Below are 56,530 nucleotides of genomic sequence, written 5' to 3' on the forward strand. Positions count from 1 at the left end.
AGCCCAGCGTGTCGAGGTCGCGGACGGCGAGGTTCGGATCATGGGATCGAAGACCCAGCTGCTTCAGGCGCTGGTGTCGGGCGGCGGCGTAAGCGCAGTGCCCACTCAGGGACTGAAGTGGCGGAGACGGAGGGATTCGAACCCTCGAGACCCTTTTGGGGGTCTGCTCATTTAGCAAACGAGTGCCTTCAGCCTCTCGGCCACGTCTCCAGCGCTCCCCTCCTATGCCGGACCGCTGCGACCTTTGCAAGGCGTGCCGGCTACCGGCATGTGAGCTTCTCCCCGTCAAACGTGCGGGGCTGCACCGGAACCCTCACGCCTTGGGCGGCCCGAAAGGGTGCAAGGGACGGGGGATTCACACCATGGCGCGAATCTCGGCCGCCAACGCGTCGAACACGCCTCCCCAATCTCCCGCTTTGGTCTGCCGGAACAGGCGCACGCTGGGAAAGAACACACTGCGTTCGCCGGAATATCCCCAACGCCAGTCGGGCACAGCCCGCAAAGCCGCAAATGCAGGGAAGGCCCGCGCACCGCAGAGATGGATCAGCGCCGTGTCGCTTGAGACGACCAGATCGAGGTGGTGGAGCACGCCGACCGTATCGAGGAAAATACCGTCCGCGTTGAAGCCGTTGCCGAGCTGGAAGATCGAGTCGGCAAACGGCACCTGCCGAAGCTGCTCGGTGCCCTCTCCATGCTGGAGGCTCACGAGTCGGACGCCCGGCAGTCTGGCCAGCGGCTCGAACTCCGCCAATGGAATGGAGCGGCCCACGTCGACAGCCCGTGACGGGTTGCCCTGCCAGTTGATGCCGATCGTAAACGTCCCCTCCTCCCGCACCCATCTCCACTTCGCGATGCGATCGGCCGGTGCCGTGAGATAAGGCGCCGCCGGCCATTTCGTGGGATCCGGCTGGAGCAGGAGCGGCAGACTGCCGGCTGGAATCCAGCGCACGCCCGGCTGTGTGGTGTCGATCTCCGAGAGGTTGCCCACCACGGTCACACGCGCGTCGAGGTTCCGCATCAGCGGCACCAGCCCGGGACGCGTCAGCAGCACCGTGCGGATGCCGCCGTCGGCCAGCAACCGCACCAGCCGGCCGAAAAGCAGCTCATCTCCGATGCCCTGTTCACCGACGACCACCAGCAGTTCCGGCCGCTCCTGCCCATCCCACCGGATGAAATCCAGCGGCCGGTAGGGCGGAGGCAGAAGGTGCTCGCGCGATTCGTAGGCGGCCCATCCCCGCTCCCAGCGCCCGCGCGCGAGTTCATCGGCCGCGGTCATGAAACGGCCGTTGGGCTCCTGGGGATCCAATTCAAGGGCTGCGTCCAGGGCCGGACGGATCTCCTCCGTCCGGCCAAGATCGGCGAACAGCCGGGCGCGCGTCACATGAGCCGGTGCAAGGCCGGGATCGATGGCGATGGCGCGCTCCACATCGGCCAGCGCACCGGCGAAATCTCCTTCCGCCCGGAGCACCTCGGCCCGGTGCCCACGGAAAAGAGCCGCCTCGGGCGATTGCGCGAGCGCGAGGTCGCATTGCGCGAGGGCGGCGGGAAACTCCTCCAGATGCCGCAGCACGAAAACGAGCACTTCGCGCGCCTTCATGTCCTTGGGGTCTCGCTCCAAGGCAGCGAGAAAGCAGTCGCGCGCCTCGCGCAGCTGCCCGCTGGCCATGAGGCTCCGGCCCTTGATGACGTAGCCCTCCCCTGCCCTTGGGGCGAGCCGGATCGCCTGCGTCGCGGCATTGGCCGCCTCGCTCTGGCGATCGAGTGCAAAGAGCGTCGACGCCTTGTCCGTCCAGAATCGCGCCTCGCCCGGACGCTGGGAGATGAGGATGTCGAGATCCTTCAGCGCGGCCTCCGCCCGGCCGAGCCGCTGCAAGGCAACCGAGCGGTTGGCCCGTGCCTCGACCGATTTTGCGTCGATCTCCAGAACCCGGTCATAGCGGGCCACCGCCTCTTCGAGGCGATCGAGCCGCGCCAGTGTGTTGGCCGCGAGATAGTGGGCCTCCGAGAGGCCCGGATCGAGTTCAGCCGATTTCTCGAACGCGCCGAGGGCGCGGTCCCACTTCTCCTCGGCCTGATAGACCGCGCCCATGATGAGCTGGGCGTGCGGGTTGGACTTGTGGCCGTCCCGCGCCTTGCGCGCGACCGCGTGGGCCTCCTTGGGCCGGCCGGACTGGAGAAGCGCCAGCGTGAGCAGGCGCGCGACCTCGAAGGAATTCGGCGCGTCGCGCAGGATCGCACGGTAGATGGGGATCGCCTGATCGAGGCGCCCCTCCCGATGCAACGCCCCAGCGTGCGCGAGGTCGGCCCGGAAATCCTTCTGCATCGCGCCCCCCAATGGCGTGTGTGGTACGTCCGCGAGGTCGCGCGATCCGGGCTGCCCTCAGGTGCGGGCGCGCTGGCCGAACAGGATGCTCTGGGCTTCCTTGTCCTTCGAGAGGTCGTGCTTGGCGCGCTCCTCCTGGTTCACCGCAAGGCCCCGCTGCACCGCGGGCCGGGCGAGCACGCGCTCCAGCCACGCCTTGAGGTGGGGAAATTCCTCGATGTGCTGGCCCTGCCGCTCCCACAGCTTGGCCCATCCGATGCAGGCGATGTCGGCGATGGAATAGTCGCCGGCGAGATACTCCCGGTCCTTCAGGCGCGTGTTCATGACGCCGTAGAGCCGGTGCACCTCGTTGGTATATCGCTCGACCGCGTAGGGAATCTTTTCCGGCGCGTAAATGCGGAAGTGGTGCGCCTGCCCGGCCATGGGGCCGAGGCCGCCCATCTGCCAGAACAGCCACTGCTCCACCTCGACCCGCTTGCGTTCGTCGGAGGGGTAGAACTGCCCGGTCTTGCGGCCGAGATACTGGAGAATGGCACCCGACTCGAACACCGAGATGGGCGCGCCGCCGGGGCCGTCGGGATCGACGATGGCGGGCATCTTGTTGTTCGGGGAGATGGCGAGGAAGTCGGGCTGGAACTGGTCGCCCTTGCCGATGTTCACGAGCTTCACCGTATAGGGAAGCCCGCACTCCTCAAGCATGATGCTGATTTTGTAGCCGTTAGGCGTCGGCCAGTAATAAAGCTCGATCGGCGAAGACTCGACTGCGGCCATCATGCCCTCCCTGCGGCCTGTGCCGCCGCTTCGGTAAGACGTAGACACCCCCCGGTGTCGGGGCAAGGGGGGACCACCGAAGGCGCCCGCCTCCTAGGCCAGAACGATCTTGAAGCCCTCGTGGGAGTTCGAAAAGCCGAGCCGGCGGTAGAATCGGTGCGCGTCGGTGCGCAGCTTGCTGGAGGTGAGCGCGAGCGTCGCCGCGCCTTCCGCAGCGGCCTTGTCGATGGCGAAGCGCACCATGGCCTCGCCGATGCGCCGGCCGCGCAGGCTTTCGTCCACCTGCACCGCCTCGATAAGCGCCCGCTTTGCTCCACGCCCCGGCAGGCTGGTCACGAACATCAGCTGGAACGTGCCCACGACACGCCCGTCCAGTTCTGCCGCGTAAAGGCGCGCCCGCGGATCGTCCGCGATGGCGGCAAAGGCGGCGCGATAGTGATCCAGCGCCTCCGGGGCGGTTGTGTCGCCGTGGCCGCCCAGCGTGTCGGAGGCGAATAGCGCCACCAGCGCGGGAAGGTCCTCGGTGCGGGCCTCGCGGATCTGGAGGCCGCCGGGCTCGGGCGTCACCGGCACAGCGGATCGTCCGGCGGGAGAATGGTCATCTGCCAGTCGCTCCAGCGGTGGGGATTCATCCACGGGGACCACCATTTCACCGACACTTCGATGGTATTTTGATCCGCCGGCGGCAGGAGCAGCTTGGGCAGGCCGTTGAAGATACCGGTGACGCGGGCGCAGCCGGTGGTGGGGCGGGACGGCGGCCGGTACTGGTTCTCGCGCACGATGACGACCCGCGCGCCGGGAATGGCCGCCCTGAGCCGGCCGGCGGACGTGCGGTCGTCGGCCACGAGGGTCGGCGCGTCGCCGAGCTTGTTCGCCACCGCCACCTGGAGCTTGTAGAGCGGCTCGGCCGCGATGCAGCGCCCGCACAGCCGCGGATCGGGCCACAGGGGCACCACCATCCGCGAGATCATGATGCCGCCGCTGACCACCGCCAGCAGGGTGAGATAGATCCACATCCGCGGACGCCAGCCGCCGAGCCGTTCCAGCTCGGCGAACAGATAGACCGGCAGCAGCAGCAGGAAGACGTGGAAATAGCGGTCGCGCAGGCTCGCGGTGCCCATGGCCAGCGTCGAGGCGAAAGTGACGACGATGCCAATGACGATGATGGACCGCAGCACGCGCCGTGCCGCGCCCCGCTCGGGGGCGTCGGGCGTGGCCCCATCGCCGCGATTGTAGGGAAGGAACACCAGCGCGACGACCAGCACCAAAGGCAGCACATAGCCGAACAGGGCACCGACCATGGTGGAGACCACCGCGTCCCATCCCGCGCCGGTGATGCCGATGGTCTGGGCCGTGGCCTCGGCCACGTTCTGGCCGTAGTGCCAGAGGGCAAAGCCGTAGATGCCGAGGGGCACCGCCGCCACCACGAACGTGACGAGAAGGCGGGGGTCGAGAATCACCTTCCGGTACGTCGGCTCCAGCAGGCAGGCCACCAGCAGCACGCCGATGAAGGCCACGAAGCCGAACTTGCCGAGCGTGCCGGCGGCAATCCACAGGCCGAGCCCGGCATAAAGGCCAAGGCTGCGATGGCGGCTCAAAGCCATCACCGTGAGGAAGGCGCCGGCGATGGCGACGATCATCACGTTGGAATGGGTCAGGATGCGATGGCTGTGATAGCCGAGCACCCAGATGAACGAGAGCGAGAAGGTGGCGAGCGCTTGCAGACGCGGATCGGCGATCATCCGCCGCGCCACCCGGTAGACCAGCATGGCGCAGGCGAACAGCAGCGTGTAGCGCAGCACCGCGAAGGACAGGGTGCCGACGCCGAGCACCCGCTGCAGGGCCCACAGGAGCCAGTCGAACAGCGGCGGGTTGCGCGGGACGTACGACAGCTGCAGCGACTGCACCATGTAGCTCTCGATGGCGTCGTCCGCGTTCACCGCGATCTCGAACACCACCGCGATGACCGCATGCAGCACCATCCAGAGGCCGACGATGAAGGCGACGCCTTCGGGCCGGGCCCAGAAGGGAACGGCCCCCTGCGCGCCAGCCGCTGCGGGCGCGGACGCATCCCTGTCGAGATAAGTGTCGGTCACGGGGCACTCCTCATCAGCGCCTCTATACCGGCGTGCCGCCTGCTGCGCCACCGCGTGGGGCGCGGGGCTGCGGCGGCCAGCGATGCCGGAACGGCCGGGGAAAACTAGAGGGTTTCGAGCACGATGAAGCGCTCGCGCCCGCCGGCGGCCAGCGCCGCCTCGGAGACCTCATGCACCAGCATTTCATCGACGCGGGCACCGGCCGGGCCGGCGCGACACGCCGCGAGCATGGCCTCGACCACGTCCGGCGGACCTGCGAAAACCGCCTCCACGGCACCGGAACGGCGGTTGCGCGCGAAGCCGAGGAGACCGCGCCCCTCCGCCTCCCGCGCGCACCAGGCGCGATAGCCGACCCCCTGCACCCGCCCGCGCAGCATCACATGGACATAGCGCATGGGCGCCTATTCCGTGCAGGCGCCGGGCGGGTTCAGCGCCTCGAACGAGGCCATGGCGCCGACCAGGGCGAAGCGGCCATAGTCGATCTTGAGGCTGCCGACGACGCCATTGTCATAGAGCGAGAAGCTCATGACATAAGCGGGCGTGCGATCCACGCCGCCCTCGTCGAAATAGCTGATGGTGACGGGATAGAAAGTGCGCCCGGCGAGCGTCGCCTTGGCGGGCGCCGCGAGGCGGGTCTCGTCGGTGCTGGGACGGCCGATGACGGCCAGCGTGTCGAACACCTTCTGCGGGTCGGTCGCGCCGTCATAGACCTTGGCCTGATAGACGCTTTCCCCGGCCGCGGCCGCGGCCAGCACCTTCTTCACGTGCTCGGTGGGCATCAGGATGTCGCCCTTGAGGGTGAAGGTGGCCGACTCGGGCTTGGTGACGACGACCCGCAGGGCCGGCGGCTCCTGCCGCTCGACATTGGCCTCAAGCTCCAGCCCGTCGTCGTCGCCGCCCTGGGTGGTCGCCAGGAAACGATAGGTCTTGCCGGTGCCGTCCTCCCAGGCCTTGGAGGTGACGGTCTGCCGCAGCGGTTCGCCACCGGTGGAGGCGGCGCTCTGCTGGCTGGTGACGGTGGTGTAGCCGGCGCAGGCGTCGCCGGTGATCTCGTAGCGAATCTCGCCGTTCATCTCCTCGAGCTGGCCCGAGGGCTTGGAGCCGTCGAGGGAGAGGCGGTAGGTCGCCTTGTGCGGCAGCAGGTTCACCGCGCCGGCGGGCAGCGCGGAGAAGCACCACAGGCCGGCCATCGTCGCCGCGGCGAGGCGCAAATGCTTGGTCATGTCTCAACTCCTTCCGGGCGTCCGGCGCGGACAACGCATGCGTGCCGCCCGCTTATCGCGTTGCTTGCGCCGGCGCGGCTCTTCGGCGAAGAGGATGGCTTAATTGCGCGCTGCATATGGCAGGAGGCCATCATGACTTCATCCGTCGAAAAGAAGCTCGCCGAACTCGGAATCACTTTGCCGAGCCCCAAGCCGCCCATCGCCAATTATGTGCCGGCGGTGCGCACCGGCAACCTGCTGTTCATTTCCGGGCAGGTTTCCATCGACGGTGAAGGCAAGATCGCCACCGGCAAGCTCGGCGCCGGCGTCAGCATCGAAGCCGGACAGGCTGCCGCGAAGCTCTGCGCCATCAACATCCTCGCCCAGGTGAAGGCCGCCATCGGCGACCTCGACAAGGTGGTGCGGATCGTGAAGCTCGTCGGCTTCGTCAATGCCACGGGCGACTTCACCGACCATCCCAAGGTCGTCAACGGCTGCTCGGACTTCTTCGTCGAGGCGCTGGGCGACAAGGGCCGACATGCGCGCTCGGCCGTGGGCGTCTCGGGCCTCCCCTTCGATGCCTCGGTGGAAGTCGAAGCCATCGTCGAGATCGCCTGAGCGGAGAGACCCATGGGAGACCTGAGCTGGATCACCGCCCGCCCGGTCGCCCATCGCGGCCTGCACGACAAGGCGCGCGGCATCATCGAGAACGCCCTGTCGGCCGCCGAGGCGGCGGCCGACGCGGGCTATCCCATTGAGCTGGATATCCAGATCAGCGCCGATGGCGAGGCCGTGGTGTTCCACGACTTCACCCTTGATCGCCTCACGGCGGCCAAGGGCGCGGTCTCGGCGCTCAGCGCTGCGGAACTGGGGCGCACGGCGCTGGCGGGCACGCCGGACACGATTCCCACGCTCGCCGACTTCCTCGCCCGCGTCGGCGGGCGGGTGCCACTCTTCATCGAGATCAAGAGCGCATTTTCCGGCGACACGCGGCTGGTGGCGCGGGCGGTGGAGGTGCTCAAGGGCTATGGCGGCAAGGTCGCGCTGATCTCCTTCGACCCGCAGATGCTGGCCGAGGCGAAGGCCCGGGCGCCGCACATTCCGCGCGGCATCATCGCCCAGGCCCGCTATGACGGCGCCCACTGGCCGGGCATGACGCCCGAGCGCGCGCGGATGCTGGCGGACATGGATCACCATGCCTCCAGCGGCTACGATTTCATCACCTATCACTTCACCGATCTGGAGCATCCGGCGCTGATCGCGGCCCGCGCGCGCGGCGTGCCCGTGACCGCCTGGACGGTTCGCAGCCCGAATGAGGCCGCCCGCGCGCTGGCAGGGGCCGACCAGATCGTCTTCGAGGGCTTCACGCCGCAGGGATAGGGGCGTAAATCTGCGGCGTCCTGTCGCGGTGGTCAGGCTCTGCCGCAATGCACACTTAAGCTCGATGCCCGACGCCCACATCCGCATCCTGCCCAACCTGTCCGAGATCAAGGCGGCCGAATGGGACGCCTGCGCGGCGGGTGGGGCGGCCCGCCCCGAACCGTTTGTGAGCCACGCTTTCCTCTCCGCTCTGGAGGAATCCGGCTGCGCCGCCGCGCGCACCGGCTGGCTGCCGCAGCACCTCGTGCTCGACGGGCCGGACGGCAAGGCCGCGGCGGTCTGCCCCGCCTATCTGAAGTCCCATTCGCGCGGCGAATACGTCTTCGATCAGGGCTGGGCCGACGCCTATATGCGGGCCGGCGGCGAATATTACCCCAAGGTGCAGGTGGCGGTGCCCTTCACCCCCGTCACCGGCCGGCGCCTCCTTCTGAAGGATCCCGACGATCCGGTGGGCCGGCTGGCGCTGGGCGCCGGCATCAAGCAGCTGGTGCGGCTGCGCGGCGCCTCCTCGGCCCATGTGACCTTTTCCACCGAGGAGGAATGGGAGGAGCTGGCATCCCTCGGCTTCCTCAAGCGCACCGACCGGCAGTTTCACTGGACCAATTCGGGCTACGCCACCTACGACGATTTCCTCGCCGAACTCGCCTCGCGCAAGCGCAAGGCGCTGAAGAAGGAGCGGCGGGAGGCCATCGCGGAGGGCATCTCCATCGAGTGGCTCACCGGCAAGACCCTGACGGAAGAGGCCTTCGACGCCTTCTTCATGTTCTATCTCGACACCGGCGGCCGCAAATGGGGCACGCCCTATCTCAACCGCCAGTTCTTCCAGCGCGCCGCCGAGCGGATGGCCGACCAGATCCTGCTGGTGATGGCGCGGCGGGACGGGCGCTACATCGCCGGCGCCCTGAACTTCATCGGCGCCGAGACGCTCTATGGCCGCTACTGGGGCGCGGTGGAGCACCACCCCTTCCTGCATTTCGAGGTCTGCTACCATCAGGCCATCGACTATGCGATCGCCACCGGCCTCAAGGTGGTGGAGGCCGGCGCGCAGGGCGAGCACAAGCTGGCGCGGGGCTATCTGCCCAAGGCCACCTATTCCGCTCACTACATCGTGCACCAGGGCCTCGCGGGGGCCGTCGCGCAGTATCTGGAGCGCGAGCGCACCCATGTGGAGGAGGATTCGGCCGTACTGACCGAGCTCGGCCCCTTCCGGCGGTGCTTGGAGGAAGAGCAGGACTGAAGGCCCAAGGCGGCCTCACGCTTCCGTTCCCCCTCTTTCCCACGCGACATCATCCGCCCGGTTGCCCGGCTCACGGGCGGGTCGCTATAGTCCCCCCGCCAATTTGGGGACAGGCGATGACGTATTGCTGTGGGGTTCTGGTCCGGGACGGTCTGGTGCTGATCGCCGACACGCGGACCAATGCGGGCCTCGACAACATTTCCACCTTCCGCAAGCTCCACATCTTCGAGGAGCCGGGCCATCACGTGCTGGGCCTTGCCACGGCTGGCAACCTGTCCGTCTCCCAGTCGGTCGTGAGCATGCTGCACGAGGGCGTGGAGGATCACGAAGTCGGGGAGCGCAGGCAGCTGCGCGACTGCCGGACCATGTTCCAGGCCGCCCAGCTCGTGGGCACCGCCATCCGCCAGGTCCACAAGGTCAACGGCGCCTTCATGGAGCAGTCGAACGTCAGCTTCGACGTGTCCTTCCTGCTCGGCGGCCAGATCGCCGGCGACAGCCTGCGGCTCTACATGGTCTATTCCGCCGGCAATTTCATCGAATGCACGCAGGACACCCCCTTCCTGCAGATCGGCGAGCACAAATACGGCAAGCCGGTGCTGGACCGCGCGGTGAACTACGACATGGAGATTTCCGAGGCGCTGAAATCGAGCCTCATCTCCATGGATTCCACCATGCGCTCCAACCTCGGGGTGGGCCTGCCCATCGACGTGATGGTGGTGACGCCGGATTCGCTCCGCTCCGAGCTGATCTATCGCATCGAGCCCGGCGAGCCCTATTTCCACGATCTGCGGGAGCGCTGGTCGGCCGCGCTGCGCTCGGCCCACGCCTCTATCCCCAAGCCCCCCTACCTCAAGAACGGCCGCCCGCGGGTGGTCAACGAGGCCTGAGGCAAGCTCAGGCCGAATGAAAAAGGGCGCCCCAGCGGGCGCCCTTCTCATTTTCAGCGGCCTTGATGGCCAAACTTCAGGCCGCCTTGGGGGCGAGCTTGGCGGTGACGATCTTGTCCGGATCCTTCACGGGCTCGCCGCGCTTGATCTGGTCGATGTTCTCCATGCCTTCGATCACCTCGCCCCACACCGTGTACTGGCGGTCGAGGAAGCGGGCGTCGGTGAAGCAGATGAAGAACTGGCTGTCGCCGGAATCGGGGTTCTGCGCGCGGGCCATGGAGCAGGTGCCGCGGACGTGGGGCTGGGCGTTGAACTCCGCCTTCAGCTTCTTGCCCGAGCCGCCCATGCCTGTGCCGGTCGGATCGCCGGTCTGGGCCATGAAGCCCTCGATCACGCGGTGGAACGGCACGCCGTTGTAGAAGCCCTGGGAGACCAGCTCCTTGATGCGGGCGACATGGCCGGGGGCCAGATCGGGGCGGAACGCAATGGTCACCGGGCCCTTGGTGGTTTCGAGGATCAGGACTTCATCGCTCATCAATCTCTTCCTTCACAGGCGGCGCACCGGGCGCCGGTCGGGGGAATCGTTTCCGCCGGCTGAGCCGATCGGAGGGGGTGTCTTCTGGCCGGTGCTCACTTGGCGTCGGCGGCGACCTGCATCTTCACGATCTTGTCGGGGTTGGACACCGAACCGCTGGAGCCGGAACCCTTCTTGATCTTGTCGATGAACTCCATGCCCGACACCACCTGGCCCACCACGGTGTATTGGCCGTTCAGGCTCGGGGTCTCGTCGAACATGATGAAGAACTGGGAATTGGCGCTGTTGGGCGAGGACGCGCGCGCCATGCCCACCACGCCGCGCTTGAACGGCACGTTGGAGAATTCCGCCGGCAGGTTCGGATACTTGGAGCCGCCGGTGCCGTTGCCATACTGGCCGTCGCCGGTCTGGGCCATGAAGCCGTCGATGACGCGGTGGAACGGCACGTTGTTGTAATAGCCCTCGCGGGTCAGCAGCTTGAGCCGCTCCACGTGCTGCGGGGCAAGATCGGGGCGCAGGGCAATGACGACGCGGCCATAGGGCGTGTCGAGATAGAGCGTGTTCTGCGGGTCCGGCTTAGTCTGGGCCGCCGCCGGCAGCGCGAAGGCGAGCACGACGAACGCTGCGGCGAGGAAGCGGCCGAAAAGGCGCGTCATAAGGGTCTCTCCCGGAAAGCCCCGGCCTCGGGGCGGTTTGGCCGCATGGACGCGGCGGCAAATGAGGGCGCTATCGCTTGAACTTGGCATCGAGCCGCGCCAGCACCTGCGGCGGCACGAAGGCGGAGACGTCCCCGCCCATGGACGCGATCTGCCGCACGAGAGTGGCGGTGATGGGGCGCACGCGGGGCGAGGCGGGCAGGAAAACCGTCTGGATGCCCGGCGCCAGCGTGCCGTTCATGCCGGCCATCTGCATCTCGTAGTCGAGGTCCGTGCCGTCGCGCAGGCCGCGGATGAGCAGCGTGGCGCCGAGCCGCTGGGCGGTCGTGATGATGAGATTGTCGAAGGTGACTGCCTCGAGCGTCGCGTTCTCCTCCGCCGCCACCGGCCCGCACACCTCGCGGAGCATGGCGAGCCGCTCTTCGGCGGCGAACAGCGGCGCCTTGCCGGGATGGATGCCCACCGCCAGCACCAGCCGGTCGGCAAGGCGGCAGGCGGAGCGCACCACGTCCAGATGGCCGTTGGTGAGCGGATCGAAGGAGCCGCCATAGATGGCGGTGCGCAGGGTATGTTCGCTCATGCGGCCTGTCTTCAGCCTGTTCTGATCCCGCAAGGCCTAGCCTTGCGGGCGCCGGGACGCAATGGGGGGCGGGAAAGCCCCCTCCCCGCTCAGACCTCGAACGAGCCGCCGCTCTCCGGCACCACCACCTTCACGGGGTGGCCCTTCAGCGCCTCGACGAAGGCGGAGGCATCGGGCACCAGGATGGGGAAGGTGCCGTAGTGGATCGGCACCACGATCTCCACGCCCGGCAGGAAGCGCTTCACCGCCAGCGCGGCGACCTCCGGCCCCATGGTGAAGCGGTCGCCGATGGGGATGAACACCACCTTCGGCGCGTGGATCTCGCACAGTAGGGCCATGTCGGAGAAGATGTCCGTGTCCGCCATGTGCCACACGGTCGGCTCGCCCGGCGCCTTGATGATGAGGCCGGTGGGGTTGCCGAGATACTCGGAGGGCGCCGCCGGGCCGCCGGAGGAATGGTCGGCGCGCACCATGGTCACGCTGAAGCCGCCGAGGTCGAGCTTGCCGCCGGTGTTCATCATCTGCGGCGCATTACCGGCGCCCTTGGCCGAGAGGTAGGCGCACAGCTCGGGATTGGCCACCACCGGCAGGGTCCGGCTGGCGTCGGCGGCGTCCTCCACCAGCGAGAGCGTGTCGCCGATATGGTCGCCGTGGCCGTGGGTGAGCAGGATGTGCGTCACCCCGCGCGAGGCATCCTCCACGGTGGAGCGGAAGCTGGGGTTGCCGGTGAAGAAGGGATCGATGAGGACGGCCTTGTCGGCGAAATCAAGCCGGAAGGCGGCGTGGCCGTACCAGGTGATCTTCATGGGATTGCCTCTGGTGGCTTCATGCGTGCGCGGGATGGTCCGGCATGGCGCCGGCGCGCGAGGAAGGGTTCGGGGCGCGGAGTATCCCGGAAGCCCCGCGAACGCGCAATCTCCTCAGCCGATGGTGGACAGCGAGGGGAAGGTCTCGATCAGCCAGTAGCTCGCATGGGCGATCCAGCCGGACATGAAGGCGATGCCGGTGAGGACAAGCAGCGCGCCCATGGCCTTCTCCACCATCGGGAGCATCTTGCGCATGTGGACGAGGCCGCGCAGGAACGGCCGCACGGCGAACGCCGCCGCGAGAAAGGGCACGCCCAGCCCCAGGGAGTAGATGGCCAAAAGGCCCGCCCCCTTCGAGACGGTGGCCTCCGACCCCGCCACGGCGAGGATGGCGCCCAGCACCGGGCCGAGGCACGGCGTCCAGCCGAAGGCGAAGGCGAGGCCCATCACGAAGGCGCCCCACAGCCCCGTCGGCGCATGCACATGCGCCCGCGCCGTGCGGTGCAGCAGGTGAATGCGGAACACGCCGAGGAAGTTCAGCCCCATAATGATGATGGCGATGCCGGCGATGATGGACAGCACATCGAGATGGGCGCGCAGAAGGTCGCCGATGGCCGAGGCCCCCGCCCCCAGCGCCACGAACACCACGCTGAAGCCCGAGACGAACAGCGCCGCGCCGACCAGCGCCCGCCGCTCCACCTCCTTCACCGGCTCCGCGCCGGCAAGGTCCTCCAGCGTGCTGCCGCCGAGAAAGCACAAATAGGGCGGCACCAGAGGCAGGACGCAGGGGGAGACGAAGCTCGCAAGGCCGGCGAGGAAGGCGGCAGGCAGGGTCACGTCGGCCATTCTTGGGTCGCGGCTCTCTTCTGGTGGATGGGAACGCCCCTATTTGCGCTCCTATTGAAGCCCCGCGTCGGCCGGGGCAAGCCACACATCGCCGCGCTCGCCGGCTTGTGAGCGGCGGCCATACCCCCTGCCGTGCGTCCCCGGCCCTTGCGGGCGCCGCAATTCGGGGACATCTCAAGGGAATGAGCGACGAGCGCACTTCCCCCCGGCGACCGCAGGTGTTCCGCCTTGACGAGGCGAACATCACCCTGGCCCCGCCCGAGATGGCGGAGGTGGAAGCCGCCCTGCCCGTTCCTGTGCCGGTGAAGCCGAAGCGCGGCTGGGGCCTGTCCCTTGCCGGGCTGTTCTGGTCGGCCCTCGGCGGCGTGCTGAGCCTTGCCGCCTATGTGGGGCTGAGCAAGCTGGTCGAAGACCTTTATGCCCGCGCCCCGTGGCTCGGCTGGGTGGGCATCGGCGTCACCGCCCTCCTGCTCATCGCCGCCGTGCTGATCGTGGCCCGCGAGGTGGCGGGGCTCTCGCGGCTGGCCCGCCTCGACGACATCCGCGACCGCGCCGAGCGCGCCCTGGCCGAAGACGACCGGCCGCTCGCCGAAGGCGTGGTGAAGGACGTGCTCAAGCTCTCCTCTCACGCGCCCACCCTCGCCCGTGCGCGCATGGATCTGGAAGGGCATCTCTCCGGCATCATCGACGGCGCCGATCTCGTGCGCCTCGCCGAGCGCACGCTGCTGCCGTCGCTGGATTCGCAGGCGCGGCAGATGGTGTCGGACGCCGCCCGCAACGTCTCCGTCGTCACCGCCGTATCGCCGCGCGCGGTGGTGGACCTCGCCTTCGTGCTCTACAGCGCCGTGACGCTGATGCGCCGGCTCGCCTATCTCTACGGCGGGCGTCCCGGCACGCTCGGCACGTTCCGCCTCGTGCGCCATGTGCTCGGGCACCTTGCCGTGACCGGCGGCATGGCGGCGGGGGACACGCTGGTGCAGCAGCTCGTCGGTCAGGGCCTTGCCGCGCGCCTCTCCGCCCGGCTGGGCGAGGGCGTGGTCAACGGCCTGCTCACGGCCCGGCTCGGCCTTGCCGCCATCGCCGTGACGCGGCCGCTGCCCTTCACCGCTTTGCCCGCCCCGCGCCTCGCGGACGTGGCCACGGGGCTGATGCGCAAGGCGGAGGAGGAGGAAGCGGTCGTCTCACGCCGGCAATAGGTGTCGCGGCAGCGCCTCGGGTGTGTAGGTGACGGGCCGGTTGCGCCAGATCATCTCGGCGGTGGGCCACACCACGAAAGCCCCCAGCGCACCCAGGAACAGAGCGAAGGCCCATTCCTGCTGCAGGATGGCGAAGCCGAAGACCGCAAGGAGGCCGGCGAGCGCGGCAAGGCCGGCCGCAACCATCATCCAGAAGCGCAGCGGCGCATATCCGCCGCGGCAGCGGGGCGTCGCGGCCGAGGCGGACAGCGCCCGGTGCAGGGCCCGGACGAACGCCGCATAATCCTCCCGCTGGTCGCGCACGCCGGTGAGGGAGATGCGCGAGGCGGAGCCCGCCTTCAGACGCGTGCCATCGCGCCCGGCGATCTCCATCTCGAAGCTCGGCGCGGCGAACTTGGCCGGCAGGAAGCGCAATTGCACCGAGGTGATGTCCGCCAGCCTGAGCCGGCCCTCGCGCGGGCCGATGCTCCAGAGCAGCGCCTCCGGCACCAGTTCCAGCCGCACGCCCGCGCCGCCGAGGCGGGGCAGATGCGCATAGACGATCGTTCCAGCGGGATATGTGGCCGTCACGTCAGCTCCCGCATGGCTGTGTCGATGCCGTGCACGGTGAGGGGGAACATGCGGCCTTCGAGGATGTGGCGCACGAGGCGGATGGATTCCGTATAGCCCCAATGAGGCTCCGGGACGGGGTTCAGCCACACGGCCTTGGGATAGGTGGTGAGCAGGCGTTCCAGCCACAGCTTCCCCGGCTCGGCATTGTTGTGCTCCACCGAGCCGTTGGCGAACGTGATCTCGTAGGGGCTCATGGAGGCATCGCCCACGAAGATCAGCTTGTAGTCGTGGCCGTAGGTGTGGAGCACGTCGAACAGGGGGATGCGCTCGGAGGCGCGGCGGGCATTGGATCTCCACACGCTCTCATAGACGCAGTTGTGGAAATAGAAGTGCTCCAGGTGTTTGAACTCCATGCGCGCGGCGGAGAACAGCTCCTCCACCTGCTCCACATGCCAGTCCATGGAGCCGCCCACGTCGAGGAACAGCAGCACCTTCACCGCATTGCGCCGCTCCGGCCGCAGCTTCACGTCGAGATAGCCCTGGCGGGCGGTCTCGCGGATGGTGCCGTCGAGGTCCAGTTCGTCGGGGGCGCCGATGCGGGCGAACTTGCGCAGGCGGCGCAGGGCCACCTTGATGTTGCGGGTGCCGAGTTCGACCCCGTCGTCGAGATCCTTGAACTCGCGCTTGTCCCACACCTTCACCGCGCGGAAGTTGCGATTGCCGTCCTGGCCGATGCGCACGCCCTCGGGATTGTAGCCATAGGCGCCGAAGGGCGAGGTGCCGGCGGTGCCGATCCACTTGGAGCCGCCCTGATGGCGCCCCTTCTGCTCCTCGAGCCGCTTCTTGAGCGTCTCCATCAGCTTGTCGAGGCCGCCCATGGCCTCGATCTGCGCCTTCTCCTCGTCGGTGAGGTGCTTCTCGACGAGCTTGCGCAGCCACTCCTCGGGGATGGACTGCCCCTCTTCGCCCAGCGCCTGCTCAAGCCCCTTGAAGCAGCGGCCGAACACCTGGTCGAAACGGTCGAGGTGGCGCTCGTCCTTCACGAGGCTCGCGCGGGCGAGATAGTAGAAGGCGTCCACCTGCCGGCCGGCCACGTCGCGGTCCATGGCCTCCATGAGGGTGAGATATTCCCGCACCGAGACCGGCACGCCTGCGGCCTTGAGCGCCTCGAAGAAGGCAATGAACATCGCGCCCTGACCCTTCCAACGCGGTATGTCGCGGAGCCGTTTCGCCCACCGGGAACGGATCATAGCGCGCCCGCTCACCGCCACGCAAAATCGCCGGCCGAGCGCCTCCCGCCAAGTGACACCGCCAAAAATCACACTGAAAAAGAAAATGCCCCGGCACCGGCCGGGGCATTTTCTTGTCTGGAGAGGTGCCGCCGCCCTTGTGGCGGCGGAAATCCTCAGTTCAGGCCGTAAAGGTTGTTGTTGGTGCTGGACATGCTTTCCACGGTCAGCGCGCCGAGGAGCACGAGGTTCAGCAACTTGGTGAGTTCCACCGAACCGGCGTTGCCGATGTAAAGGACGTCCTTGTCCCGCATGGGCACCTTGGTGGAGAGCAGGTAGCCCGTCGGCTCGCGGAAGTTCACCTGGTAGATGGTGGCGATCCGCTTCTCGGGGAGGTTCGAGACATCCACACCCATCCGCTCCAGCGTGGTGCGGTTCTCGATGCGGAACAGGAAGGCCGACTGCGGGTCCGCCTGCGCATCCACGAGGCCCGACGCCTTGGCCACCGCCTCGCTGAGGCTGATGGCGTCGTTGTCGAAGTTGAACTGCCCCTGCTTGCCGGTCGCGCCGAAGGCCAGGAAGGTCCGTGGGCGGCTGAAGATGTAGATGGTGTCTTCGGGCTGCAGATAGACGTTGTTCGCGGGCTCGCGCACCAGCCGGTTGAAGCTGATGGTCGCCTCGCGGCCGCCGCGCTGCAGGGTCACGAACAGGTCGTAGCCCTTGCTGGAGGTGGCGCCGCCGCGGCTCACGGCGTCAAGCACGCGCTCACCCGTGGGGGTGAGGGGGAAGCGCACCGGCGCGCTCACTTCACCGATGACCGTCACCGAATTGGAGCGCTGGGACTTCACCGAGACCACCGCCTGGGGCTCGATGGCGCGATTGCGCAGGCGATCGACGATTTCCTTCTCCACCTGCGCGGGCTGCAGGCCGGCCGCCCTCACCTGCCCGGCATAGGGCACGGAGATGTTGCCGTTGACGTCCACCGTCTGGGTGGGGATGTCGACGAAATTACCGGCGCGCGAGGCCGCCTCGGCAGGGATGAAGAGGCCGCCCGAGGAGGCTTCGAAGATCGACACGCCGATGATGTCGCCGACGCCGATCTTGATGTCCGGCACCGGACGGCGATCGTTGCGGAACGTGCCGATCAGGCCCTGGGAGTCCATCGTCGAGAGCACGCTGACCACCTGGGCGGTCAGCGGCACGAGCTTGTAGCTCAGGCCGTCCGTGTCCTGCGCCGAGGGGTTGGTCACCTCGACCGAATAGGGCCCGGATGCGGGAAGGAGATTGCAGCCGGCCAATGCGACGGACACGGCGACCGATACGGCCATCCCCGTCACGCGACGGAACCGTCCAAGCCAATTTTCGGTGGCAAAAAGCACTGCCAGAACCCCCGTGGGATGCGTGCTTCTACCTAACACGAGGGGGCAGGAGAGCATATTGCAGGGCAGCACGGAAATGGCTCAACGACGCCGCTTCCACCGCCTCTGTGGCTCATCGGCCACATGAAAAACCGTACTTAGGTAGGGCTGGATCGAGGGGAAAAGGTTAATGCTGCCAATGGGCTGCTAGTCTCGCTTTTTGCAAGCGGCGACGCAGCCGCGACTCAACACGCACGCACGCTTGCAATGCAGCGCCACCGTCGCGCTCAGGTTGCGATGAGGAAGCGGTCCGCGCCCTCAAGCACCAGGCAGGTCAGATGGCCGGTGGCATAGGCGCCGGTGTCGATGTTGATCCGGTTGCTCAGAACTTCCGGGTCCTTCATGGGCGTGTGCCCGTGAACGATGCAGTGGCCGAACCAGTCCGGATGATCCAGGAACTCCCGCCGGATCCACATCATGTCCTCGCGGCTCTGCTCTTCCAGCGGGATGCCCGGGCGCAGGCCGGCGTGGACGAACGCGTAGTCGCCGCAGACGAAATAACTGGTGAGCTGGCGCAGGAACGAGATGTGCTCGGCGGGCACGGCGGCGCGCCACTCGTTCCAGAGCCGGGCCTCGTCCGCACCGGCGGCGGGACGCACATAGGAGAAGACGGTCTCAAGCCCGCCCATGCGCAGCCAGCGCGAGAAGGACTCCTGCGACAGCAGGGATTCGAGCATCACCGCTTCATGGTTGCCGGAGATGCAGATGGCCTTGTGGTCCTTCTGCCGCTGCATCAAGGCATCCAGCACGCCGGACGATTGCGCGCCACGGTCCACATAGTCGCCGAGATAGACCTCGACGCAGTCCGGGCCGGGGTGAGCGGCCATGTCCTCGTCGATAGCGGCCTGGAGCGCGGTGAGCAGGTCGAGACGGCCGTGGACATCGCCGACGGCATAGATGCGCATATGGTCCGGGACGAGCGGAATGGCCGGGTCGCGATAGTGTTCTGTCACGGTGCTGTTCGGGCGGATCTTCAGCATCGTCATGTCCGCAACATCCCTGCTGGTGTCAATGCCCCCGCACGAACCACTGGCAAGCCCCTAATATAACGCACAAGTTCGATTCTGGCGATCTTTTAGTTGCAGCGCAACAACAACAAGACACACAGACGTGAAGCCGTGCAATAATTTACCGCAGTGCGGTAGCGGGGGAGAGAATGACGTTCGAGCTTGCGGCACTGGCGGTCCTTTTCGAGGCCCTGCTGGGGTATCCGGCCGGACTCGTGCGGCGGATCGGCCATCCCGTGATCTGGATCGGCCGCCTCATCCTTGCACTGGATCACCGGCTCAACCGGCCGGGATTCGCCCCCGGCCGGCGGCGCCTGATGGGTGTCGTTACGGTAGCACTGGTGCTCGCGGCGGCCGCCCTCCCGGCCCTCGCGCTGGAGGTGGCTCTGCGTGCCCTCCCCTTCGGGCTGCTCATCCTTGGGCTGGCAGGGTCCAGCCTCATCGCGCAGCGCTCCCTGCACTGGCATGTGGCGCGGGTTGCCGACGCACTGGAGACCGGCAGCCTTGATGCCGCACGCGAAGCCGTCGGCCATATCGTGGGCCGCGATCCGCAGACGCTGGACGCCTCGGGCGTCGCCCGCGCCGCCATCGAGAGCCTTGCGGAGAATTTCTCCGACGGCGTGGTGGCCCCGACCCTCTGGCTGAGCGTGGCAGGCCTTGCAGGGGGCGCCGCCTACAAGGCGCTCAACACAGCCGACAGCATGATCGGGCATCTCACCGAGCGTCATGCGGCCTTCGGCTGGGCGGCCGCGCGGGCGGACGATTACGTGAACCTGCCGGCCTCGCGCCTTGCGGGAATGCTCATCATCGCCGGCGCGGCACTGACGCCCGGCGCCCATCCCCGCCATTCCTATCGGGCCATGCTGCGCGACGCCCCGCGCCACCGCTCCCCCAACGCCGGCTGGCCGGAGGCGGCCATGGCCGGCGCGCTCGGGCTGCGACTGAACGGCCCGAAGGTCTATGCCGGCGTGCTCACGCAGGACGCTTACATGGGCGACGGCCGGCGCGAGGCGACAGCGCAAGACGTGCGCATGGCGCTGAAGGTCTACCGTCGCGCGGACGCCCTGATGATCCTGCTGGTGCTGGCCGGCGCGGGCGTGACCCTACTGGTTTGAGGGCTCAGCGCGCCAGCGCCAGCAGACGATCGAGGTCGAGATGGGCGGCGAGATGGGCCGCGAGCGCATCCAGCGTTGCCTCAACACCGTCCTCATAGGCGATGCCGCCGCCCGCCCCGCCCAGCCGGCCGAGCACGGCGGCGCGGAAGACATCGGAGGCGAACAGGCCATGCACATACGTGCCGGCAACGCGGCCCGAGGCGGAGCGCGCGCCCTCCGGCCGCCCATTCGCGAGATGGCCGAACGGCCGCTCGCAATCGGCGCCGTGGGTTGCGCCCATGTGCATCTCATAGCCGTGGAAGGGTGCGCCCTCGGCGGTGCCGCGCACCTCCTCAAGCCGCTTCTCGCCGGTCAGCACCGTGTGGACGTCGAGCAGGCCGAGGCCGCGGGCGATCCGGGCCTCGCCCTCCACGCCCTCGGGATCGGCAATGGTCTGCCCCAGCATCTGGTAGCCGCCGCACAAACCCATGACTGCCCCGCCGCGCCGGGCGAAGGCAAGGATATCGTGGTGGAGGCCCCCGGCCTTCAGTGCCGTGAGGTCGGCGATGGTGGCCTTGGAGCCGATCAGCAGCACCAGATCGGTATCGAGCGGCAGGCTCTCATGTGGGCGGACGCGGCGCACCTCGACGCCCGGCTCGGCATCGAGCGGATCGAGATCGTCGAAATTGGAGACGTGGGGCAGGATCGGCACGGCGATGCGCAGCCGCGCCCCGGCCTTGGGCGGCGGCGGCGCGGACAGGGCGAGCGCATCTTCCGCCGGCAGGCGGGCCGCATCGGGAAAGTGCGGCACGAGGCCCAGCGCCTCCCAGCCGGTGAGACGCGCGATCAGATCCATGCCGGAGGCGAACAGCGCCGGGTCTCCCCGGAAGCGGTTGACGATGAAGCCGCGGATCATGGCCGCGTCGGCCGGGTCGATCACCGCCTTTGTCCCGGCAAGGCTGGCGATGACGCCCCCCCGGTCGATGTCGCCGATGAGCACCACCGGCACGTCCGCCGCCCGCGCGAAGCCCATGTTGGCGATGTCGGCAGCGCGCAGATTGACCTCGGAGGCGCTGCCCGCCCCTTCCACCAGCACGAGGTCGGCCTCGCCCTTGAGCCGGGCGAAACTGTCCAGCACGGCCGGCATGAGCGTGGGCTTGAGGGACTGGTAGGCGGCGGCCTTGGCCGTGCTGTGGACCTGCCCCTGCACCACCACCTGCGCGCCGGTCTCACCCTGCGGCTTCAGCAGCACCGGGTTCATATGCACGCTCGCGCGCACCCGCGCGGCCCGCGCCTGAAGCGCCTGCGCCCGGCCGATCTCCCCGCCGTCCGCCGTCACCGCGGCATTGTTGGACATGTTCTGCGGCTTGAACGGCCGCACCTTGAGACCGCGCATCGTGAAGGCGCGGGCGAGGCCGGCGACGATGAGGGACTTGCCCACATCCGAGCCGGTGCCCTGGAACATGAGGGCGCGGGCCATCAGAACTCGATGCCCGCCTGCGCCTTCACCCCGGCGGCGAAATGGTGCTTCACCAGCCCCATCTCCGTCACGAGATCGGCGGCGGCGAGAAGCTCGGGCTTCGCATTGCGTCCGGTGACGACCACGTGCAAGCCGGGGCGCCGCGCCGTGAGGGTGGCCACCACCTCGGCGAGGTCGAGATAATCGTAGCGCAGGGCGATGTTGAGTTCGTCAAGGATGAGGAGGGAGATGGTCTCGTCCGCCATGAGCTCGCGGGCCTTGCCGAAGGCGCGGGCGGCGGCGGCCTTGTCGCGGGCGAGGTCCTGCGTCTCCCAGGTGAAGCCCTCGCCCATGGTGTGCCAGCTCACGCGATCACCGAAGGCCTGAAAGGCGTCCTGCTCGCCCGTCTGCCAGGCCCCCTTGATGAACTGGACCACGCCGACCCGTCCGCCACGCCCCAGCATCCGCAACGCAAGGCCGAAGGCCGCCGTGCTCTTGCCCTTGCCGGGGCCGGTATGGACGACGAGCAGGCCCTTCTCGATGGTCTTTTCGGCCACCTCCTTGTCCTGCACCGCCTTGCGCTTTTCCATCTTGGCGCGGTGGCGGGCGGCGGCGGTCTCATCGACGGAGGACGGGGGGACGGGATCGCTCACGGCGTCACTTCCTTCACGGTCAGGGGCAGGCCGGCCACCACCAGCACCACCTTGCGGGCGCGGACGGCGAGGCGCTGGTTGAGGAGGCCGGCGGCGTCACGGAAGCGGCGGGCCAGCGCATTGTCGGGGACGATGCCGAAGCCGACCTCATTGGCGACGCAGATGGTCGGCCCCGGCCGGGCGGCAAGGGCGGCGTCCAGCGCCGCCGCCTCGGCGTCGAGGTCGTGGTCGGCGAGGAGATGGTTGGTGAGCCAGAGGGTGAGGCAATCCACCAGCACCGGCCGATGCGGCGGAAGCGCGCCAAGCGCGGCGGCGAGATCGAACGGCGCCTCAACCGTCTCCCACCCCTCGCCCCTTCGGCCGCGATGCTGCGCGACGCGCGCCTCCATCTCGGGGTCAGGCTGGCCGCCATAGCCGAGCTGGGCCGTGGCGACATAGGTCCAGGGGCCGGCATGGCGCACGGTCTCGCCTTCCGCGAACCGGCTCTTGCCGGAGCGGGCGCCGCCGAGGACGAGAACGAGATCGCAGGCCGAAGCAGCCCCCGCCATCAGGCGCGCACCATGGCCGGCACGCCGAGGCACCGGTGTGAGGCGCGGCTTGCGCGGCCGGTCCGGCACAGTCTCATCACGTCTCCTCCCCGCCACCGCCGGCGAAACAGCCGCGACTATAGGCATGGGTTCCCCGCCCGCAAACCGACGCCACGGTGAATGCCAGGCGCGGGGATACCTCCGCCAACACCACCGCCGCGCCCCTCCCATCCCGATCGGCCGGACGAGGCAGGGAAAGCTTCGCGACCCCGTCTGGCGGGTCGGGCGCACTCCAAATCACTTTAAGAGAATGATATTTTTCATATAAATCAGTTATTTATGGTTAATATTTAACGTTAACTTTCATGGCTGGACGCAAGGGGCGTCACGCGAAACTTGTATTTCATTATAAAAATCAATAAATTAATGAATAAATCTGATAGTATGTGGTTTTTTAATACCTCTTAACATATTACATTAACACATCCACTTATTCCAATATCATATTGATAAATAATGATTTTTTGATTAAGGGAAAATATTCCTGCCAATGCCAACAGCCCGCCCAGTGACGGGAGAGACGTGCCCTCCCCTCCCGCACTCCGTTGTTCCGTGATGTCTGCTGGTGTTGGCTCGGCAAGGGCGCTCCAGCCCCTGCCCTTCCTCTCGAGGCGTTGACCGGCAACGCTGCAAGCGCTTACAGCTGGGCGCGACCGCTTGTATTCGCGGGCCGATGCGATGTTACGGGCAAAACGGCGCTGCCGCTGCCCGTAGAGGTGCCTTTATACCAATATTCAGGTGTCAGACTTTGTGAAACGGGCGCCCGTCCCAGCACCGGAGCGGCTGAGCCGCCCCGCCCCTCACCCTGCGGTGTTGCGCGGCTTCAGATGGCGGTTCACATAGGCCGAAACGCCGTCCTCAAGCGACGTAAACGGCCGGGTGAAGCCCGCCGCGCGCAGCTTGGAGACGTCGGCCTGGGTGAAATACTGGTAGGCCTTCTGCAGGCTCTCCGGCATGTCCACGTAGGTGATGTTCGGCTCTTTGCCGAGCGCGGTGAACACTGCCGTCGCGAGATCCGCGAAGGAGCGCGCCTCGCCGGTGCCCACATTGAAGATGCCGGACACGTCCGGGCTCTCCAGCAGCCAGCGCACCACTTCCACGCAGTCGCCCACATAGACGAAGTCGCGCAATTGCCCGCCATCCGTATAGCGCGGGTCGTGGGACTTGAAGAGCGTCACGCTCTCCCCCGCCTCGGCGTTCGGATAGATCTTATGCACCACCGAGCGCATGTCGCCCTTGTGGGCCTCACCGGGGCCATAGACGTTGAAGAAGCGCAGGCCGGCAAACTGGGGCGGCCGGGGCCGCCCTTCGGCGATATCAGCCATGATGCGGCGATCCACGAACAGCTTGGACCAGCCATAGGGATTGAGCGGCGCGAGCGCGGCGAGATCGGCCCCCGCCTCGGAATCGCGGAAGCCCGAGGTGCCGTCGCCATAGGTCGCGGCCGAGGAGGCGAAGATCAGGCCCAGCGCCTTGCGTGCGCACAGGTCCCAGAGGTCGAGCGTCGCGCGGATGTTGCGGGCGACGATCTTGTCGGCGTCGCGTTCGGTGGTGGCGGAAATGGCGCCCATGTGCACCACCGCGGCCAGCCGCCCGCCTTCCTTCTCCACGAAGTCGTTGATCGTCTCGGGACGGATGACGTCATGGAGCGGGATGTCGGAGATGTTGCGCCATTTGGGGCCGTCTTCCAGCCAGTCGGCCACGACCACGCGATAGCCGTCTTCCGCCGCCGCGCGGGCGATGTTGGAGCCGATGAAGCCCGCGCCGCCGGTGACGAGCAGAAGGTCACGACTCAACGCCACCGATCGGGTCATAGCGGGCATCCCATCCGTTCCACCGGGCGCAGGATGTGCCACACACGCCGACACCTTGTCCATCTCGACCGTGGCCGAAACGCCAGTATCAGGTTGCCGCGCCCAGTCTGCCGAGCGCCTGCCAGACCTCGGCGGCGGAGATGTCGGAAAGGCAGGGCGGCCCCTCGATGGTCTCGGGCGCGATGCGGCAGCGGGCCTTCTCGCAGGGCGCGCAATCGCGCCGTGCCTTCAGTTCCGTGACGCAGGGGCCGAACAGGCCGGTGAGCACCGAGTTGGTGGGTCCATAGAGACCGACGGTCGGTACCCCGTAGGCCGCGGCAAGATGGCCGAGGCCGGTGTCGACCGTCACCACGCCCGCTGCCCCGGCGATCTCAGGGGCGAGCCCCTCCAGCCCCTGGGGCGGCAGCAGGCGCACATTGTCCTGCCCGGCAGCGATGGCCTCGGCGCGGGCGCGCTCTTCGGCGCCGTGGGCGAACAGGCGCACCTCCACCCCCGCCAGCGCCGCCAAGGCGCGCCAGCCGTCGAGGGTCCAGGTCTTGGTCGGCCACGTGGTGCCGTGCAGGAAGACGAGATAGGGCACGCCGCCGGGGGCGGGCCGCAGCCCCGTGTCGGCGGGCAGATCGTCGAGCCCATAGCCGAGCGCCGCCGCGAACAGCTTCCGAAGACGCACCGCCATGTGCTCCACCTCGGGCACATGATGGCGCGTGCCATAGAGCAGGCTGGCCAGCCCTTCGCGCGCGCTCGCCCGGTCGAAGCCGTGGCGCGGGCCGCGGGCGAGCGCCGCGACGGCAGCACTCTTCATCAGCCCCTGACCGTCGATGACGAGATCGTAGGGCTCGGCCGCCAGCGCAGACCGCACGCGCATTGCCTCCCCACCCGAAAGCGCAGCGAGCGGCCGGCGCGACAGGCGGCGGAGCGGAACGGTGATGGTGCGGCGGACGGCGGGATGGAGCCGGGCGACCGGCGCGAAAGCCTCCTCCACCGCCCAGTCCACCGTCAGCCCGGGCACGCGGGCGGCGGCGTCCGTCAGCGCGGGGAAGGTGTGGACCACATCCCCCAGCGACGACAGCTTCACCAGCAGCAGCTTCATCGGCGCATTTGCTCGGCCGCGGCCAGCACGTCCTCGGCGGCGATGCCTTCAAGGCACGCCAGCGTCTTGAGCGGGCATTCCCGCTTGTGGCAGGGCCGGCACGGCAAATCGCGGGAGACCACCCGGGCGAAGGGCGAGGCCGGGGGCGTCATCTTCTCGGACGACGCGCCGTAGATCACCACCAGCCTGCGGTCGAAGGCGCCGGCGATGTGCATCAGCCCGGAATCGTTGGAAATCACCACGTCCGCCCCCGCGAGGATGGCGGCGGCCTCGATGAGGGTGGTGCGGCCGACGAGATTGTCCACCGGCACGCCGGCCGTCTCCTCGATGGCGCGCGCGGCTTCGGCATCCTTGGGCGAGCCGAGGATGCGGATGCGATAGCCGTCCTTCACCGCCAGTGCGGCAAGCGCCGCGAACTTCGCCGCCGGCCAGCGTTTGGCAGGGCCGTACTCGGCACCTGGGCAGAGCACCATCACCGGCCCCTCGCCGGCGAGGGGATATTTGGCGGCGGCAACATCCACGGCGCCATCGGGCAGCATCAGGCGCGGACGCGGCGCGCGGGCGATGGAGCCCGGCGGCAGGCCAAGGGCGACGAAGCGGTCCAGCGTGCGGGCGGTCTTGCGGTCGGGGTCGGGGCGCGCGTCGGTGAGAAGGGCGCTGCGCAGCTCCGCGCGATAGCCGACACGCTCGGGAATCTCGGCGGCGAGCGGAACGATGGCGGCCTTGAACGCCCGCGGCAGGATGATGGCCTTGCCGTAGCCTTCGCCGCGCAGGGCGCGTCCCGCCTTCCAGCGGGCGAGCAGGCCGAGTTCGCCATGGCCCAGCCCCAGCGGGATGGTGCGGCGAACGCCGGGGATCATGCGGGCGACGGGAAGGGAGGCGGGCGGCGCCAGCACATCGATGGGCCGGCCGGGCTCGCGCAGGCGCAGCACGTCCACAAGGCTCGCCGCCATAACCATGTCACCGACCCACGAGGGGCCGATCAGCAGGAGCGGCGAGACTGAACCAAGGGCACGCATGCGATAACTCGCGGGGTGGAACGCCCCGCGTCATGACAAGGCGGACCCGCCGCGTCAAGCACGCTGGCCCGGACGCGGCGGTCGTTGAGGGAGCGAAAGCTCAGGCGGTCGGACGGATCTTCTCGACCGAAGACTTGATCGGCTCGGACGAGTCCGCGGCGACCTTCTGCGCGAGGGCGGACAGATCCTTGGCCTGGCCGGTCAGCGTCTCGAACTGCTTGCGCACGTGGCCGGTGGAGAGTTCCACGGCCTCGGCGAGCGTCTTGGCCGTCAGGAGCGAATTGAAATAGTCGAACGCCGAGTTCACGTTCGATTGAACCGCCTCGAGCACCTTGGCATTGTACTGGGCCACGCCCTTGGAGGCGGTGGTGGCGCTTTCCTCGAGGGCGGAATTCACCTGCTCGGCGGCGGCCTTCAGCTTGCCGTAGTTCTCGCGGTAGGCGGCGAGACCCTTTTCGGCGATTTCGCGCACGGCCGGCGGCACTTCGACGGCCGGAACGGCATGAGTCGAGAACGCCTTTTTCGCCGCCTCGATCTGATCCTGATAAGCCTTGATGAAGGTGTCGTTCATGTCATCCTCGGAAACGGGGCATGGCGATCCGTGCCGAGGCGCATTGCTGCAGTGCCACCAGAATGAAACGCGACGCGCAGCGCCGTGCAACGCTTGCATTCCGGACATTCTAGGTGAGCTGTGTTTACCCCGACGATAGGGTTATACAGCAGTAAACGTGCAGCGCAAAATGAAATTCTGCGCTGCACAAGTCAAGCTTTCGCGCGCACCGGGGGTACGCGCGGACCGGTAGAGTAATCCCGTCAGCCCTGCTGGTTGGGATCGGTGGCCTTGGCCGCGGCCGCCTGGGCTTCGCGCACCGCGGTCTCGCCCACCGTCTTCAGGTCCTGGGCGACGGCCTGGGCGCTCTGGGCGGCGGACGCGGCGAGGGCCTTCAGGCGCTCGGCGAGGGTGCGGGCGTGCTCGTCCATGGTGCGCACGGCGTTCTCGCCGAGGGCCTTGGCGTCGTCGCCGAAGGCCTTGGCCTGCTCGGAAACGGTCTTCAGCTGGTTGGTGAGAAACTCGGCCTGCAGGCTCATCATCTCCTGCGGGCTCTTGGCCGCGACCAGCTTGTGCAGGAAGTCGAAGCTCGCCTCGACATTGGCTTCCATCAGCCCGATGGCCTTCTGGCGGAAGTCCTTGATGTTGGAGCGAACCTCCTCGATATGGCCTTCGCTCTCGCCGACCGTCTCACGCGCATTCTGGAACAGCGTCTCGAACGCCTGGCGAGCCTGCGCCACATTCTTCTCGGCAATGGCACGCATTTCAGGGGGCAGCTCCAGCTCCGGACCGAACTTCGTCGTCATGGCCGTCTCTCCTCCGGGTGTCGGGCGGCGCAAGCCACCGCACAGCGACCGATCTTAATCTACGGTAGTGCCGCTTCGCCAATATGAATGGCAGGCGCGCGGCGAAGTTGCACTGACGTTAATCAATGGCGGTGAGAATATGAGCCGGCGGGGTGGTCCCGCCTTTGTTCCCTCCTCCTCCGCAAGGTGCGATCCTGCAAACGATGACGCAGCACCACGGCAGCCCGGACGACCCGTCTCTCCTCTCCGGGGAGAGCGTGGAGGCCATCGCGTCCGCTCTTCCAGGCGCGGAGGCGGTGCTGGCGCCCCTCGCGCGGCAGGAATTCGTCTCCTTCCTTCTTGATCTCGGCACCGGGCGCATGCTGGCGGCGACGTCGGCGGCCGCCCGGCTTGCGATCGCGCCCGGTGAACCGGCACCCGAGCCGGTGATGACGGCGGCCACCCGCCTCGCCCGGCGCACCGCCGCCGGCTTCGGCGTGGCACGGCTGCGCCTGCCGGGCGACCTCTCGCCCCGCACCCTGCGCTTTGCCGCCCTCGCTTTGCCCTCCGGCCCCGCCATCCTGTTCGCGGACCCGGCCGCATTCGCGCCCGCCCCGCCCTCGCCTGCGCGCCCCGCGGCGGCTCCGGCCGTGCCGGCGGCGCTGCGCCCGCTTCTGGCCCAGCCGCTGCGCGTGACGTGGGAGAGCGATGCGGACGGACGCCTGCGCGCGCTGTCCCCCCTGTTCGCGGCGGCGCTCGGCAGCCGCTCCGGCACCTTCCTCGGCGCGAGCTTCGCGGAGCTGGAGCGTGACGGACACCTGACCGACGCCGACGCGCTCATCGACGCCATGGCTTCGGGCGAAAGCTTCACCGAGCGCACGGCGACGGTGCCGCCGGTGGGCGTCGAATCCCCGCTCGATCTCAGCCTCGGCGGCGCGCCGCTGTTCGATGCGGAGCGCCGGCTCAAGGGCGTGCGCGGCTTCGGCATCGTTTCGGCGGCGGAGACGCCTCTTCCCCTGCCGCCGAAAGCGCCGCAGGCGAGCGCACCGGCCCCTCAGCCCCCGGTCGCCTTCGGCCGCAACGTGGTACCGCTCCGGCAGGGCAGCCTGTCGCCGCAGGAAAGCTCCGCCTTCCGCGAGATCGCCCGGACCCTGGCCGCGGCCATCGAGGACTGGCCGAGGATTCCGCCGGACACCCATCCGCCCGACCAAATGGACGCCGCATACGCCGAGCCCGAGCCCCCGCCCGCCTCCGGCGACGAGGCGGAATTGCTGGACAAGCTCCCGGTGAGCCTGCTGGTGCAGCAGGAAGGCGAGCTGGTGCACGCCAACCGGGCCTTTCTCGCCCTGACCGGCTGGAGCGGGCTGGACTCGCTGGCGGAGGCCGGCGGGCTTGAGCGGGTCCTCTCCCGCGAATCCGGCGCCCTCCATGTGCTGACGCCCGACGGAGCCCGCCTGCCGGTGGAAGTGCGCCTCGTCGCCGCGCCGTTCCTCGGCCGGCCGGCGCTGATCCACGTCATCCGCGCCCTCGACACCACCGACGACGACCGCGAGGCCCGCGCGAGTGCCCGCCGCGCGGCGCTCGACATGGTGCCCTGGCCGGTCTTCCTGCTGGAGATGGACGGCACCATCCGCCTCGCCAATTTCGCGGCGGCCGAGCGGCTGGGCTTTCCGGCCCATGACCTTGCCGGCGAGCCCTTCACCATCGCCGTCGCCCCGACCGACCGCGCCGACGCCGTGGCCACCCTCGACCGCGTGCGGGACGACGGGGCCTCCGCGCAGGTCGCGCTCGCTCTCCGCAATCGCGAGGGCGAGATGCTGCCGGGGCTGGCGGCCGTGACCCGCGCCGGCGCCGAGGACCAGATCCTGTGCGTCGTCATCGGTCCCGTGCCGCAGCAGCCCGAGCCGGCACCGATGGCGGTGCCCGTTGCGGTGCCCGAACCGGAACCCGTGGTGAACCTCCTGCCGCGCCTCGCCGGCCGCCTGCGCGCCGGGCTCGAAGGCCCCATGGCGATCCTGCGCGAAGCGCCCGCCGAGGCCCTGAGCGATCCGCTGCGGGACGCCCTGAAGTCCCTCAACGCCACCCTCGACGACCTCAACGCCCTCTCGCAGCCGGCCCAGACGGCGGAAGCCGTCACCTGCGACGTGTCGGCGGCGGTGCGCGCCGCCGTGGCCGCGCTTCTTCCGGCCGCCCGGCGGCGGCGGCTGGCGCTGCGCCTCGACGACGCCGGAGGGGTCACGGCCCTGGCCGCCGAAGCCCCGCTCGCGGAACTCGTGGCAATGCTGGTGGAAGAGGCCGTGGCGGCCACGCCGGCCGGCGGCGCGGTGGCCGTCTCGGTCTTCGCCGAGGACGAAGGTGATGGAGGACCGCGCGCCAAGGTGCAGCTGAGCGATGCCGGCGCGGGCCTTGACGCAACGGCGGCTGCGGCGGCCCTCGATCCGCTATCCGGCCTCTCGCCGGACGACCGCTTCGCTGCGGACGGGCGCCCACTGCGTCTGACCCGCATGGCGGAAGCTGCGCGGGCGCTGGGCGGGTCACTTGAGATCGATCCGGTCGGGATGTCTCAGGCCGGTGAAGACCTGGGCCGGCGTCGCGGCATGATCGCGCGGCTCACCTTGCCCGCCTGAGCCTGCGAAGGTGTTCAACCACCAGTCGGGTGGTATCCGCACAATGGAACTACTCCATTGTGCTGGCAAAAGCCTGTCTGAACGGCCCTCGACCCACCATGTCGCATATGTACGGAGTTGACGGGTCCGGCCGTCCTCTGCGAAAAATGCAATAGAAACAAGTTTTTAGAAGCCTTCCAAGTTAGCTTCGGGCCGTGCCATGATCGTTTGTTCATGCAACGTCTTTTCAGACCGGCAGGTGCTTGATGCGCTTGCGGGAACCCCATTGCGCTCCCCCAGCGAAGTTTATCGCTGCCTCGGCTGCTCGCCCCAGTGCGGACGCTGCGCCCGGACCATCCGCACGCTGATGGATCAGGTGCAGGCGCACGATTGCGGTGCCTGTGCGGACGAATGTCCTGTTGCGGGACTTACCGGAATGGTCGCCGCCGAATAAGCTTCCTAAAAGGGTGCCCGAACGCCCGGCGAACAACCGGCGGTGTGGTCGGGTACCTTGCCACCACATTAGAATTAGTCTAACGCTTAATCCAAACTAACTGTCCTTACGGCATCAGGAGCTGAGAATGAAGGGCGATCCGAAGGTTATTGAATACCTCAATCGGGGCCTGCGCTCTGAGCTGACCGCCATCAATCAGTACTGGCTCCATTACCGGATGCTCGACAATTGGGGCTACAAGGCGCTGGCCAAGAAGTGGCGCGCCGAGTCCATCGAGGAGATGGTGCACGCGGACAAGTTCACCGACCGCATCCTGTTCCTCGACGGCTTCCCGAACATGCAGGTGCTCGACCCCCTGCGAATCGGCCAGGACGTGAAGGAAATCCTCGACTGCGATCTCGCCGCCGAGCTCGATGCCCGCGCCCTCTACCAGGAAGCGGCCGCCTACTGCCAGACGGTGAAGGACTATCCGAGCCGCGACCTCTTCGAGGAGCTGATGGCGGACGAAGAAGGCCACATCGACTTCCTTGAGACCCAGCTCGACCTCGTGTCCAAGCTCGGCCTCCAGCTGTACGCCCAGCACCACATCGGCGAGCTCGACGAGGACTGATCCTCCTCCGCCCGTCCGATACCAACGCAAAGCCCGGCTCTCACGCCGGGCTTTTTGCTTTGTGAGGCCCGATAGTCTGGAGAAAGTATAAACTGGCCCCACTGCGCGCAAAGCGTTTCGGAATTAGATGATTTCCAATGTTTCCGGGCTCACGGCCTTCTTCATTGACCCTTCGTAACGCGCCGGGCTAGCCAATTCTCCATCGTCTTGTCGTGCTCGCTCCGAGCCCGCGTGTGGGGATTTCAATGGGTCGCTTTCATCTCTTGCGCAGCCTTCTCGCCGGTGGCGCACTGCTTGTCGCGGCGCAGGGCGCCACCGCGCAGCAGGTCGTCAACGTCTACACCACCCGCGAGCCCGGGCTGGCCGCTCCCCTGTTCGAGGCCTTCACCAAGGCCACGGGCATCGAGGTGAAGAGCGTCTTCATCAAGGACGGCCTCGCCGAGCGCGTGAAGGCGGAGGGCGCCAGCTCCCCCGCCGACGTGCTGATGACCGTGGACGTGGGCAACCTGCTCGACGTGGTGGATGCCGGCGTCACCCAGCCGGTGACCTCCCCTGCCCTCTCCGCTATTCCCGCGAACCTGCGCGATCCGGCCGGCAACTGGTATGCCCTCTCCCTGCGCGCCCGCCTCGTCTATGCGGCGAAGGATGAGGTGAAGCTCTCCGCCATCACCTATGAGGACCTCGCCGACCCCAAGTGGAAGGGCAAGATCTGCATCCGCTCCGGCCAGCACCCCTACAATGTGGGGCTGGTGGCGGCCTACATCGTCCATCACGGTGAGGAGAAGGCCGAGGCCTGGCTGCGCGGCCTGAAGGCCAACCTCGCCCGCAAGCCCGCCGGCGGCGACCGCGAGGGCGCCCGCGACATCCTCGGCGGCATCTGCGATCTGGCGGTGGGCAATTCCTACTATGTGGGCCTGATGCGCTCGGGCAAGGGCGGTGCCGACCAGAAGAAGTGGGGCGACGGCATCAACGTGCTGCTCCCCACCTTCCAGGGCGGCGGCACCCATGTGAACGTCTCCGGCGCCGCCGTGGCCAAGAACGCGCCCCACAAGGACGCCGCCGTGAAGCTGCTGGAATTCGCCATCTCCCCGGAGATGCAGGCGATTTATGCCAAACAGAACCTGGAATATCCGGTGATCGCAGCGGCCGAGGTCGATCCCATCATCGGCGCGCTGGGGCCGCTCAAGGTCGATCCCATCCCGCTGGTGGACATCGCCAAGAACCGCAAGCGCGCCAGCGAGCTCATCGACAAGGTCGGCTTCGACAACTGATGGCCGATGGCTGAGACCGCATTGACCGGCGAGCCGCGCGCGACGCGGCTCCGCCTCCCCCGCCACCTCTCCCCGCTCCTTCTGGCGTCGGGATTGGTGGCTCTTTTCGTTCTGCTGCCCCTACTCGCCCTCGCCGGCATCGCCGCGCGCGGGTCGGGCGACATGTGGCCCCACCTCATCGCCACCGTGCTGCCCGATGCGCTGGCCGAGACCGGCCTGCTGGTGCTCGGTGTCGGCGTGGTGACGCTGGTGGTGGCCGTGCCGTGCGCCTGGCTGGTGGCCACCTGCACCTTCCCCGGCCGCTCGGTGCTGGAATGGGCGCTGCTGCTGCCGCTGGCCGTGCCGGGCTACATCGTCGCCTTCTCCTATCTCGACGTCCTGCACCCCCTCGGGCCGGTGCAGGAGGCGCTGCGCGCGATGCTCGGCATCGCCAGCCCGCGCGGCCTGCGCCTGCCGGATGTGCGCTCCACCGGCGGCTGCATCCTCGTGCTGTCGGCGGTGCTCTACCCTTACGTCTACCTCTCGGCGCGGGCGAGCTTCGTGCTGCAGTCGGCGGCGGCGCTGGAAGTGGCGCGCACGCTGGGCGCCAGCCGCTGGCGTGCCTTCCTGCGCATCGGCCTGCCGCTGGCCCGCCCGGCCATCGTGGCGGGACTGACGCTGGTGCTCCTCGAAGTGCTGGGCGACATCGGCGCCTCCGAATTCCTCGGTGTGCGCACCCTCACCGTCTCCATCTATTCCACCTGGGTGAACCGCTCGAACCTGCCGGGCGCGGCACAGATCGCCCTGGTCATGCTCGCCCTGGTCCTGGGGCTGATCCTGCTGGAGCGATGGGCGCGGCGCGCCCGGCGGTTCGTCGCCACCGGCTCGGCCCGGCCACAGGCGCCGCTGCGGCTGACCGGGCTTCAGGGCCTCGCCGCCGCCGCCTTCTGCGCCCTGCCGGTCATGCTCGGCTTCCTGGTGCCGCTGCTGCACCTCTCCATCTCGGCGGCGCGGCGGATGGCGGAGACCGGCTTTCCCAACCGAATCCTCGGAGAGGCCGCCACCACCGCGGCCCTCGCCGCCGGCACGGTGACCCTCGCCCTCGGCCTCGGCCTCGTGGTGGCGCTGGGGCAGCGGCTGACGCGCGCGCCGCTCGCCTCCGGCTTCGCGCGGGTGGCGAGCCTCGGCTATGCGGTGCCCGGCACCGTGCTCGCCGTCGGCCTGCTCAGCCCCCTCGCCGGCTTCGACAACATGCTGGACGCCGCGATGAAGCAGGCCTTCGGCATCTCCACCGGCCTCCTGCTGTCAGGATCGGGGGCCGCGCTGGTGGCGGCACTCGCCATCCGCTTCCTCGCCATTCCGGTCGGTGGCATCGAGGCGGGATTCGCCAAGCTTTCCCCGCATCTCGACATGGCCGCCCGCAGCCTCGGCTCGTCGCAGCCGCGCACCGTGCGCCGGGTGCTGCTGCCGCTGCTGCGGCCGGCCCTCGCCACCGCCGCCCTGCTGGTGTTCGTCGATGCCATGAAGGAGCTGCCGGCCACCCTGCTGCTGCGTCCGCTCGGGTTCGAGACACTGGCCACCCACGTCTATGGGGAGGCGGCGCGCGGCACCTATGAGGACGGAGCGCTGGCGGCGCTGGTGATTCTCCTCGTCGGGCTGGGGCCGGTGATGCTTCTAGCCCGCATGTCCTCGTCCGCCCTTGCCGCTTCGGCTGACGGCACGCGCGGCAGCGCCTCGGCCCGCGACTGACCGGCGCGCCGGCCCACCCCGAAGCCCCCAGCCATCAAAGAGACACAGAGCCCGCTAAAGGTGCGGCCACGATCCAACGTGGCCTCAGGCGTCGCGCGCATCGCCCCGCCTGCTCCCTCGGAGACCTCTGTATCTTCATGCTGCGTGTCGGCCAGAACACCCGCCGGGCCGGGCTCATCGCTGCATCCGTGCTGGGCGCGGGAGCCGCGCTGCTGCTCGTCGCCATGGCGGTGCTGCCTTTCCTGGTCCCGGCCGCCGAGCTGCGCCGGGTGGCGGCGCAGGCGCTTGCCGGCTCCACCGGCCAGAAGGTGGAGATTCTCGGCGAGCCGTCGATTCGCCTCTTCCCCTCGCCGCGCGTGGTGCTCGGCAAGGTCAGCTTCCCGCTCCCCGCCGGCCAGTCGCTCGATGCCGAGAACGTGGTCACGCGGCTCGACCTGCTCCAGCTCGTCGCCGGGCGGGTGGCCGTGAACGACGTGATCGTCGAGCATCCGACCCTCGTCCTCACCGGCGAAGGCATGGCGCCCGCCCTCGGGATCGCGCCGGTGCTCGCCGCCACCGACCGGCCGGAGCTGCGCATCATCGACGGCACCATCGCCTGGCGCTCCAGCAGCGGCCTGACCCGCGAACTGGTGAGCGGCATCACGGCGAGCCTCGACCGGGTGCTCGACCGCGCCGGCATCGCCGTCGCCGTCCAGTTCGACTGGCGCGAGCAGCCGGTGAACGCGACGCTGTTCATCGACGACATCACCGCCTTCATGGCCGGCACACCGGCGCCCATGCGCGTGACCGTGGCGACGGACGGCGCCAAGGCCCGCTTCCACGGCCGCGCCGCCCTCGGCAAGGCACCCACCATGGACGGCGCGGTGACGGCGGACGCCGATTCGCTGCGTGACCTGTTCGACTGGGCCGGCATGGAAGCGCCCACGCGCAGCGGCTTCGGGTCCTTCTCCCTCGCCTCCCGCCTGAAGTTGGAGAAGGGCGAGGTGGCCCTGACCGAGGCGAGTGTCGATCTCGACGGCAACCGCGGCGATGGCGGCCTTCTGGTGAAGGTCTCCGGCCCGCGCCCGCTCATCCAGGGCACGTTCGCCGCCGATCACGTCACGTTCGCTCCCTACGGCGCCATGCGCCTGACCGGCGGCGAGCGGCAGGGGTGGGACCGGGGGGCGGTCGATCTCTCCGCCCTCGGCGCCTGCGACCTCGACCTCAGGCTTTCGGCGGCCCGGGTGGACGTGGGCGACACCGCGCTCTCCACCGTCGCCGCCAGTGCCGTTCTGACCGCCGGCCGGCTCGTGCTCGCCGTCGGCGAAGCCCATGGCTGGGGCGGCGTGCTGCGCGCGTCCCTGACCCTCGCCCCCGCTCCGCCCGACGCGGCCGCCCCCCAGGCCCGCCGTTCGGCGGGCGCGGAGCTGCGGCTTGAGGCGGAAGCGAACGATGTGGAACTCGCCCGCGCCCTCGACGACATCGGCGGCTTTCGCCGCATCGACGGCACCGGGACACTTCAGCTCGACGTGACGGGGGCCGGGCGCAGCATCCAGGACATTGCCGCGAACCTTCAGGGCAGCGCGGCTCTGAGTGCGGCCAACGGCTACCTCAACGGTTTCGACGTGGCGCAACTGCTGCAGCGCATCGAGCGGCGGCCCCTCTCCGCGGCCAGCGACTGGCGGGGCGGACGCACCGCCTTCACCGAACTCAACGGCCGCATCGCCATCAGCGACGGTGTGGGCACGGTGGAGGAGCTGGTCATGCGCGGCCCGCGCGCGCAGATCGACATGACCGGCTCGCTCTCCATCGCCCAGCGCGCGCTGGATCTCGCCGGCCACGCCGCGCTGCCGGCGACCAAGGGCGCGAAGACCGGCGCCATCGACCTGCCGTTCAGCGTCCGTGGGCCGTGGGACGAGCCGAGCATCATGGCTGACCCGCTCAGCCTCATCGAGCGCTCCGGCGCGGCGCTGCCGCTGCTGGAGGCGGTGAAGGCCCGTTCTGCCGCCCCCGCCGCTGAGCGGGCGATGGATGGCGGCGCGGCTGCGAACCCGCAGCAGCCTCCGGCGAACTGACAGCGCCCGCACCAGACAGAACGCAAGTGGAAACGAAAAAGGCCGGCGCGTTGGCACCGGCCTTAAATCCTGTTTGCCTGCGGCAGGGCAATCAGCCCTTGAGGCTGGCCTGCATGGCGGCGCCGAGGCCCTTGAACGAGAGCGGCAGGATGACCGGACGGCGCGAACCGTCCTCGAACACGATCTCACCCTTGCCGGAGCTGGCCTTGAGCGCCGTCAGCTGATCCTGCGTCAGCTCGGTGGAGGCAACGCAATGCTGGCCGCAGCGCTTGAAGGTCAGCACCACATCCGCGACGCCGGGAACCTTCAGGGAGACGTTGGACGGCAGCCACACGCCGGGCGGGGTGAGGACGATGAGACGCACCGGCCCACTCTTCTCGGCCCGCACGGCGACGTGGGCGAGGATATGGGCGAGGTCGGGGGTCTGCAGCGTCTGCACCGCCTCGCAGCCGCGCTTGTCGTCCTTGCCCTTGCAGCGGACGGTCCAGTCGTCGTGCACCGAATGGGTCTCGGTGGGATCGGCAGGAGCAGCAGCAGGCGCAGCGGCCGGAGCCGGCGCGGCGGCCGTCTGGGCGGCGGCGGGAAGGGCGAAGGCCGAGGCGGCAAGGACAGCAGACAGGAGCGAGAGACGGAAGGAGGGGATGAGACCGGTAAGCGCCATCTTTTACGTCCTCTCAATCGCACCCGCGCCCCGCAGCGGTGCCTCGCCGGGACATACCGACACCGGCCCCGCGAGGCAACGCAAATCGCGGCGGGACACCCCCTGACACTGGGGAAGGCGGCGCCCAAAGCACCGTCCCGCGGGGACAGCCCGACGCGACAATGGTATCGAATTACAGGATGCCGCACGCCCCGGCGTCTGGGCGTTCACCCCCGCGCCCTGTCCTCGCGCCGTACGGCCACCGCGGCCAGAACACGCTCTGGTGTCGCCGGAGCGTCGAGCTTCACGGGACCCGCGCCCGGAAGGCCGGCGATGGCGTCGCGGATGGCCAGCCACACCGAGATGGCGAGCATCAGCGGCGGCTCGCCCACCGCCTTGGAGCGCAGCACCGTCTCCTCCGTGTTCGGCTTGTCGAGCAGGTGGACGTTGAGCACCGGCGGCACGTCGCGCGAGCCGGGGATCTTGTAGGTGGAGGGGCCGCGCGTGGCGAGGCGGCCGTTGGCGTCCCACTTCAGCTCCTCGCAGGTGAGCCAGCCCATGCCCTGCACGAAGGCCCCCTCGATCTGGCCGATGTCGATGGCCGGGTTCAGCGAGCGTCCGCAATCGCCCACGATCTCGGCCCTGAGCACCCGCACCGCGCCGGAGAGCGTATCCACCGCCACCTCGGCGGCGGCGGCGCCGTAGGTGTAATAATAGAAGGGCCGCCCTTCCGACTTCGCCATGTCGAAGTGGATCTTCGGCGTCTTGTAGAAGCCGGTGGCAGAGAGCGGCACGCGCTGCTGCCACGCCATGTGCGCCGCCTCGCGGAACGAGAGGCTGCGGTTGCCCACGCTCACGCTCCCCTCGGCGAACACCACGTCCTCCACCGCCGCATCGAAATGCGCCGCGACCACGCCCGCCATGCGGCCCCGGATCTCCTTCGTCGCGATCAGCGCCGCCATGCCGTTGAGGTCGGAGCCCGAGGAGGCGGCGGTGGGCGAGGTGTTGGGCACCTTGGCGGTGCTGGTTGCGGAGACGCGCACATGGTCGAGCGGAATGCCGAAGGCGTCCGCCACCACCTGCGCCACCTTCACGAACAGCCCCTGCCCCATCTCCGTGCCGCCGTGGCTCAGGTGGACGGAGCCGTCCGTATAGACATGCACCAGCGCCCCGGCCTGGTTCAGCGTCGTCAGGTTGAAGGAGACGCCGAACTTGATGGGCATGGTGGCGAGGCCCTTGCGGATCACCGGGCTCTGCGCGTTGAAGGCGTCGATTTCGGCGCGCCATGCGGCAAGGTTCGCCTTGGCGTCGAGGTGGGCCATGGCCTCCTCGATCAGGCTGTCCTCCACCTCCTGCCCGTAGGGCGTGATGTTGCGCGGGGCATCGCCATAATGGTTGGCGGCCCGCACGGCCTCGATGGGCTTGCCGAGGTGGCGGGCGATCTCGTCCATCACCGCCTCGATGGCGAGCATGCCCTGCGGCGCGCCGAAGCCCCGAAAGGCGGTGTTGGAGACCGTGTTGGTCTTCACCAGCACACCGCGGAAGCGGGTCGCCGGGATGAAATAGCAATTGTCCGCGTGGCACAGGGCGCGCGAGACGACGGCGGGCGAAAGGTCCGCCACATTGCCGCAATCGGCGGCGAATTCCATGTCGAGCCCGGAGATGCGCCCCTCCGCATCGAAGCCAGCCTCCCAACGGACGCGGAAGGGATGGCGCTTGCCGGTGGCTTCCATATCCACCTCGCGCGGCAGGCGCAGCTTCACCGGCTTGCCCGCATGGTGGGCCAATAGGGCGGCGATAGCGGCGATGATGGTGGCCTGACTCTCCTTGCCGCCGAAGGCGCCGCCCATGCGCCGCACCTCCACCGTCACCGCCGCGAATGGCAGGCCCAGCACATGCGCGACGCCGTGCTGCGCCTCGGTCGGATGTTGCGTGGAGGAATAGACCAGCATGTCCCGGTCCTCGCCGGGGATAGCGATGGCGATCTGCCCTTCCAGATAGAAATGATCCTGCCCGCCGCACCGCACCTCGCCGGAGAGGCGAAGAGGCGCACCGGCCAGCGCGGCCGGCACATCGCCCCGCCCCACCTGCTGGTCCGGCGCGACGCGGGCGCCGGCCGCATAGGCCGCATCGAGATCGAGCAGCGCGGGCAGCGCCTCATATTCCACCCGCACCAACGCCGCGGCAGCGCGGGCGGCATCGAGGGTCGGCGCGGCCACGGCGGCCACGGGATGGCCCACATAGTCCGCCTCGCCCGCCGCCAGCAGCGGCTCACCGGTGCGGATGGGGGCGATATCGTTGACGCCGGGAATGTCGCCCGCCGCCACCGCCACCACGCCCGGCAGAGCGCGAGCAGCCGAGAGGTCGATGGAGACGATGCGGGCGCGGGCATGGGGGCTCAGCACCAAAGCCGCGTGGAGCAGGCCGGGCGGCTCCGGCATGTCGTCGAGATAGATGGCGCGGCCGCTCACATGGGCGTTGGCGCTCTCGTGGCGGGCGGGGACATGGACGGCGCGGGTCATAGCGCCTCCAACTCGAGTGGCACGCCGGGGCGCGTGGTGGCGATGTGGAGGCGGCGCACCAGATTGGCGGCGGCGGCGGCGCGATAGGCGGCGCTGGCGCGATGGTCGGAGAGCGGCGAGAAGTCAGCAGCGAGGGCTGCCTCGATGCCTTCGGGCGGCGCATCGGCCCATAGGGCGCCGGTGAGCAAGGTTTCTAGCGTCCGCGCACGCTTCACTCGGTCTGCCATGCCGCCGAAGGCCGCCGCGAAAGACATCATCCGTCCACCGTCCACCCGCAGGCGAAAGGCGCCGAGCAAGGTGGAGATGTCCTGATCGAACCGGCGGGAGAGCTTCCAGGCGAAGAGCTGCTCGCCCTCCGCAAGGCGCGGCAGGCGCAGCGCCGCGATCACCTCGTCCGGCGCGAGCGCGGTCTGGCGATAGCCGGTGAGGAAATCCGCGACCGCCATGGGGCGCACCCCGGACGGGCCGGCCAACTCCACCTCCGCATCCAGCGCCAGCAGCACCGGCAGCGTGTCGCCCACCGGCGAGGCGGTGCCGAGATTGCCGCCGAAGGTGCCCATGGTGCGGATCTGCCGCGAGCCGATGCGGCGGATGAGGGCGCCGAACGCCGGGAAGGCCGCCTCCACCGTCTCCAGCCCCTCCGCATAGGTGACGGCGGCGCCGAGCACCAGCACTTCGCCCTCCCACGCGATCCGCTTCAGCTCGGCGACGCGACGGGTGGAGAGGACGAGGGGGAAGCCCTGCCGCTTCTTGGCGGGGATGAGGCCGAGGTCGGTGGCGCCGGCGATCAGAACCGCGTCCGGATAGGCGCTGCGCAGCGCCACCAGCTCCGAAAGGGTCTGCGGCACGAGATGCAGTTCCCCCCGTGCCGCGATGCGGGTGTTGGGCTCCGGCGGAACGGACACAGGCTCGGTCACCGCCGGCGCGGCGCAGAGCGCGCGGGCGGTATCGACGATGGGGCGATAGCCGGTGCAACGGCAGAGATTGCCGGCCAGCGCCTCGTGGATGTCGGCATCGCCCACCGGCGCATCGCCTGTCCGCTCCTGCGCAAGGGCGTAGAGCGACATGACGATGCCCGGCGTGCAGAAGCCGCATTGGGTGCCGTCGCTCTCGGCCAGCACGGTCTGGACGGGATGGAGGCCGGACGGGCCAGCAAGCCCCTCCACCGTCTTCACCTCGGTGCCGTCGATCTGGGAGAGCAGCAGGATGCAGGAATTGGCGACCTGCCACCGCGCCGCCCCGTTGTCCTGCCGCCCAATGGCGATGGTGCAGGCGCCGCAATCGCCTTCCGCGCAGCCTTCCTTGGTGCCGGTGAGGCGGCTGCGGGTGCGCAGGAAGTCCAGCACCGTCATGGAGGGGGCGGCATCCGCCACCTCGATCCGCTCGCCGTTCAGGACGAAGGCGATGGCCACGCTTTCAGCCTCCCGCGCTCTGGGACGAGCGGAAGGCCCAGGCCACCATGCGCCGCTCGAACACGGCGAAGATCGCGTACATGAGGATGCCCTGGATGGCGAGGGAGATGAGCCCGGCGAACACCAGCGGCATCTGGAAGTTGGAGCCCGCCTGCACCATGAGATGGCCCACCCCCGCATTGGCGCCGATGGTCTCGGACACCACCGCGCCGACGAAGGCGAGCGTGATGCCCACCTTGAGCGCTCCGAAGAGATAGGGCCCGGTGCGGGGAATGCCAACCTTGCGCATGATGTCGAGCTTGGAGGCGCCGAGCGCGCGCAGCACGTCCTCCAGTTCCGGCTCTGTGGTGGCGAGGCCGGTGGCCACGTTCACCACGATGGGGAAGAAGGAGATGAGGAAGGCGGTGAGGATGGCCGGCACCTCGCCGATGCCGAACCACATGATGAGGATGGGCACCACCGCCACCTTGGGCACGGAATTGAACCCGATCATCACCGGATAGAGCCCGCGATAAATCGTGCGCGACCAGCCCACCACCACCCCCAGCGCGATGCCGAACACCACCGCGATGGCAAAGCCCGCCATGGTGGTCCACAGGGTGACGAAGGAGTTCTTCAGCAGCGGCCACCAGTATTTCACCATGGCAGCGAAAATCTCGGTGGGCGCGGGCAGGATGAAGGTATCGATCTTGAACAGCCGGCAGGCCGCCTCCCAGATCACGAACAATGCGACGGTGAAATAGACGGGGGCGAGGTTCTCAACGGAGAGCTTTTTCATCATCTCACGCCGCCTGCCGCACTTCGGCGATCTTGTTGCGCAGCTCGTGGACCAATCCGGTGAACTCGGCCCGGTAGCAGACATCGAGGTCGCGCGGCCGGAGGAACGGCACCTGCCGCGTCTCCACGATACGGCCGGGGCGCGCGCTCATGACGTGGATGGTGTCGGCGAGGAAGGCCGCCTCACGCAGATCATGGGTGACGAGGATGACGGTGAAGCCGAATTCCTGCCAGAGGTCGCGCAGCACGCACCACAATTCCTCGCGGGTGAAGGCGTCCAGCGCGGCGAAGGGCTCGTCCAGCATCAGCAGCGCCGGCTGGTGGATGAGCGAGCGGCAGAGCGAGGCGCGCTGCTGCATGCCGCCGGACATCTCCCAGGGAAAGCGGTCGGCAAAGGCGCCGAGGCCCACCACATTGAGCAGCGCCATGGCCTTGTCCTGAAACGCGGCCTTGTCGCGGGAGAAGCGGCGGCGATAGGGCTCGACGATCTCCAGCGGCAGCATCACGTTCTGCAGCACGGTGCGCCACGGCAGGAGGTTGGCGTGCTGGAAGGCCATGCCCGCCACCTTCACCGGCCCCTTCACCTCCGCGCCATCGATGGAGACGGTGCCGGAGGTGGGGCGGATGAGGCCGGTCACGAGCTTCATCAGCGTGGACTTGCCGCAGCCCGAAGGCCCCACCACCGCCGCGAACTCGCCCTTGCGCACATTCAGCGTGGTGCCGGCCAGCGCCGTCACCGGGCCGGTGCGGCCGGGATAGGTCAGGGTCACATTGTCGAGGACGATCACGGGGAGGCCTTTCGGTTCGGCGCGGCCACTCCCCGGACAAGCGACACCGCAGGTGGAGCGCCGATCCGGGGTCCAGGGGAAAAGCCGGCGAAGCCGGCGATCGCCCCGGCGGCCTCAGGTCAGGTCGCCTTCGGCGATCCCTTGCGCTGGACCCCGGCTCGCATTCCGCTATCGCTGCATGCGTCCGGGGTACGAAATCGCGTCACATCTTCCGCTCACTCGCCGGCGGCAGGTACTCGCTGGTGAAGATGTCCGCCGCCGTGGGCTTGGCCTTGAATTCGTAGGTGATGCCCACCTGGTCGATGGACTTCGCCAGACGCGCGGGGTCCACGTCGCCCGTACCGTTGGCCTTCACCCAGTCGGTGACGATGTTGTCCTTCAGCGCCATTTCGAGGCGGGCCAGCTCGATGGCCTCGTCGGCCGTCTCGTTGCGCTTCATCACGGACTTGATGGCGCTCTTGGGATCCTTCGCCGTGTCGATGATGCCCTTGATGGTGGCCTTCACGAAGCCCTTCACCACCTCGGGATGGGCCTTGCCGAAGTCGGGGTTCACCATGATGGCGTTGCCGTAGAGCACGAGGCCGTGCTTGGACATGAGCATCACCGCGATGTCGTCCGCCGGCACGCCCTTCTGGCGCAGGTTGAAGAAGGAGGAGAAGGAGAAGCCGGTGATGGCGTCCACCTTGCCGTCGGCCAGCATGGGCTCGCGCACGGGGAAGCCGATGTTCTCGATCTTCACCTTCTCGGCGTCGATGCCGTTCTCCTTCACGAAGGCCTTCCACTGGGCGAAGGCGCCGTCCGGCGCGGGGGCGCCGAGGATCTTGCCCTCGAGGTCCTTCGGCTTGGTGATGCCGGTCTTCTTCAGGCTGACGATGGCGAAGGGCGGCTCGTCATAGACCATCTGGACGGCGGTGACCTTCTTGTCCGGGTTCTGGTCCCGGAACTTCATCAACGAGTTGATGTCGAAGAAGCCGATGGGATAGGTGCCCGCCGCCACACGCGCGATGCCGGCCACCGAGCCGGGGCCGCTGTCGATGGTCACGTTGAGCCCCTCGGCCTTGTAGTAGCCCTTGTCCAGCGCCACGAAATAGGGGGCGGACGGCCCCTCGAACTTCCAGTCGAGCGCGAATTTCACGTCGGTCTCAGCCAGCGCGGGCGCCGCTGCCAGGGTGGCGAGAACGGCGGCGAACACGGAACGCATCAGGCCCATGAAAAAGCTCCTCGGTTTCGCTGCCGTGGACTGCAACCGCCATGCCAGCGGCCCCGCACGCCGTAGCGGCAGGCCACGGGCGCCCGGACCGTCGCGGATCGGCCACTGCCGCACGATGAGGCAGGCAGCCTCTGCCCTCAAGATCGGCAGATTGCTTAGGCCATGAGCAAACTGCGCTCTTCCCACCCTGCTGGACAGATCCCGCCGCCTGGGCCACTCCATTGATGACGAATGCCGACAAGCGGAGGGGCCATGGCACGGCGGGTGCTGCTCACCTGGGAACAGGGCGCGGGGTTCGGCCACACCATCCAGCTCGCGCGGCTCGGCCGGCGGCTCACCGAAGCGGGTGCGGAGGTGGCGGCCGCGGTGCGCCACCTGCAGAATGCCGGGCCGCTGGCCGAGGCTGGCATCCGCCTGATGCAGGCGCCGCCGTGGCCCGCCCCTGCCCCGCGCGCTGGCGACCAGATCCCGGCCTCGGCGACGCTGACCGACAGCCTCGCCCGTGTCGGCCTGCGCGATCCCGACAGCGTGCGCCCGGTGCTGCACGCGTGGCGCGACCTGATGGATGTGGAGCGGCCGGACCTGATGGTCTGCGACTATGCCCCCCTCGCCGGCCTCGCCGCGCGCGGGCGCTGCCCGGTGATGCAGGTGAGCACGGCCTATTGCCTGCCGCCGGCGGACCTCGAAGCCATGCCCGTGTTCCACGATTTCATGCCGTCCCAGCATCCGGATGGCGAAGTGGTCGCGGCGGTCAACACCGCGCTGGCGGATACGGGCCTTGCCCCCATCGACCGCATCGGCGCGCTCTTCACCGGCGATGACGCCTTCGTGCGCAGCTTCCAGCTGCTCGATCCCTATGCCGACCTGCGCAGCCGACAGGCGGAAGGCCCGGTGATGACCGAGGCCATGCGCGAGGCGTCCCCCGATGCCCGCACCGTCTTCGCCTATGTCCACACCGACGTGGCCTCGCGACCGGACATAGCCGCCGTGCTGATGGCGCTGGCCCCACGGCTGGAGATCTTCGTGCCGGGCGTCGACCCCTCCTGGCTCGCGCCGCTCTGGGCGGCCGGGGCCATCGTGCATGGGCGGCCTGTGTCCATGGCGGAGGCCATGACCCGGACCCGCCTGCTGATCCATCAGGGCAGCGCCGGGGTGGCGGCGGATGCGCTGGCGGCGGGCGTGCCGCAAGTCACCTTCTCGGTGCATGTGGAACACTGGCTGAACGGCGAGGCGCTTGCCGCCGCCGGGCTCAGCCGCAATTTCCCGCTGTTCCATCCCGATGCACGGGTTGCGCCGGAGCCGGTTCTGGCCGCGCTGGAAGACAGGGACATGGCCATGATCGCCGCGGCGGCCGGCCGGATGCACCGGGCGGAACTCGCCGCCCGCGATCCGCTGGACGCACTGACGGCGCGCTGCCGCGCGCTGCTCTAGGCTAGCTCAGTAGCCGATCGGCCCGCCGCCACCACCGCCGATAGGTCCACCGCCGCCCCCTCCCCCGCCGCCACCGGGGAAGCCCGGAAAGCTCGGGATATTCGGGAAGGTCGGCAGGTTGGGGAAGCTCGGGAAGCCGCCACCGCCGCCATAGCCGCCGGGAAAGCCGCCGCCACCGCCACCGTAGCTATAAGGCGGCGGGGTGACGGGAATGACGACGTTGCCCTGGTTCTGCTGGGAGGCCTGCTGGGCGATGGTGTCCGCCTCGCCCTGAAGCGCGGTATTCACGGACCGGCAGGTCGCCGCCGCGAGGTCCATGGTGGTCTGCCCCTGCACCGGCACGCCGCACGGATGGCTGGACCCGCGGTCGAGGCCGGTCGTATCCGCGACCGGGCCGCGGCGCCCGCCGGTCTGGCCGGTCTGGCTGCGGGTCTGGGCGATGACCGCATCGATCTGGGCCTGCGACACCCGCACCGGACCGCTCATGCCGCCGCGCCCGACCGTGACCATGAAGCCGGGCCGGCGGATGACGATCGTCTCCCCACCCGGCCCCACCACGGTGAGGGTACCGAACTGGAGAATGGCCTGGGTCTCGCCGTCGCGGTGGATGATGGCCGCGACGCCGCCACGGATGCCGATGGTCGCCACCGGCGTCTTCACCTCGGCCCCGCCGGTGTGGCTGGCATTGCCACCGACGAAGCGCGCCGCGCCCTTGGTGAGGGTGAGCGCCATGGAGCCGGCCTTGGCGTTGGGATCATAGACGAACTCGTCGATGACGAGGTTCGAATTGGGGCCGATGTTCAGCGTGGTCTTGTCCACGAACAGGACCTGCACGCTACCGGCGGAGCTGGTCTCGATGCGCTCGCGGTGGATGATGCTGGAGCCGAGCTCCAGCGTCCGCACGCCTGACCCGGCATTGCCGGTGGAGCGGGGATTGACCGCGGCGGCCGTGCCGACGCTGTTCTGCGCAAGGGCCGGGCCGGTGGCGGCCACGATGGCGAGGGAGGCGACCGAAGCCAGGAGACGGGCGGGGGTGCTGATGGGCATGATGCGTTGCTCCTCAGAACCGCACGTTCGGGCCGATGGAAACGCTGAAATTGTCGAACGCATAGTTCGGCAAGGTCGAGGTGGACCAGCTGTACTGGACCTGCGTCAGCAGCCCCCACTGCTCGTGGACCGGAACGTCCAGCGCGAGGCCGACCCGGTACTGGTTGTCCTGTTCAGTGATGAACCGGGTGATGAACGGGTTGGGCGCGTCATAATTGTAGCGCGTGTAGCCGACACTCGGGATGACGATCCAGCGCTTCACGCCCCATAGGCCCTGGAACTCGAACGGCAGCGCGAGGTCCACCGCAAAAGTGTTGTAGGAGTACCAGGGCAGGTCGCCCGAGGCGTCGTTGTAGGAGAGCCGCGCGCGCCAGCGCCAGTCGTCGGTGATGCGGCCGAAGGCGTTGCCGCCCACCGTCCACATCTCGCCGCTCTGGAACGACGCGGTGGGATAATCCTGCGACGACTGGTAGTCGCGCTGGCGGATCTCCGCGAAGGGCTCCAGCCCGAACCAGGCGCTGAACGGCAGATAGAGCGAGACGCCCGCGCCGTAGGTGCCGAGATAGCCGCTGCTGCCCAGCGCCACGCCGCCCGCAAGCACATAGGCGCGGATGGACGAGCCCGGCAGAGCGTCCGGCGCCAGCGCGAAACGCGGGCCGGTGTTGAATTCGGCGAAGCCCAGGTTCAGCTGCTGCAGCTGGAACTGCTGCGAATAATAGAGATTGAGGTTGGTTTCCCAGACATCGCCGCGCTGGTTGCCGAAGTCATAGACGTGGCGGATGGAGGCGAGCGCGAAGGCGTTGCCGTCCGCCTGCGCGGCCGCGCTCGGCGGCAGCAGAGCGCCCACGTCCTGCCCGATCACGAGGCGGCTGGAGGGGCCGTAATTGGCGTTGGACTGGTAGCGCACGCCCACCTGCCCGTAGACGCTCCACTGGTTGGTGGAGAGGCGGCGGTCGATCTCCACCAGATAGGCGGCGATGTTGTCCCGCTCCTGCCCGGTCAGTTCCGGCGACTGGGCGATGGGCTCGAAATAGGCGCGCGCGGATTCATAGGAGCCGAGCCGGTAATAGAGCCGCGCCAGCTCGAGGCGCACGCGCACCAGCTTGGGATTGTAGAAGAGGATGCGCTCGTAGACGCCGATGGCGGCCTCGTAGTCGCCCACCTCAACCGCGCGCCGGGCAAGGCGGAAGGCCAGCTCCACGTCCGCCGGACGCTTCATGGACTGGTCGAACAGGGTATTGAATTCAGGGTCGGAGTCCGCCAGCACGGTCTGCTGCGCTGCCAACGCGGGTCCCGCCAACACGCTCAGCGCCACAGCCAGCACGATGCCGCGCACGGACGCCCTCGCCCCCAAGCTACCCCTGCTCGGGTCCGCAACCCGAGTATTGTACCGCTTCACCAGCATGCCTGACCATCCGGCTTGTGCTGGCAAGGCCCCGCCCCTTGCCCATGCAGCGATCCTTACCATTGCGGGTGCCGGAAGGGGATTCCGAGCGCCGGACAAGCCAAGGATTCATGCGCATTTCCGTGACGTAAAAGCATTTTTGCCACAGGCGCCTGTGGGACGCGCCACGATCATACCGCCACGCAATCCTGTCCTCGCAATTCGCACGACAGCGCGCCTGGGACCGCCCGAACCCCTCGCATTTTTAGATTGCACGGATGCAATGAACGTCCACTTTCATTCCATCGATTCTTGCATAGATTGATCTCAACGGCGGCCTCGGTGCCGCCCAGAGGATCAAGGAGCAGACCCATGCGCAGCATCGGACTTCACCACGTCACTGCCATCGCCGGCCCGGCCCGTCGCAATCTGGACTTCTACACCCGCACCCTCGGGCTGCGGCTGGTAAAGAAGACCGTCAATTTCGACGATCCCGGCACCTATCACTTCTATTTCGGCGACGCCGCCGGCTCGCCCGGCTCCATCCTCACCTTCTTCCCCTGGGAAGCCGCCGGCACCGGCCGGGCGGGCGTGGGCGAGACGCAGGAGACCGCGTTCCGCATCCCGGAGGCGGCGGTGAGCTACTGGACCGAGCGCCTCATCACCGCCGGCCTTTCGCCGGACCTGCCGGAGAAGCGTTTTGGTGAGACGGTGATCGCGTTCAAGGACCCGGACGGGATGCGCATCGCCCTCGTCGGCATCCCCGGCATCGAGGCCGAGCCCGCCTGGGCCGGCGGCGAAGTGCCGGAGGCGCACGCCATCCGCGGCATGCATTCCGTGACCCTCCTGCTGAAGGAGGCCGGCGCCACCGCGGACATCCTCACCGACGTGTTCGGCTTCGAGGAGGTCGGGCGCGAAAGCACCCGCATCCGCTACCGGGCGCCGGGCGTGGCCGTGGGCGGCATCGTGGACATCCGCGAGGCCGGCGGCTTCCTCTCCGGTCGTCAGGGACGCGGCAGCGTCCACCACATCGCCTTCCGCGCCACTGACGACGCGGCGCAGGCCGAGATGGTGGAGAAGCTGACGGCCCGCCACGGCCGCCACGTCACCGAGCAGAGGGACCGGAACTACTTCCGCTCCGTCTACTTCCGCGAGCCCGGCGGCGTGCTGTTCGAGATCGCCACCGACGATCCCGGCTTCGCCGTGGACGAGGCGCCCGAGCATCTCGGCGAGGCGCTGAAGCTGCCGGCCCAGTACGAGGCGCACCGCGCCGAGATCGAGCGGGTTCTGCCGCAGGTCGCCTGAGAGGACAGGCCCGACACCCCATCATCGCCCGGCCGCACCAGCGGCCGGGCCGGAAAGGAACTGCCCCAATGACCACCGTTCCTGATGCGCTTGCCGCCCCCGCGCGGAGCGCCCTCTCCTTCACCCACCGCTTCGTGCCCGCCACCGATCCCGCGGCGGCGCCGCTGCTGCTGCTCCACGGCACCGGCGGCGACGAGAACGATCTCATCCCCCTCGGCCGGATGCTCTCGCCCGGCGCGGCGTTGCTGTCGCCCCGCGGCAAGATCAGCGAAGGCGGAATGCCGCGCTTCTTCCGCCGGCTGGCGGAAGGCGTGTTCGATGAGGAGGACGTGGTGCGGCGCGCCCACGAGCTGGCCGATTTCATCGGCGAGGCGCGCGCCGCCTATGGCCTTGCCGCCCCGGTAGCGGTGGGCTTCTCCAACGGCGCCAACATCGCCGCGGCCGTGCTGATGCTGCGTCCGGACGTGCTCTCCGGCGCGGCCCTGCTGCGGGCCATGGTGCCACTGGCGAACCCGCCGGCGGGCACCCTTCCGGGAACGCCGGTGCTGATGCTCTCGGGCGCCGCCGACCCCATCGTGCCCGCGAACAACGCGGCCCGGCTGGCTGCCCAGCTGGAGCAGCGGGGCGCCCGCGTGGAGCACCGCACGCTGCCGGGCGGCCATGGCCTCACGCCCACCGACATGACGGCCATGCGCGACTGGCTCACGCGGACCGGCGCGGCGGCGGCCTGAGGCTCAGCGCGCCGGTTCAGCGCGCCGGCTTGGCCGAAGCCGTGCCGCCGCCACCGCCCTGCTTCGCCGCCGCGATGATGGCGGGCGCCAGGGCCTCGGCGAGGCAGGCGTAGCCGGCGTCATTCATGTGAAAGCTGTCCCACGACAGGGTGCCGCGGAAACCCTTCGGGTCTTCCGCGGCCCACTGCTTCATCATGGCGTAGCGGCGCAGCAGCGGCACGCCGCGCGCCGAGGCCGCCGCATTCACCGCCGCGACGAACGCCTCATAGCGGGCGAGATCGTTGATGCCGGGGAAATACTGCTGGTCGATGACGACCACCGCCGCGCCCGACGCCGCGATGGCGGCGAGGCCATCGGCAACCGTGGCGCGCAGCCGGGTCGGATCGCCGCCGAAGATCACGTCGTTCGTCCCCACCTGCCACAGCACCAGTTGAGGCGCCGGCTGGGTCTGCACGAGCGACTTGAGGCGCGCCAGCGTGGACGGCCCGGTCTCTCCCGAGACGCCGGCATTCACCATGGCGACCCGCCCTTCGCCCAGTGCCGCCGTCAGGCGGTGGGCGAGCTGGCTCGGATAGTTGGTGTCGCCGCTCGATGCGCCCACGCCTGCCGTGGTGGAGGAGCCGATGGCGAGGATGCGCAGGGGCTGGCCCTCCCTGAGCGCCTTGACGCCGGCAGGCATGGACAGCGCTGGCGAGGGCCGCGCCGTGCAGCCCGCGGCATTGGCGGCATTCGGCCCGCCGGCAACTAGGAAACCGCCCAGAACGGCGAGCAGCGGGACCGCAAGGAAACGAAGGCAGCGCATGGGGAAGGACCAATCCGGAAGAAACGGCGCCCGCCGGACGGACGCCGGGGCGGATTGAACCCAAGGCGCGCGCGACGTCAACAGCAAAGCTCCAAGGGGCGCCTCAACCGGCCGCGCCTCACTCCGCCGGACCTCACTCCGCCGCGCGCATGGGGGATGCCCCCTCTTGCGGCCGCCCATCCGCCTTCACCCGGGGATCGGCCCAGCGACCCGCCTCGATGTCGGCGATCTGCCGCGAGACGTCGCGCACCACCTTCCGGGAGAAGGGGCCGAGATGCATGTAGAACAGCGCCAGCGAGAGCAATTGCTCCAGCCTGTCCAGCCGCTTGAGCCCGCGCAACGCCACCGGCCAGATGTGCACCGCCGCCCGCGGATGGCGCCAGGTGACGGTGGCGAGCACGCCGAACAGCCGTCCGAGATCGGCGACCATCTGCCTGACGTCGATGGGCGCCGGCGGGGCCGGCAGCTCGGCCGCGGCGGGCGGCTTGGTCGCGGCAACCGCCCCTTCCTGCCGCCCGACGAGTTCAGAAAGCCGGCGGATGCGGCCGAAGAAGGCGCGCGGGGCATAGACCCGGGCATAGACCTCGCGGTAGCGCCGCAGCACGTCGATGCGCGGCTCCAGCGTCGCGAAATTGAGGCCGGCGCCGGTCTGATCCCCGTGGCGGAAGTCCTCTTCCTTGATCGGGAACATCCGCCCTTCCCGCTCAAGCCGGCGGGAGAGCTGGGTATCGGGAAGCGCGTAGAGCAGGCCCAGCGAAACCACCGGGATGGCCGCCTCCTCGATCAGTTCCGCCATGGCGTCCGCCGCGTCGGGGGACTCATTGTCGAAGCCGACGATGAAGCCCGCGATCACCACGATGCCGGCGGCATAGATCCGGTGGACGCTGGCGGCGATGTCGCGCTTGGTGTTCTGCTTCTTCTGCGTGGAGCGCAGGACCTCGGGATCGGGGCTCTCGATGCCCACGAACACCAGATAAAACCCGGCCTCAGCCATCTGATCCAGCAGCGCGCTATCGTCCGCGAGGTTGAGCGAGGCCTCGGTGGAGAAGTGGAACGGGTGGCCGTGCGCCCGCTGCCATTCGATCAGGTGCGGCAGGAAGGCCTTCACCGCCTTCTTGTTGCCGATGAGATTGTCATCGACGAAATCCACATGGCCGCGATAGCCGAGCGCGTACAGCGCATCCAGCTCCGCCAGCATCTGCGCCGCTGTCTTGGTGCGCGGCACCCGGCCGTACAGCTCGATGATGTCGCAGAACTCGCAGGTGAAGGGGCAACCGCGCGAGAACTGCACGCCCACGAACAGATAGTCCGGCAGGTGGAGCAGATCGAAGCGCGGCACCGGCGTTTGGGTCACGGCCGGCCGCTCTTCGGGCGTGGTGATGAGGCCGGAGCGGGCACCGCTCTCCCAGGCTTCGACGAAAGCGGAGAGCGTCGCCTCCGCCTCGCCGAGGACACGGAAGTCGGCGGCCGCATAGGCTTCGGGGCTCGAGGACACGTCCGGTCCGCCCACCACCACCACCTTGCCCGCCGCCTGCATGGCAGCGACGGCGGTCAGCGCCTCCTGGCGCTGGGGCAGCATGCCGCTGACGAACACCACGTCCGCCCATTCGAGATCAGCCGGGTCCAGCGCACGGGCGTTCAGGTCGCACAGGCGCGCCTCCCAGTGCGCCGGCAGAAGCGCGGCGACGGTGATGAGGCCCAGAGGCGGCGCCATGCAGCGCGCGCCCTTGAGCCGCGCCAGCTCCAGATTGCGCCAGAAGCTGTCCTGCGCAAACCGCGGATAAAGTAACAGTACCCGGACGCTCGACATCGCCGCCCCTATCGCCGCCCACATGATTCGCAGATGACCATAGGGCGGTTGCGGGACCGTGTCATCGCAACGGACCATGTGGCGTCAAGGGCAAGCTGGATCGCGGCCACGGCTCGCGCGGCCACGGACACGTCAGGCGCGCTTTCCCCCCGTTTGATCGTCGGCCGAGATGGCCCCGTCGCGCACAGGATGGGTCGGCGCCATATGGGCATCGAGATGGGAGATCATGCCTACCCCCATCTACCCTATATCTTTATTTCCTCAAGAAATAACGGGAAGTGCGCCGCGATATCGTCGACTTCCATGATGTGATAAATGTTGAATCTGTAGGCTGGCCCAAGGTCGACCTCCGGGGGCGTAAAGGGAAAGGCCAGATTGCCGGCGGTCGACATGCGCCCCTCGAACCCCAGATGCAGCAGATATTGCTTTGTCGTCCGCATCACTTGCATGGCGCGGTCCGGGTTTGGCGCGAGACACTCGCCGAGTATGAAGACTTCATGGGGCGAAGGGGGCGCGCCATCGACGTCGAGCGGACGGACGCCGTCGATGCCGTACAGGCGGAACGCGAGCTGGTAGTCCTCCGGCGCGTTCTCGCACACGAGGTCACGCACCACTTCCTTGATCCGGTCCACGACCCCCGCGATGTGGAGGATGAAGTTGGGATCCGCCGCTGCGCACAGCAGCACGGCCCGCGACCCGACCGCCACGGCCCCCTCCAGCTTGATGGTCTGGCGCGAAGCGGGGCGAAAGTCCGCGCCGGAGACGCGGGTGCGCCGCGCGTCCAGCGCCTCGAAGCGGGCGTTGGAGAGATCGACCGCCCCGGCCGGTTCGCGGATGGTGAAAGGGTCTGCCTGTTCATAGAGGCTGTGGCCGGCCACAGAGGCCGGGGTGGCGGCGCGCTCGGGGTTCATGCTTTCAAGCTCGAACCCGTCGCGATCTATCGTTGCCAGGATCGCATCGCGACCGCCGGGTCGGCAGCAAATGGACGCACATTCGACGATTTTCGCCATGTGGATCGCCAGCCCCACCGGAAGGCCGGCCATGATCGGCAAGGCGGAGAAAATTCCGGTATCGCATGCGCGGCCGGCGATGATCACGTCGGCGCCGGACTGCAGGGCGCGCTGAAAGGCCTCCACACCCATTTGCCCGACGATGTGAGCGGCGGCGTCCACATCCGCCTCTGTGAGGTCGGGCATGGTATCCACCGGCCTGATACGGCCTTCGCGCAACGCCGCCTTGACGGCGGAGCGGGAAATGTCGGCGGGCATGTATGCAAGCGTGAAAGACAGGCCGTCTTCCGCCGCGATCTCGCGCACCAGCTCCAGCGTGCCTTCCAGATGCGGCGCGGCGCCCGCCGATCCGGCAGAGCCGATCACCAGCGGGACGCCGAGCTGCCGGGCGCCGCCAAGAACCCGGCGCAGATCCTGCTTCGTACTGGTCCGGGATGTGGCCATCTTCCCGCTGCCGAGATAGGCGGGGCCAATGTCGATCGACCCCATGTCGCACCCGATCATGTCCGGCCGGCGCGCAAGGCCGGCCTCGAATGCCGCTGCGGGAATGCCATAGCCGAGCTGGCCCGACGCCCCGAGGATGCGGATGCTGCGCCGACGGCCGGACGCGATGTCGTCGAGAAGGGTGCCGATGCCGTTCATAGGTCGATTCCAAGCAGCGGCGCGTGCTGTTGGGCGCCGTAGACGTCACGGTCGCCGGGATCCCCCGACATCACCTTTCGGGGGATCGATATCTTGATGGCCAGCGCCGGACGGTAGATGTGGACGGCGACCCGCTCCAGCGCTTCGCCATAGCGCCGCGCGACCTCCGCGCGCAGCGTTTCAGCCGCGGCGGCCACGTGGTTGAATCGGTCCTCGTCGGGAAAGACGAGGTCGAAGGTCAGGACCAGCGGCCCGGCATTCTTGCTCCGCAGAACGGAGACCATTTGATCGAGCCGCATGCGCCTGTCTCCGGCTGGTCGATCAGTTCACGCCGACGGCGTGACGACCGGCGATCCGGCCGAAGACGGCCCCCCGCAGCACCGAGGTCGCCCCAGTATACCGGCCGTAATAGATTCCCATGGTCTCTCCGGCCGCGTAGAGATTGGCGATGGGCTGGCCGTCGTGGTCGACCACCTGGGCGTTGGCGTTGCAGCGCAGCCCGCCGAAGGTGAAGCAATTGGCCGAGCTGATCGGCCACGCCCGGAACGGCCCCTGAGAGAGGGGCAGCGCCCAGTTCGACTTTGGCGGCGAAATGCCCTCGGTCGCGAGCCCGTCGCACTCGAGCGGCTTGAACGTGCCCGGCCGCGTCGCCGCGTTGAACGCCGCCACCGTCGCGGCAAGTTTCTGCGGCGGGATGTCGAGCTGGCGCGCGAGGCCTTCCAGCGTGTCCGCCGTGAACGGCTTCTTGTCGCTCCGCACGGTGCGCTGCCAGTTCGGCACATCGTCCAGCCGCGCGTCGCAGATCACATAGGCAGTCCCGCCCGGCAGCCGCCCGATCAGGCGTGCGATGTTTTCATAGATCGTATCCACAGTGCCCGACGCCTCATCGACGAAGCGCTGGCCGTCGCGATCAACCAGGATGCCATAGGGAAACACGAAGACGATGGGCTCGGACTGGCCCGATCGCGGGTCGATGGGCTCGGCGTGGTACTCGGTGTAGTCGCCGCAAGGCGCCGCTCCGGCTTCGAGGGCCATCTTGATGCCCTCGCCGCGATTGTAGTATCCGCCCCGGGCAACGGGACGGATATAGCGCGCCTGCGCCCCATAGTAGCGCGCCTGCATCTCCGAATTGCCTTCGAACCCGCCGCAGGCGAGCACCACCTTGCCGAGGAAGCGGCGCATGCCGTCCCCCGTCTGCGCCATGATCCCGGTGACCGACCCATCCTCGGCCCGCACGAGGCCGCGCGCGCTGGTCTCGTAGTGGAAGTCGACGCCGAGCTTCTCGGCGGTGGCGGCAAGCGCCTCAACCAAAGCGAGGCCCCCGCCCACCGGGCAGATGCGGGTGGTGGAGGAGGTGATGAGATACGTCGCCATGTCGGAGAATTTGATCCCGGCGCTCCGAAGCCAGGAGAGCGTCGGGCCGGCCTCCCGCGCGAGCGTCGAGATCACTTCCGGATCGGTGAAGGAGAGCGCCTTCACGATGGGGGACCAATCCGCATAGGGACGGCCGGTCTCGGCGATCAGCGACGGATCGAGGTTCCACCCCGCATTCTGCATGAAGTGCTCTTCGAAGTCGTCGGAGACCTCGTTTTCGTTCTTCATGCGCATGAAGGCTTCGGTCCAGCGCGTATTGCCGCCCCGCTCCTCGATGCAGGAGCGCTCAAGGACGGCCACGCGGCGACCGGTCTCCGCGGCGGAGACCGCGGCGGACAAGCCCGCAATGCCGCAGCCGACAACAACGACGTCGTAAGCGTGCTCGATCATAGCTTGACCGCGAACGGATCGCGCTCCTCGTTGGAAAAATCGATCATCACGTTGCGAATGCTGGTGAATTCATCGAGCGCCACTTCGCCGCGCTCGCGCCCGAAGCCGCTCTCCTTGAAGCCGCCGAAGGGCGCCTGGACCGCGACCGCGCGATACGTATTGACCCAGACCGTGCCGGCCCGGATGGACCGGGAAACGCGCATGGCCCGTTGCAGGCTCTCCGTCCACACGCCGGCGGCGAGGCCGTAGCGGGTGTTGTTGCCGATCTCGATCGCCTCTTCCTCGGTATCGAACGGCAGGATCGACAGGACGGGGCCGAACACCTCCTCCTGGGCGATGGTCATGTCGTTCCGGACATCCTTGAAGATGGTGGGCTGCACGAAGAAGCCCTTTCCGAGCCCCGGGCCTTCGGCGGCGCCACCGCCGGCGGCGAGGGTCGCGCCGTCGCGCTTGGCGGCGTCGATCATGCCGAGGATGCGGGCGAACTGGGGTTCGTTGGCCGCGGTGCCCATCTCGGTCGCGGGATCGCAGGGATCGCCGAGCCGGATGCGGCTTGCGCGCTCGACCAGCGTCTCCACCACCTGATTGTAGACGCCGCGCTGGACCAGCAGGCGCGATCCGGCGATGCAGGTCTGGCCGGTGGCGGCGAAGATGCCGGCCAGCGCGCCGATGATCGCCTTCTTGAGGTCGGCATCATCAAAAATGATGTTGGGCGACTTGCCGCCCAGCTCCAGGGTGGCCGGCACCAGGGCCCGGCCCG

Annotated in this window: 52 protein-coding genes and 1 tRNA gene (1 of these 53 cut by a window edge); 15 read left to right on the top strand and 38 right to left on the bottom strand. The window is 68.6% G+C overall.

The features are described from left to right. Positions 1–118: 118 nt before the first annotated feature. From EJ105_RS24635 to EJ105_RS24665, 7 genes are all read right to left on the bottom strand, one after another. A tRNA-Ser gene (locus tag EJ105_RS24635) sits at positions 119–210 on the bottom strand. Between the two features lie 145 nt (positions 211–355). Further along, on the bottom strand, positions 356–2,323 hold the full coding sequence (locus EJ105_RS24640; protein WP_250168407.1) for a tetratricopeptide repeat protein: 1,968 nt from the start codon (positions 2,321–2,323) through the stop codon (positions 356–358). A 57-nt stretch (positions 2,324–2,380) separates the two neighbouring features. Further along, on the bottom strand, positions 2,381–3,094 hold the full coding sequence (locus tag EJ105_RS24645; RefSeq protein WP_024279463.1) for a glutathione binding-like protein: 714 nt from the start codon (positions 3,092–3,094) through the stop codon (positions 2,381–2,383). Positions 3,095–3,187: 93 nt separating this feature from the next. Beyond that, complete coding sequence (locus EJ105_RS24650) at positions 3,188–3,661, bottom strand: GNAT family N-acetyltransferase (protein WP_394042833.1); 474 nt, start codon at positions 3,659–3,661, stop codon at positions 3,188–3,190. Continuing rightward, positions 3,658–5,190 carry an ArnT family glycosyltransferase gene (locus tag EJ105_RS24655; protein ID WP_250168409.1) on the bottom strand — a complete coding sequence of 511 codons (1,533 nt, stop codon included), beginning with the start codon at positions 5,188–5,190 and terminating at the stop codon, positions 3,658–3,660. Before EJ105_RS24655 ends, EJ105_RS24650 begins: the two co-directional genes overlap by 4 nt. 104 nt (positions 5,191–5,294) lie before the next feature. Beyond that, a complete protein-coding gene (locus EJ105_RS24660; protein WP_250168410.1) occupies positions 5,295–5,585 on the bottom strand; it encodes an acylphosphatase in 291 nt (96 codons plus the stop codon). 6 nt (positions 5,586–5,591) lie between these two features. After that, positions 5,592–6,413 (bottom strand): cell envelope integrity EipB family protein, encoded by an 822-nt coding sequence (locus EJ105_RS24665; RefSeq protein WP_051679189.1) that lies wholly within the window; start codon positions 6,411–6,413, stop codon positions 5,592–5,594. A gap of 132 nt (positions 6,414–6,545) precedes the next feature. Between EJ105_RS24665 and EJ105_RS24670 the strand changes: the two genes are divergently transcribed. The 4 genes from EJ105_RS24670 (at position 6,546) to EJ105_RS24685 (ending at position 9,896) form a co-directional block, all read left to right on the top strand. Beyond that, the gene (locus tag EJ105_RS24670; protein WP_029558132.1) at positions 6,546–7,010 is read left to right on the top strand and encodes a RidA family protein; all 465 of its coding nucleotides are present in this window, start codon (positions 6,546–6,548) and stop codon (positions 7,008–7,010) included. A gap of 12 nt (positions 7,011–7,022) precedes the next feature. After that, on the top strand, positions 7,023–7,772 hold the full coding sequence (locus tag EJ105_RS24675; RefSeq protein WP_250168411.1) for a glycerophosphodiester phosphodiesterase family protein: 750 nt from the start codon (positions 7,023–7,025) through the stop codon (positions 7,770–7,772). Positions 7,773–7,836: 64 nt separating this feature from the next. Next, on the top strand, positions 7,837–9,009 hold the full coding sequence (locus tag EJ105_RS24680; protein ID WP_250168412.1) for a GNAT family N-acetyltransferase: 1,173 nt from the start codon (positions 7,837–7,839) through the stop codon (positions 9,007–9,009). A gap of 116 nt (positions 9,010–9,125) precedes the next feature. Beyond that, a complete protein-coding gene (locus EJ105_RS24685) occupies positions 9,126–9,896 on the top strand; it encodes a proteasome-type protease (protein WP_024279471.1) in 771 nt (256 codons plus the stop codon). Positions 9,897–9,972: 76 nt separating this feature from the next. On the opposite strand, the gene EJ105_RS24690 is transcribed toward EJ105_RS24685, so the two are convergent. From EJ105_RS24690 to EJ105_RS24710, 5 genes are all read right to left on the bottom strand, one after another. Continuing rightward, on the bottom strand, positions 9,973–10,431 hold the full coding sequence (locus tag EJ105_RS24690) for a peptidylprolyl isomerase (RefSeq protein WP_029558129.1): 459 nt from the start codon (positions 10,429–10,431) through the stop codon (positions 9,973–9,975). Positions 10,432–10,526: 95 nt separating this feature from the next. Continuing rightward, a complete protein-coding gene (locus tag EJ105_RS24695) occupies positions 10,527–11,087 on the bottom strand; it encodes a peptidylprolyl isomerase (protein WP_250168413.1) in 561 nt (186 codons plus the stop codon). A gap of 70 nt (positions 11,088–11,157) precedes the next feature. Beyond that, positions 11,158–11,667, bottom strand: coding sequence for a pantetheine-phosphate adenylyltransferase (coaD, locus tag EJ105_RS24700; RefSeq protein ID WP_250168414.1), 510 nt, complete (start codon positions 11,665–11,667; stop codon positions 11,158–11,160). Between the two features lie 89 nt (positions 11,668–11,756). Beyond that, on the bottom strand, positions 11,757–12,473 hold the full coding sequence (locus EJ105_RS24705; RefSeq protein ID WP_024279475.1) for a metal-dependent hydrolase: 717 nt from the start codon (positions 12,471–12,473) through the stop codon (positions 11,757–11,759). A 114-nt stretch (positions 12,474–12,587) separates the two neighbouring features. After that, complete coding sequence (locus tag EJ105_RS24710) at positions 12,588–13,319, bottom strand: cytochrome c biogenesis CcdA family protein (protein WP_250168415.1); 732 nt, start codon at positions 13,317–13,319, stop codon at positions 12,588–12,590. Positions 13,320–13,501: 182 nt separating this feature from the next. On the opposite strand from EJ105_RS24710, the gene EJ105_RS24715 reads away from it, so the two are divergent. Next, a complete protein-coding gene (locus EJ105_RS24715) occupies positions 13,502–14,515 on the top strand; it encodes a YcjF family protein (protein ID WP_250168416.1) in 1,014 nt (337 codons plus the stop codon). Here the strand turns inward: EJ105_RS24715 and EJ105_RS24720 are convergent. The 4 genes from EJ105_RS24720 to EJ105_RS24735 all read right to left on the bottom strand — a co-directional run bounded on the left by EJ105_RS24720 (position 14,501) and on the right by EJ105_RS24735 (position 18,700). Further along, complete coding sequence (locus tag EJ105_RS24720) at positions 14,501–15,085, bottom strand: hypothetical protein (RefSeq protein ID WP_250168417.1); 585 nt, start codon at positions 15,083–15,085, stop codon at positions 14,501–14,503. The genes EJ105_RS24715 and EJ105_RS24720 overlap by 15 nt on opposite strands. After that, positions 15,082–16,254, bottom strand: coding sequence for a vWA domain-containing protein (locus EJ105_RS24725; RefSeq protein ID WP_250168418.1), 1,173 nt, complete (start codon positions 16,252–16,254; stop codon positions 15,082–15,084). The genes EJ105_RS24720 and EJ105_RS24725 overlap by 4 nt, the downstream gene beginning before the upstream one ends. Positions 16,255–16,472: 218 nt before the next feature. Then, the gene (locus EJ105_RS24730; protein WP_250168419.1) at positions 16,473–17,624 is read right to left on the bottom strand and encodes a polysaccharide biosynthesis/export family protein; all 1,152 of its coding nucleotides are present in this window, start codon (positions 17,622–17,624) and stop codon (positions 16,473–16,475) included. A 317-nt stretch (positions 17,625–17,941) separates the two neighbouring features. Then, entirely contained in the window at positions 17,942–18,700 is a 759-nt protein-coding gene (locus tag EJ105_RS24735) for a metallophosphoesterase family protein (protein WP_245272260.1), read from the bottom strand. Between the two features lie 170 nt (positions 18,701–18,870). Between EJ105_RS24735 and cbiB the strand changes: the two genes are divergently transcribed. Further along, positions 18,871–19,836 (top strand): adenosylcobinamide-phosphate synthase CbiB, encoded by a 966-nt coding sequence (gene cbiB, locus EJ105_RS24740; RefSeq protein ID WP_250168420.1) that lies wholly within the window; start codon positions 18,871–18,873, stop codon positions 19,834–19,836. Between the two features lie 4 nt (positions 19,837–19,840). On the opposite strand, the gene EJ105_RS24745 is transcribed toward cbiB, so the two are convergent. The 8 genes from EJ105_RS24745 to EJ105_RS24780 form a co-directional block, all read right to left on the bottom strand. Beyond that, the gene (locus tag EJ105_RS24745; protein ID WP_250168421.1) at positions 19,841–21,295 is read right to left on the bottom strand and encodes a cobyric acid synthase; all 1,455 of its coding nucleotides are present in this window, start codon (positions 21,293–21,295) and stop codon (positions 19,841–19,843) included. Next, positions 21,295–21,927: a cob(I)yrinic acid a,c-diamide adenosyltransferase gene (gene cobO, locus EJ105_RS24750; protein WP_394042826.1), complete on the bottom strand. Its 633-nt coding sequence runs from the start codon at positions 21,925–21,927 to the stop codon at positions 21,295–21,297. Before cobO ends, EJ105_RS24745 begins: the two co-directional genes overlap by 1 nt. After that, positions 21,924–22,475 carry a bifunctional adenosylcobinamide kinase/adenosylcobinamide-phosphate guanylyltransferase gene (gene cobU, locus EJ105_RS24755; RefSeq protein ID WP_250168422.1) on the bottom strand — a complete coding sequence of 184 codons (552 nt, stop codon included), beginning with the start codon at positions 22,473–22,475 and terminating at the stop codon, positions 21,924–21,926. The genes cobO and cobU overlap by 4 nt, the downstream gene beginning before the upstream one ends. An 839-nt stretch (positions 22,476–23,314) precedes the next feature. Continuing rightward, positions 23,315–24,328: an ADP-glyceromanno-heptose 6-epimerase gene (gene rfaD / locus EJ105_RS24760; protein WP_250168423.1), complete on the bottom strand. Its 1,014-nt coding sequence runs from the start codon at positions 24,326–24,328 to the stop codon at positions 23,315–23,317. 88 nt (positions 24,329–24,416) lie between these two features. Then, a complete protein-coding gene (gene waaC, locus EJ105_RS24765; protein ID WP_250168424.1) occupies positions 24,417–25,418 on the bottom strand; it encodes a lipopolysaccharide heptosyltransferase I in 1,002 nt (333 codons plus the stop codon). Then, positions 25,415–26,437, bottom strand: a complete 1,023-nt coding sequence (gene waaF / locus EJ105_RS24770; RefSeq protein WP_250168425.1) for a lipopolysaccharide heptosyltransferase II — start codon at positions 26,435–26,437, stop codon at positions 25,415–25,417. The genes waaC and waaF overlap by 4 nt, the downstream gene beginning before the upstream one ends. Before the next feature lie 100 nt (positions 26,438–26,537). Next, a complete protein-coding gene (locus tag EJ105_RS24775; RefSeq protein WP_051679188.1) occupies positions 26,538–27,008 on the bottom strand; it encodes a phasin in 471 nt (156 codons plus the stop codon). Positions 27,009–27,250: 242 nt separating this feature from the next. Then, positions 27,251–27,793 (bottom strand): phasin family protein, encoded by a 543-nt coding sequence (locus tag EJ105_RS24780; RefSeq protein ID WP_250168426.1) that lies wholly within the window; start codon positions 27,791–27,793, stop codon positions 27,251–27,253. A gap of 203 nt (positions 27,794–27,996) precedes the next feature. On the opposite strand from EJ105_RS24780, the gene EJ105_RS24785 reads away from it, so the two are divergent. From EJ105_RS24785 to EJ105_RS24810, 6 genes are all read left to right on the top strand, one after another. Next, the gene (locus EJ105_RS24785) at positions 27,997–30,399 is read left to right on the top strand and encodes a PAS domain-containing protein (RefSeq protein ID WP_250168427.1); all 2,403 of its coding nucleotides are present in this window, start codon (positions 27,997–27,999) and stop codon (positions 30,397–30,399) included. 199 nt (positions 30,400–30,598) lie between these two features. After that, entirely contained in the window at positions 30,599–30,832 is a 234-nt protein-coding gene (locus tag EJ105_RS24790; RefSeq protein ID WP_081762651.1) for a (2Fe-2S)-binding protein, read from the top strand. A gap of 127 nt (positions 30,833–30,959) precedes the next feature. Continuing rightward, positions 30,960–31,442, top strand: a complete 483-nt coding sequence (bfr, locus tag EJ105_RS24795) for a bacterioferritin (RefSeq protein ID WP_024279492.1) — start codon at positions 30,960–30,962, stop codon at positions 31,440–31,442. Between the two features lie 245 nt (positions 31,443–31,687). Further along, a complete protein-coding gene (locus EJ105_RS24800) occupies positions 31,688–32,713 on the top strand; it encodes an extracellular solute-binding protein (protein ID WP_250168428.1) in 1,026 nt (341 codons plus the stop codon). 6 nt (positions 32,714–32,719) lie between these two features. Further along, complete coding sequence (locus tag EJ105_RS24805; RefSeq protein ID WP_250168429.1) at positions 32,720–34,441, top strand: ABC transporter permease; 1,722 nt, start codon at positions 32,720–32,722, stop codon at positions 34,439–34,441. A 137-nt stretch (positions 34,442–34,578) separates the two neighbouring features. Beyond that, positions 34,579–36,495 carry an AsmA family protein gene (locus EJ105_RS24810; protein WP_250168430.1) on the top strand — a complete coding sequence of 639 codons (1,917 nt, stop codon included), beginning with the start codon at positions 34,579–34,581 and terminating at the stop codon, positions 36,493–36,495. A gap of 91 nt (positions 36,496–36,586) precedes the next feature. On the opposite strand, the gene EJ105_RS24815 is transcribed toward EJ105_RS24810, so the two are convergent. From EJ105_RS24815 to EJ105_RS24840, 6 genes are all read right to left on the bottom strand, one after another. Continuing rightward, entirely contained in the window at positions 36,587–37,156 is a 570-nt protein-coding gene (locus EJ105_RS24815; RefSeq protein ID WP_250168431.1) for an invasion associated locus B family protein, read from the bottom strand. Between the two features lie 206 nt (positions 37,157–37,362). Then, positions 37,363–39,657: a xanthine dehydrogenase molybdopterin binding subunit gene (gene xdhB, locus EJ105_RS24820; RefSeq protein ID WP_250168432.1), complete on the bottom strand. Its 2,295-nt coding sequence runs from the start codon at positions 39,655–39,657 to the stop codon at positions 37,363–37,365. Next, positions 39,654–41,069, bottom strand: a complete 1,416-nt coding sequence (gene xdhA, locus EJ105_RS24825) for a xanthine dehydrogenase small subunit (protein WP_250168433.1) — start codon at positions 41,067–41,069, stop codon at positions 39,654–39,656. The genes xdhB and xdhA overlap by 4 nt, the downstream gene beginning before the upstream one ends. Before the next feature lie 4 nt (positions 41,070–41,073). Then, complete coding sequence (locus EJ105_RS24830; RefSeq protein ID WP_371745079.1) at positions 41,074–41,850, bottom strand: ABC transporter permease; 777 nt, start codon at positions 41,848–41,850, stop codon at positions 41,074–41,076. Position 41,851: 1 nt separating this feature from the next. Further along, entirely contained in the window at positions 41,852–42,634 is a 783-nt protein-coding gene (locus tag EJ105_RS24835; RefSeq protein WP_250168434.1) for an ABC transporter ATP-binding protein, read from the bottom strand. Positions 42,635–42,836: 202 nt separating this feature from the next. Beyond that, positions 42,837–43,844 carry an ABC transporter substrate-binding protein gene (locus tag EJ105_RS24840; RefSeq protein WP_250168435.1) on the bottom strand — a complete coding sequence of 336 codons (1,008 nt, stop codon included), beginning with the start codon at positions 43,842–43,844 and terminating at the stop codon, positions 42,837–42,839. Positions 43,845–44,096: 252 nt separating this feature from the next. Here EJ105_RS24840 and EJ105_RS24845 point away from each other — a divergent pair, with 252 nt between their 5' ends. Continuing rightward, positions 44,097–45,275 (top strand): hypothetical protein, encoded by a 1,179-nt coding sequence (locus tag EJ105_RS24845; RefSeq protein ID WP_250168436.1) that lies wholly within the window; start codon positions 44,097–44,099, stop codon positions 45,273–45,275. 6 nt (positions 45,276–45,281) lie between these two features. On the opposite strand, the gene EJ105_RS24850 is transcribed toward EJ105_RS24845, so the two are convergent. Beyond that, on the bottom strand, positions 45,282–46,322 hold the full coding sequence (locus EJ105_RS24850; protein ID WP_250168437.1) for a FecR family protein: 1,041 nt from the start codon (positions 46,320–46,322) through the stop codon (positions 45,282–45,284). A gap of 13 nt (positions 46,323–46,335) precedes the next feature. Further along, entirely contained in the window at positions 46,336–47,658 is a 1,323-nt protein-coding gene (locus EJ105_RS24855; RefSeq protein ID WP_250168438.1) for a tetratricopeptide repeat protein, read from the bottom strand. Between the two features lie 420 nt (positions 47,659–48,078). Here EJ105_RS24855 and EJ105_RS24860 point away from each other — a divergent pair, with 420 nt between their 5' ends. Next, positions 48,079–49,011, top strand: a complete 933-nt coding sequence (locus tag EJ105_RS24860; protein WP_250168439.1) for a ring-cleaving dioxygenase — start codon at positions 48,079–48,081, stop codon at positions 49,009–49,011. Between the two features lie 68 nt (positions 49,012–49,079). Next, positions 49,080–49,742, top strand: a complete 663-nt coding sequence (locus tag EJ105_RS24865; protein WP_250168440.1) for an alpha/beta hydrolase — start codon at positions 49,080–49,082, stop codon at positions 49,740–49,742. 16 nt (positions 49,743–49,758) lie between these two features. On the opposite strand, the gene EJ105_RS24870 is transcribed toward EJ105_RS24865, so the two are convergent. From EJ105_RS24870 to EJ105_RS24895, 6 genes are all read right to left on the bottom strand, one after another. Continuing rightward, positions 49,759–50,544: an SGNH/GDSL hydrolase family protein gene (locus EJ105_RS24870; RefSeq protein WP_250168441.1), complete on the bottom strand. Its 786-nt coding sequence runs from the start codon at positions 50,542–50,544 to the stop codon at positions 49,759–49,761. Positions 50,545–50,677: 133 nt separating this feature from the next. After that, complete coding sequence (locus EJ105_RS24875; protein ID WP_250168442.1) at positions 50,678–52,354, bottom strand: B12-binding domain-containing radical SAM protein; 1,677 nt, start codon at positions 52,352–52,354, stop codon at positions 50,678–50,680. A gap of 245 nt (positions 52,355–52,599) precedes the next feature. Next, positions 52,600–54,006: an acyclic terpene utilization AtuA family protein gene (locus EJ105_RS24880; RefSeq protein WP_250168443.1), complete on the bottom strand. Its 1,407-nt coding sequence runs from the start codon at positions 54,004–54,006 to the stop codon at positions 52,600–52,602. Next, on the bottom strand, positions 54,003–54,305 hold the full coding sequence (locus EJ105_RS24885; protein WP_029558089.1) for a DUF4387 domain-containing protein: 303 nt from the start codon (positions 54,303–54,305) through the stop codon (positions 54,003–54,005). The genes EJ105_RS24880 and EJ105_RS24885 overlap by 4 nt, the downstream gene beginning before the upstream one ends. A gap of 22 nt (positions 54,306–54,327) precedes the next feature. Further along, complete coding sequence (tcuA, locus tag EJ105_RS24890; RefSeq protein ID WP_250168444.1) at positions 54,328–55,770, bottom strand: FAD-dependent tricarballylate dehydrogenase TcuA; 1,443 nt, start codon at positions 55,768–55,770, stop codon at positions 54,328–54,330. Further along, a protein-coding gene (locus tag EJ105_RS24895; RefSeq protein WP_250168445.1) for an aldehyde dehydrogenase crosses the window boundary here: on the bottom strand, positions 55,767–56,530 show its 3' portion. Its footprint extends 712 nt past the window's final position; the window shows 764 of its 1,476 coding nt (coding positions 713–1,476); its start codon lies beyond the right edge, outside the window — the gene reads right to left on this strand; it ends in the stop codon at positions 55,767–55,769. The genes tcuA and EJ105_RS24895 overlap by 4 nt, the downstream gene beginning before the upstream one ends.

Source organism: Xanthobacter aminoxidans (assembly GCF_023571765.1).
Classification (GTDB): domain Bacteria; phylum Pseudomonadota; class Alphaproteobacteria; order Rhizobiales; family Xanthobacteraceae; genus Xanthobacter; species Xanthobacter aminoxidans.

Coding starts and splice junctions, on each gene's coding strand:
- rfaD (WP_250168423.1), bottom strand. CDS start 24,328: ATGACCCGATCGGTGGCGTTGAGTCGTGACCTTCTGCTCGTCACCGGC.
- EJ105_RS24810 (WP_250168430.1), top strand. CDS start 34,579: ATGCTGCGTGTCGGCCAGAACACCCGCCGGGCCGGGCTCATCGCTGCA.
- EJ105_RS24690 (WP_029558129.1), bottom strand. CDS start 10,431: ATGAGCGATGAAGTCCTGATCCTCGAAACCACCAAGGGCCCGGTGACC.
- EJ105_RS24660 (WP_250168410.1), bottom strand. CDS start 5,585: ATGCGCTATGTCCATGTGATGCTGCGCGGGCGGGTGCAGGGGGTCGGC.
- EJ105_RS24675 (WP_250168411.1), top strand. CDS start 7,023: ATGGGAGACCTGAGCTGGATCACCGCCCGCCCGGTCGCCCATCGCGGC.
- waaF (WP_250168425.1), bottom strand. CDS start 26,437: ATGCGTGCCCTTGGTTCAGTCTCGCCGCTCCTGCTGATCGGCCCCTCG.
- EJ105_RS24695 (WP_250168413.1), bottom strand. CDS start 11,087: ATGACGCGCCTTTTCGGCCGCTTCCTCGCCGCAGCGTTCGTCGTGCTC.
- EJ105_RS24790 (WP_081762651.1), top strand. CDS start 30,599: ATGATCGTTTGTTCATGCAACGTCTTTTCAGACCGGCAGGTGCTTGAT.
- cobU (WP_250168422.1), bottom strand. CDS start 22,475: ATGGCGGGGGCTGCTTCGGCCTGCGATCTCGTTCTCGTCCTCGGCGGC.
- EJ105_RS24865 (WP_250168440.1), top strand. CDS start 49,080: ATGACCACCGTTCCTGATGCGCTTGCCGCCCCCGCGCGGAGCGCCCTC.
- EJ105_RS24880 (WP_250168443.1), bottom strand. CDS start 54,006: ATGAACGGCATCGGCACCCTTCTCGACGACATCGCGTCCGGCCGTCGG.
- EJ105_RS24875 (WP_250168442.1), bottom strand. CDS start 52,354: ATGTCGAGCGTCCGGGTACTGTTACTTTATCCGCGGTTTGCGCAGGAC.
- EJ105_RS24645 (WP_024279463.1), bottom strand. CDS start 3,094: ATGGCCGCAGTCGAGTCTTCGCCGATCGAGCTTTATTACTGGCCGACG.
- EJ105_RS24640 (WP_250168407.1), bottom strand. CDS start 2,323: ATGCAGAAGGATTTCCGGGCCGACCTCGCGCACGCTGGGGCGTTGCAT.
- EJ105_RS24800 (WP_250168428.1), top strand. CDS start 31,688: ATGGGTCGCTTTCATCTCTTGCGCAGCCTTCTCGCCGGTGGCGCACTG.
- EJ105_RS24840 (WP_250168435.1), bottom strand. CDS start 43,844: ATGGGCCTGATGCGTTCCGTGTTCGCCGCCGTTCTCGCCACCCTGGCA.
- EJ105_RS24785 (WP_250168427.1), top strand. CDS start 27,997: ATGACGCAGCACCACGGCAGCCCGGACGACCCGTCTCTCCTCTCCGGG.
- EJ105_RS24815 (WP_250168431.1), bottom strand. CDS start 37,156: ATGGCGCTTACCGGTCTCATCCCCTCCTTCCGTCTCTCGCTCCTGTCT.
- EJ105_RS24775 (WP_051679188.1), bottom strand. CDS start 27,008: ATGAACGACACCTTCATCAAGGCTTATCAGGATCAGATCGAGGCGGCG.
- EJ105_RS24830 (WP_371745079.1), bottom strand. CDS start 41,850: ATGATGAAAAAGCTCTCCGTTGAGAACCTCGCCCCCGTCTATTTCACC.
- EJ105_RS24665 (WP_051679189.1), bottom strand. CDS start 6,413: ATGACCAAGCATTTGCGCCTCGCCGCGGCGACGATGGCCGGCCTGTGG.
- waaC (WP_250168424.1), bottom strand. CDS start 25,418: ATGAAGCTGCTGCTGGTGAAGCTGTCGTCGCTGGGGGATGTGGTCCAC.
- EJ105_RS24735 (WP_245272260.1), bottom strand. CDS start 18,700: ATGACGATGCTGAAGATCCGCCCGAACAGCACCGTGACAGAACACTAT.
- cbiB (WP_250168420.1), top strand. CDS start 18,871: ATGACGTTCGAGCTTGCGGCACTGGCGGTCCTTTTCGAGGCCCTGCTG.
- EJ105_RS24885 (WP_029558089.1), bottom strand. CDS start 54,305: ATGCGGCTCGATCAAATGGTCTCCGTTCTGCGGAGCAAGAATGCCGGG.
- EJ105_RS24870 (WP_250168441.1), bottom strand. CDS start 50,544: ATGCGCTGCCTTCGTTTCCTTGCGGTCCCGCTGCTCGCCGTTCTGGGC.
- xdhB (WP_250168432.1), bottom strand. CDS start 39,657: ATGACCCGCGCCGTCCATGTCCCCGCCCGCCACGAGAGCGCCAACGCC.
- EJ105_RS24850 (WP_250168437.1), bottom strand. CDS start 46,322: ATGCCCATCAGCACCCCCGCCCGTCTCCTGGCTTCGGTCGCCTCCCTC.
- EJ105_RS24745 (WP_250168421.1), bottom strand. CDS start 21,295: ATGGCCCGCGCCCTCATGTTCCAGGGCACCGGCTCGGATGTGGGCAAG.
- EJ105_RS24710 (WP_250168415.1), bottom strand. CDS start 13,319: ATGGCCGACGTGACCCTGCCTGCCGCCTTCCTCGCCGGCCTTGCGAGC.
- EJ105_RS24670 (WP_029558132.1), top strand. CDS start 6,546: ATGACTTCATCCGTCGAAAAGAAGCTCGCCGAACTCGGAATCACTTTG.
- EJ105_RS24845 (WP_250168436.1), top strand. CDS start 44,097: ATGGCACGGCGGGTGCTGCTCACCTGGGAACAGGGCGCGGGGTTCGGC.
- EJ105_RS24685 (WP_024279471.1), top strand. CDS start 9,126: ATGACGTATTGCTGTGGGGTTCTGGTCCGGGACGGTCTGGTGCTGATC.
- EJ105_RS24705 (WP_024279475.1), bottom strand. CDS start 12,473: ATGAAGATCACCTGGTACGGCCACGCCGCCTTCCGGCTTGATTTCGCC.
- EJ105_RS24730 (WP_250168419.1), bottom strand. CDS start 17,624: ATGGCCGTATCGGTCGCCGTGTCCGTCGCATTGGCCGGCTGCAATCTC.
- EJ105_RS24860 (WP_250168439.1), top strand. CDS start 48,079: ATGCGCAGCATCGGACTTCACCACGTCACTGCCATCGCCGGCCCGGCC.
- EJ105_RS24780 (WP_250168426.1), bottom strand. CDS start 27,793: ATGACGACGAAGTTCGGTCCGGAGCTGGAGCTGCCCCCTGAAATGCGT.
- EJ105_RS24805 (WP_250168429.1), top strand. CDS start 32,720: ATGGCTGAGACCGCATTGACCGGCGAGCCGCGCGCGACGCGGCTCCGC.
- EJ105_RS24680 (WP_250168412.1), top strand. CDS start 7,837: ATGCCCGACGCCCACATCCGCATCCTGCCCAACCTGTCCGAGATCAAG.
- coaD (WP_250168414.1), bottom strand. CDS start 11,667: ATGAGCGAACATACCCTGCGCACCGCCATCTATGGCGGCTCCTTCGAT.
- EJ105_RS24725 (WP_250168418.1), bottom strand. CDS start 16,254: ATGTTCATTGCCTTCTTCGAGGCGCTCAAGGCCGCAGGCGTGCCGGTC.
- bfr (WP_024279492.1), top strand. CDS start 30,960: ATGAAGGGCGATCCGAAGGTTATTGAATACCTCAATCGGGGCCTGCGC.
- EJ105_RS24715 (WP_250168416.1), top strand. CDS start 13,502: ATGAGCGACGAGCGCACTTCCCCCCGGCGACCGCAGGTGTTCCGCCTT.
- tcuA (WP_250168444.1), bottom strand. CDS start 55,770: ATGATCGAGCACGCTTACGACGTCGTTGTTGTCGGCTGCGGCATTGCG.